Raw genomic sequence first — 57,671 nt, 5'->3', positions numbered from 1 at the left:
AGGAATCGCCTCGATCCCCTTCTATCCTGGATCATGAAGCTCTATCGCAAGTTGACGGTTCATCTTCCCTTTATCCCTCATCCCGATTGACCGAGGAGGATGTTTGATCCTCCTCTCAACAGAGAAGACTCCAGCACCACTGTCAGAGTGGAACTGGAGTCTTCTTCAGCTTTTCTATCTTGGTCGGCAACAATCACCCGGCAATTCCCCTTAAGGAGTGGAGCTCGCGGTTCTCTTTCCCTTCACACTTTGAAGCGATATCCCGCCCCCCAGATGGTTTCGATGTATAATTAACTATACCCATTTAAAATAGGCTTTGTTAGGATAAAGATTTGATTCTCCCATAATACCAATGTATAATATTACCAAATAAAGAGTTCACAATTGCTTTTTACAATTGCGAACTGGTGATAAATATAATTGTATGCGAGGGGATTTTTATGAAAATCTGTCCGCAAATTTATGTAAGAGGTTCAATTGAGGCAGTAGAATTTTATACACAAGCTTTTAGTGGAACATTAGGATTTAATGTACAACATGAAGATGGAACATACGAACATGCTTCAATAATGATGGGCGACAGCGAAGTGCTTGCATTGTGCGAGAACGAGAAATACACATCTAACATGAATGGAAATCCTGTAATGCAATTCTGTCTTTATGATTTAGGAACCGAAAAAGCTGTCTTTCAAGCCTATCAAGTATTAAAAATAGATGCCATAAGAAATGATAACCCGAATGGACCGGAATCGCTTCCTTGGAATAGATATTGTTTTGCATTAGTAGATAAATACAACATATTTTGGTGGATAGCTATCTAATATAAAAACCTATATCTGCTTTATTCGTGTATGAAATCAGTATAGAACGCAAGCCCCCACTCCGCATTCCTTCTCGCTTCACACCTTGAAGCGGTATCCCGCTCCCCAGATGGTTTCGATGTATTGCGGGTTGGAGGTATCCTCCTCGATCTTTTCTCTCAGCTTGCGGATGTGAACCGTAACGGTTGCGGCGTCGCCCAAGGAATCGATGCCCCACAGCCGCTCGAACAGCTGATCCTTGCTGAACACCCGATTCGGATTCGTCATCAAGAAGGTCAGCAGGTCGAATTCCTTCGTGGTCAGGACAATCTCCTTCCCATTCAGGAATACCCTCCTCGCTCCCCGATCGACCAGAAGCCCGCGGATTTGTACCTCGTCGCTCACTTCGCGGCTTCCCGTCAGCCTGTCGTAACGGGCGAGATGAGCCTTCACCCGGGCCACAAGCTCTCCCGGCTTGAAGGGCTTTGTAATGAAATCATCCGCTCCGAGCCCCAGCCCCCGGATGATGTCGATGTCTTCTTTTTTGGCCGACACGATCAGGATGGGGACATTCCGCTTGCCGCGGATTTGCCGGCAGACCTCAAAGCCGTCCACCTTCGGTAGCATGAGGTCGAGAATGATGAGGTCATACTCGCTGTCAAGTCCAAGCGCAAGTCCCCTCTCTCCATCCTCCGCCAGGTCCACCTGAAAGCCGTTGATCTCCAGATAGTCCCGTTCCAGCTCAGCGATGCTTATTTCATCCTCTACGATCAAGATGCGTTTCATACTATCCCTCCTCTTAGGAAGCAATGGTCGGCAAGGTGAAGTAAATCGTCGTCCCCTCACCCTGTTCGCTGGCCGCTCCGATCTCGCCTCCATGGCCTTCCACGATCTGTTTCGCAATGGCGAGACCCAGGCCGCTTCCGCCGGTCCTTGAATTGCGGGACTGCTCCGCCCGATAAAACCGGTCGAACACGAAGGGCAATGCGGACGGCTCTATTCCAGGTCCGTTGTCCGCAATCTCGATGCGCACTCCGATTCCTGCCGCGACGGCTCGCAGTCGAATGGTTTTCTTCGGCTTATCCATGTATTTGATGCAATTGCCGACGATGTTCGTGATGACCCGCTTCACCTTCTCCCGGTCGGCCCGCACCATCAGCAGTTGAACATTCGAAATATCCGTACACAGCTCGATTCCCTTCTTCTCCAAATCGAAGCGCAGATCGTCGGTACAATCGGCAAGAAAGGTGCCGATTTCCACGGCTTCAAAATGAAACGGCAGCCGATTGAGGTCGAGCTTGGAATAGAGAAACAGCTCGTCGATCAAGTGGTCGATGTCATCTGTCTTGATCGCGATGGTCGACATGTACCTCTCCATCTTCTCCGGCGTGTCCGCTACCCCGTCCCGAATTCCGTCCACGTACCCGCGGATCGAGGTGATCGGTGTTTTGAGATCATGCGATATGTTGGAGATGAGCACTTTGCGGTTTTCCTCGTATTGGAGCTGCTTGTCAATCGATTCCTTCAGTTTGCCGCGCATAGCCTCGAATGCGTCGCTCAGTTGCCCGATCTCATCCTTGCGGCCGGGAAGTAGCTTGAATTCCAGGTTGCCATCCTTGATTTTCTCGACCGCTTGCCTCAGCTCCTTCAGCGGACGGAGAATGCCTCGAGAGACCAGATAGGTCAACGTCAAATTGGTGAGGACGAAGATGACGAGCAACGAGATCACCAGAAACGGGAAAAAGCGCCTCGCGAAATCAACCAGCGGCTCCTCCTGATGAACGACGAAGAGATCGCCCGAACGCCCGTCCGATAAGCGAAAACCGATTCCGTCGAGGGTATAAACTCGTCCTTCCAGCCGGACGACAGAGTCCTCGTCATCATGCCGGTCCTCGACCGGCTCGGGCAGGCGAACGAGAATCCCGGTGGTTCGAAGCTCCTCCGACACGTAACCGGGCGATCCGCCGATCCGGACGATCAGCTTGGACTGAGCCAACTTCAGCTCCCCGTCCATTTCCTGCAGGTAGTCCTGCTGAGTCAGAAGATCGGGGTTCCTAGTCGCAGTCCTCCTCAATTCCTTCAGAAGCCGCTCGTCATGCCGCTCCATGCTGCTGATCACCGCTTTTACATTATAAGCATCCATGAGCGTATTCACGTCTCCGCGATAGACGAGTCCCCAAAGCAGAGCCGCGAACAAGAACAAAATCAGCGGGACGAGCAGCATGGCGGCAAACGACAGCAGCAATCGAACGCGAATGGACATGGGGTCATCTCCGTGAATTTTGATTTGGCATCCCGTAAGCATCCGATCGTACAGACCGAATGCGAGCCTGCTCTTTCCAGCTTAACCCGAATCCATAAACTCCATCTTACGTAGATCTTAAAATAATCGAAACCGCCTTTTCCCCGTCATGCACAGAACCGGGCGTTTGTGCATATGGATAATTCCGACATCATTGCGATAGGAGGAACGCGCCGAATGTTTACCCCTCTAGTGCCTTACTGGTATCGCGCCGAATTCCGTCCGGTTTGGGCAACCGATTATTCACATGCTCTGCAGATGATTAAAGAAGCGGTTCAAGGCGAGAAGAGCGACGAATTGTTTTATGAGGAATTGATTCAGAGAGCGCCGTCCAAGGAACAGAAGGAGATCATCGCTGCGATCCGGGATGACGAACGCGGACATAACCGCATGTTTCGGGACATCTATCGGGATCTGACTGGTCAAGAAGTTCCTGCAGCAGCGGAACTCCCTTACGTAAAACTGTCTTCCTACCCCGAAGGACTCGTCAAAGCACTGTTCGGGGAGTTGTCCGCCGTCGAACGGTACCGGACCATCTGGTCCGCTCTGCCTGCCGGTGTCTATAAAGATACTGTCCTCGGCATCCTCATGGACGAACAAAAGCACGCCAGCAAGTACAACTACTTGATCACCCTGAATCAAGCTTCGGAGAACTCATCCAAAACGCGAAGCTACCGGATGTGATCGCTTTAGACGGCGGTCTGACGCCGCTTTTTCGCTAAAGAGAGCCGTAGGTGAAGAAGGTGTACGCTTTTATTAAGGCATGTTCGTGGGAGGCAGGTTTCGGTATCAAGCGTTTAGCCTCATTTCCTATGTCGGGTGGGAAGCCTACCTTCCATTGTAGCCTTCCGGATTAAATCGTTCCATTCATTTTTTCCCGTCCCCCCTATTGATAAGGAGATTTCTTCTATGGTAAGGTAACAGGAACTTTTATCATCCTATTAATCGAGGTGCATGAAGGATGGGTTCCCCTTCGGAGTTGATCCTGCTGGAATTTCCCGAAAGCTTTGAAAGCGAACGACTGTTGATCCGGGCTCCCCTTTACGGTGACGGAAAAGCGGTGAACGAAGCGATCCATGAAAGTGTAGAAGAGCTCAAGCCCTGGATGCCTTGGGCACTCTCACTCCCCTCCGTGGATAACACGGAGACCAATCTGCGTGAGGCCCGTTTGAGGTTCCTGGAGCGCAAGGACTTGCGCCTGCAGCTGATCCGCAAGGACACGGGGCAATTCATCGGCGGAAGCGGGCTGCATCGGATCAATTGGGAAGCAAGGAAATTTGAGATCGGCTACTGGGTTCGCACCTCCTGCGCCAAGCAGGGGTATATCAGCGAAGCCGTAAACGCAATTACGGAATTCGCAATCCGCGAGCTTGAGGCGAATCGGATCGAAATTCGCTGCGATAGCCTCAACGCTGCCAGCGCCGGAGTAGCCCGACGATGTGGTTTCACTTTGGACGGCATTCTGCGCAAAGAGACCTTGGACACAAGCGGCGAGCTCCGTGATACGATGGTCTTTGCCAAAGTCAGAGGAACGGAATTCTGATCTTCGAACCGCAAAGATGAGCGAAAGAAGGCCCGCCGGAGGTTCCGGCGGGCCTTCTTTCGCTCAGCTCAATCAGATCCTATCGATAAGCTGTCCTTCCGCATCGAATCGGCGGATATGAGCGACAAGCTCGTCAAAGTCCGCCCAAGCGATGCCGATCTTCTGATCCGCAGCTCCATAGGACATGATGAGTTCTCCATCCACGACCACCCCTGCTGTCGTAAACAGACAAGGCGTCGGGTAATCGGCAGGCATCTCCCACTCCCGTTCCGCATACATCAAGCGTTCCGGGCAGCGGTGGATGACCTTCGGGAAGTCATTGTCCTGCTCGCGGACAATCATAAACGATTGCGTATAACCAAAATACACATCCTTCTTGCCGTGATACGGGACAAGCCAATCGGTTTCGGTCAGTCGCAGCGGAGGCCAGCTGGCTCCGATCCGGTCCTCCTCCCAATCGAAACGACTTGTGGCGAGCAGGTGGTGCACCGCCTTCGAAGTAGCGAAATCCTCTATCGAATCAGCGGCAGCGACATAGATAGACGGCTTCTTCACGACATCTCCTTCCGGAAACGGAAGAACATTCATCGGACGGTGGAGCATGACATACTGCGAACGGCCGTCGATGACCATCTTGTCCGGGAAGATGAAGACATCGCGATTGTCGCTGACGTACCCTTCGGTCAGCGGACATACATATTGAAAGGCCTGCTCGTAATGTCCGGCCTTCAGTTGATTAAGATCCAGCTTAAAGAGGACGGAAACGGTATCGTTCGAGAGCGCCGTCTTAATGAACGGATCATTCTTGTCGCTGCTGAAGATCCAGTCCGGAACGTATTCGAATCGCGTTTCAACCGGAGGCTCCTGATCGGACAACCAATACGGGCCAGGAGGAAAAGGACGGCAGGCCACCGTCAAGTACAGCTCCCCCTCTACGGGGAAAATACGCGGGTCTTCAATGCAGCCGTTGGCATAATTGCGCACCCGGTTTCCATGGATGTCTTCGATATACAGCTCAGTCTCGTCATACCCGAGCGCCGGGGCAAGCGCCGGGCGGGAATAATCGGCCGTCCATGTGACTCCCTTATCCTCACTCTTGGCATACCCGAGAAAAATCGGGTAAGGATCGTGGCAGTCCTCTCTTCTCTTCTCAGGCCAAGGCCCCGTAGCGCGGAACAGCATGTGCAAGGTGTCCGAATCCGGGTCGGGAATGATCGCGGGATTGAGCACCATCTTATCCGCCCATGCGCAGCCCGGCTTCGGCTCCAGCACCGGATGATCCAAATAGCGAAACAGCATGTTCTAGCCTCCTTCTCAAGATCAGAAATGAAGAACCATTGCGTTCTTCAACTTTTTTCAATTATTTTATCATTTTTATTATACAATATTTAATTTTTTTCGTCTATTGCCATCTCTTCCCGATCTTAATCTGGCCGGATACGAGGAAATTATCTATAATAAATGAGTTCGACACAATATGGCTCGAACGATCATTTCCATCGGGGGCTCCTTATATGCTGCTTCGCGCATTCATGACTCTTCTCATTCTCATCTTGGTCCTTTATCGCGTCCGCAAGGATCGGTTTACTCGGTTTAACCGGGAGAATCTCGGGCTGCTCGCCATCATCACCATCCTTAACGGCTCTGCTCTGGTTCGCGCCTCCTCTTTGGCGGCGATTCTCGGCTTCTGCGCTTCACTGTTCGTTCTGATCGCGTATGCAGCAGTCATCTATCGATCCGGAAGAAAGCCCTAATTGCATGTGAGCTCATGACCGATCTCCATTCGAAAGCCCTGTCTTCGAAACTGGCCGCTTGCCGGCCCTGTTTCAAGATCAGGGCTTTTTGCGATGTTAACAGCCTTTCCGAAGCGAATGGCTCATGCATATATCGAAGTAACGAGAGTAAGGAGGGTTCCCACTTGCCTAGCTATCAAGTGAAAGGAAAGATGATCAAGCACCAAGTCTTGCTGAACAGTCCCGAGGTTCATCCGCATTTACCCGAAACGAATTGGTTCTCGACCAGCAGGGCTTTGCAAATGTTGAAAAAGTACCCATCCATCTTTATCAAGCCCAATGGCGGAACAGGAGGAGCCGGTATCATTCGCGTCCGCAAAATCGGGAGCAGCTATGAAATCGCGCTTGGCAAAAACCGCAAATCCCACAGCTATCCCTCCTTGATCAAGGCTTTCCGGACCTACGAACAATCGGCTACGCCTTACCTTGTGCAACGAGGTCTTGATTTAGCCACGTATAAAGGCAAGCTTTTCGATCTGCGCATTTATATGCAGAAGCCTGCCGGCGAGTGGACCGTTCCCGGCATGGTCGCTCGAACCGCCGCGCCGCATCGCTTCATAACCAATCACACAAGAGGCGGTCAAGCCGCCACGCTTCATGAGGTTCTGCCGCCCGTTTACGGAAACAGTCCAAGCGCCTTACGGGAAATCACCGATACAATCCGTCAGCTCTCCCGGCACATCGCCGAAGCGCTTGAAAAGAAATTTCCGGATATCCGAGAACTCGGTATCGATCTCGGTATCGATAAAAAGGGGTACATCTGGTTCATCGAAGCCAATACCCGGCCTGCTCACCAGTTGTTCACGGAGATACCGGATAAGTCCATGCTGGAGCAAATCCTTCGAAACAAGAAGCTGTTCTTGTCGGAATCCCCGGATGCTCCTCCAGCCTAATTCAACCTCTCATCCGATCAGGAAAGGAGCCGTATTCATGAAAAAAACAACCCGATTGAAGCGATTGATCACTTCGCCCGAAACCGAGTTTTTGATGGAAGCTCATAACGGATTATCAGCAAGAATTGTGGAGGAGGCCGGCTTTCCGGGCATTTGGGCGAGCGGACTGACCATCTCGGCCGCTATGGGCGTTCGCGACAATAATGAAGCTTCCTGGACGCAGGTCTTGGAAGTGCTTGAGTCCATGAGCGACGTGACGTCCATTCCCATCCTGGTTGATGGAGACACGGGATATGGAAATTTCAATAATGCCAGGCGTTTGGTCAAGAAATTGGAGCAGCGGGAAATCGCGGGTGTTTGCATCGAAGATAAGCTGTTTCCCAAGACGAATTCGTTTATCAACGGAGAAGCTCAACCGCTTGCCGACATCGATGAGTTTTGCGGCAAGTTGAAGGCGATGAAGGACACGCAGCAGGATGAGGACTTTGTCGTGGTTGCGAGAGTTGAAGCTCTAATCGCCGGATGGGGCCTGGAAGAAGCCTTGAAGCGGGCCGAAGCGTACCGGGAGGCAGGTGCCGACGCCATCCTGATGCATAGCAAGAAGACGGATATCTCCGAAATCGAAGCGTTCATGAAGGCTTGGAACGGCAAGCATCCCGTCATCATCGTTCCCACCAAGTATTCCTCTACCCCGTCGCAAGTCTTTCGAGAGTTGGGTATCCGCGCGGTCATCTGGGCTAACCACAACTTGCGCGCATCGATTGAGGCCATGCAGGCGACCACCGAGAGGATTTTCCGAGAAGAAAGCCTGCTTAACGTGGAAAAACGGATCGCACCGATTGATGAAATTTTTCGGCTGCAGCGGGCAGGCGAGCTTCTTGCTGCCGAAGAGAAGTATCTCCCCTCCCGGCGCAAGCAGGCAGGCGATCAGAGATGATCCCTACGGGACAATTCGGAGCGGAATTGCATCGGTTAGGCTTTGACTTTTATACCGGTGTGCCCTGTTCGTACTTAAAGGATTTGATCAACTATGCCATTAATGACTGTGAATACATCGGAGCGGCCAATGAAGGAGATGCGGTCGCCATTGCTGCTGGAGCCTCTCTCGCCGGGAAAAAGCCCGTCGTCCTCATGCAAAATTCGGGACTCGGAAATGCCGTTTCGCCGTTGACGTCTCTCGTGCACCCGTTTCAGTTTCCGCTATTAGGTTTTGTAAGCCTACGGGGCGAACCGGGCATTCCCGACGAGCCTCAACACGAACTCATGGGGCAAATTACCACAAGCATGCTTGATCTGATGCAGATCGAATGGCACTATCTTTCCCTGGATTGGGGAGAAGCCGGAAGACAGCTTCAACATGCGGTCCGAGTGATGGATCTTAATCGGCCGTTCTTTTTCGTCGTTCGCAAAGGTACCTTTGATCGGCAAGAGCTTCGCAAGCAAGACAGCATCCCGCTCTCCAATCGAACCGTTCGAGGCAAACAGAGGAGCGATCAGCTTCCTTCTCGTTACGAAGCCCTGTCTCTCTTGCATGCACAGAGAAACAGCAGTTCCATCTATCTCGCTACAACCGGCAAAACGGGTCGGGAGCTGTATGACCTAACGGATCATGCCGGAAATTTCTACATGGTCGGCTCCATGGGGTGCGTCGGCTCCATCGGTCTCGGATTGGCTTTGAGCCAACTCCAGAAAGAGATCGTTGTCATAGATGGAGACGGGGCTCTGCTCATGCGGATGGGAGCGCTCGCCACCATCGGCCGCTATGGGCCATCTAACCTCCTGCATATCCTGCTCGATAACAATGCCCATGATTCGACCGGTGGCCAGAAAACCGTATCGAATCATCTCGATTTCGTCCAAATCGCCAGCGCCTGCGGGTATGCTCGCTCCCTATACATCCATGATTTGAACGAGCTGGAGGATGCCGTGCGAGAATGGAGAAACGCCCCATCGCTGACCTTCATCCAGTTGAAAATTACCACGGGCTCCAAGGTACCACTCGGTCGGCCTTCGATTCGGCCTTTCGAAGTGAAGGAGCGATTGATGCTTTATATCACGTGATGGGAAGAAGGAGGGGAATCGGTGAACACCGTGAAGAGAAAGATTCTACTAAATCCGGGGCCGGTAACCACAACGAATAGCGTCAAACAAGCACAGATCGTTCCGGATATTTGTCCCCGGGAAAACGAATTCGGCAAGCTCATGCAAGAGATATCCACGAATTTGACCCAGCTTGTCGCCGATGACGATTCGTACACCGCCGTTTTGTTCGCCGGTTCGGGGACGGCTGCGGTGGAATCGATCCTATCTTCCGTCATAGGCGATGAAACGGTCTTGATCATCAACAGCGGAGCTTACGGCAAGCGGATGTGCGAAATCGCAGCCGCTTACGGCTTGAATTATGTGAATTTCATAAGTTCTCCGGAAGAAGCCGTCGATTTGACCGCGCTTGAGGCAGCGATTCGGGATTCCAAGCCCTCCGTCTCTCATGTCGCAGTCGTTCACAATGAAACCACGACCGGCCTGCTCACTGACCTCATGGCGATCGGAAAGCTGTGCGAGCAGTATGGAGCAGACCTGATCGTGGACGCCATGAGCTCCTTTGGAGCTATTCCCATTCAGATGAAGAGGATGAACATCCGTTATCTCGCAGCCAGCTCCAACAAGAATCTTCAGGGCCTGCCGGGAGTCTCCTTTGTCATAGCGGAGAAGAACAAGTTGATTTCATTGAAAACGGCAAACCCCCGGAACTATTATTTACATTTGTATGCGCAATTCGAGCATTTCACGGAAACGCAGCAAATGCGTTTTACTCCTCCGGTGCAAACCCTCTATGCTCTCCATCAAGCGATTCACGAATTACTCCGGGAGGGGATCTCCAATCGGTATGCCAGGTATGCGAAGTCTTGGAAAACCTTGACCGATGGCATGGCCAAGCGCGGAATGAATCATCTGGTAGCCGAAAAAAACCACTCCAAGATCGTGACATCCTTTTATGTTCCGGAACGAATGGGCTTTGATTTTCAAGAGATGCATGACTTCCTTTACCGCAAAGGAGTTACCGTATATCCCGGAAAAATCGATACTCTCCGCACGTTTCGCATAGCCAATATCGGAGACATCACCAGCAAAGATATTCATGTCTTTTTGGCTCAGCTGGATAAATATTTGACGAGTATTGGCAATAAAGCACACCTGTCCGCAGAATCCCCTGTTATCCCTAACAGCAAAAACAAGCTTCTGAAATACGAGGTCATGAACAACTCTATGGAAGTAAAGCCCTCGATGCCGGAAACCCGAATGCTGACAGATGCGACATTTAAACAACTGTTAGCCAAATACGGCAAGATCATTTCGAAGCCGATCGACGGTTATCGCGGCCAAAGCGTCTATCTGATTTCGTCTATGGGAAATGATGGTTATGAAATTCACATTGAGAATAAGAAATACAACTTGCAGGGGCGACAGAAAGCATTCGAGTTTTTGACGGAGCAAATCGGTTCCCACCCCTATGTCGTTCAAAGGTACGTTCAACGCGCGAGCATCGACGAAAGACCTTTTGATATGCGGGTTATCGTTCAGCGCAAAAAAAGAAACCCGCAATGGGTCGTCACAGGGATCGCGGTGAAAGTAGCGGGCAGCGGGTATATCGTCTCCAATATCGAAAGAAGCGGAGGGACGATCCTGCCGTTTGAAATGGCCATCCAACGCTCTTCCTTGAATGCCCACACTCCAAAAGACCTGTTAAAGAAGCTCGAACGGGTTGCCCTGCGGGCTGCCGACAAATTAAAAAAGCTGTTCCCTAAGCACCGGATATACGGTTTCGATATCGCTTTGGATACCAAAGCTCATGTATGGATTATCGAAGCCAATTTGTATCCCTACATGACCCATTTTGAAATGATGGAAGACAAAACGATGCTCCACCGAATCCTAAGGTATAAAGAAGGATAAAGAAAATCGATCAGAAATTGTTCAGTGGAGTCTGGTACAATGGAGAATGGGGCAATTCATCGATACCAACCGCCCAATCTCTTATCAAGACGAGGATATCCTATGCAATTACTTGAGGTCCGAACCTATTCGCTAGCGGTTCTCTCGCTTCTCATCGCGATGCTCACCGCCGGTGCGCTTCTCACTATATGCAGAACCACTCCAAAGACCGCACGCATCCCTAAGATCCTGCGGATCCTGTCCGCCGTCGTCATCACGGTATGCTGCCTTGGTATCATGCATCTGATCAATCGACCGTCCGGGGTTCCGTTCTCTCAGCTCACCGTCTGGCTGCCTTCGTTGCCGGCTTACGCACTGACGATCTTCCTGTTTGTGCTCACCGGCTTTCTGCTCCGCTCGATGCTGGAGGAACGGGATCTGCTGAAGAAGCTGGCGTACGTGGACAAAGTGACCGGACTGCTGAACAAGAACGGCATGGACAACTTTTGGAACAAGAACAAGGGTCGGGAACGCCTAGCCGTGTTATTCCTCGACCTGAACCGGTTCAAAAGCGTCAACGATACGCTCGGGCATCATGTGGGCGATATGCTGCTGCAGCAGGTGGGAGAGCGCCTCAGCCAATTTGTCCGCAAGAGAAGGCTGATCTATCGCATCGGAGGCGACGAGTTTGTCATCGTCGATCGGGGCTGCACCCTGAAAGAAGCGGAGCTGTTGGCCGTAAGCATTCTCGAAGCGATAACGGCCTCGTACACCGTAGACGGCCATTCCCTCTCGATCAGTGGAAGCATCGGAATCAGCATGAATCGGTCAAGTGAGAAGATCGATCGAGAACGGCTGCTGCGGGAAGCCGATTCCGCCATGTACACCGCCAAACAGCTCGGGAAGGGCCGTTACAGCGTCTACCGTCGAACGGCATGATACGGGGATGGATAACGAAATCCGCTATTTGGATGGATGAAACCTCTCAAATTATACAAACAACCCTGCGCAGAATAACTTGCGCAGGGCTATTTGTTTGGCCTGGATCGATAGGAGTGGGGACTGGTGGCACGGAAGCATCTATACTATACTAAAAATACATCACTTGATAATATTCCCATATTCGTTAGTTGTAGAGAATGAAGGTCGGAGGTTTCCATGTCAGGATATTGGATAATCGGTTTGTTACTGCTCGTCTTCTTGTTTCTTCTCTATCGATTCCCCCGAGAGCCTGAGCGGTACGATCTCCTTAAGCTCTTTCTCTACCTAGCGTCAGGCCTGCTCGTTTTCCGAATCGGAGAGCTTTCTCTGCCTCTTGGCATTTTGATCGCTTGGCTGCTCTATCTGCGCAGAAGAGAATCAAAACCGAATCGAATGCACAAACGGATCGCGCTTGGGTTAGCCTGCGGCTTGTTTGCCGCTAATTCGTTCCTGCTTCCCTTCCTCTGGACACCGGTTGGTTCCTTTCAAGACACTTGGGACCGCAATCACATCCTAGCGAAGCTGCAAGGAGTGCGCGCGGTTAATGTGTTTGAAGAAGATTCTGCCATCCAGGCGAAGCTATCCGGCATTCTCGATCCCGATTCTTCCAGTGGCGTCGAAAGCGAGATCGTTCGCGGCATGTATTGGGTCTGTATAAACAAAGGTATTCCGGTCAAGGATGCCGAATCCTTGTGGTTTAGCTCTGAAATTCGAGAGAAGTACGGCCTGCACCCTTCCTGGCAACGTCAGAAGAAGGGAAATTGGGTTCAAATTCAAGCGGACTCGGGAGAGCAGTACCTGCTTGTTTTCAAAAACCGCTCCGACGGTTCTTCCTACCTATCGTATGCCATTGAGCATCAAACCGTAGGCGGCAATCCGCTGAACCCGCTGTTTTCCTTTCCTTAATCGAACCGTTTCGTTTCTCTCCCCTACTTCGATACCAAGACTCCTATCGGTTCAACAAGCTCCCCACGTACCGAAGCAGCTCGTTCGCGCAGGTCGGGCAGTATCCGTGGCTGTCGATCAAACGTGCTGTCACCTCGTTGATCCGCTTGAGCTGACGCTCATCCGGCGTCTTCGTGGAGGTGGTGATCTTCACCACGTCCTTCAGGTCCGCAAACAGCTTCTTCTCCACCGCTTCGCGCAGCCGTTCGTGCGAGCTGTAGTCGAACTTTTTGCCTTTGCGCGAGTAGGACGACATGCGGATGAGAATTTCCTCGCGGAACGCTTTCTTGGCGTTCTCCGAAACGCCGATCTGCTCCTCGATCGAGCGCATGAGCCGTTCGTCGGGATCGACGGACTCGCCAGTGAGCGGGTCCTTGATCTTGCCCCAGTTGCAGAACGCCTCGATGTTATCGAGGTAATTCTCGAACAGCGTCTTGGCGGATTCCTCGAAGGAATAGACGAACGCCTTCTGCACTTCCTTCTTGGCCAGATCGTCATATTCCTTGCGGGCTGCCGAGATGAAGTTCAAATAGCGCTCGCGCTCATCCTTCGTGATGGAGGCGTGCTGGTCGAGACCGTCCTTGATGGCGCGCAGCACGTCGAGCGCGTTAATGCAAGTCACATCCGGCTTAATCAAGGCGCTGGAGATCCGGTTGATGACGTACCGCGGGTCGATCCCGGCCATCCCCTCATCGAGGAACTCGTTCTGCATCTCCTTGAGATCCGCTTCCTTGTAGCCCTCGATTGTCTCCCCGTCGTACATGCGCATCTTTTTGACCAGATCCATGCCTTGCTTCTTCGATTCCTTCAGCCTCGTTAGGATCGAGAAGATCGCCGCCGTGCGCAGCGCATGCGGAGCGATGTGGATATGGTTCATTTCGCTCTGGTGAATCAGCTTCGCGTAAATCTTCTCCTCTTCCGCCACCTTCAGGTTATAGGGAACCGGGATGACGATCATCCGCGATTGAAGGGCTTCGTTTTTCTTGTTGGCGATGAAGGCGCGGTATTCCGTCTCGTTCGTATGCGCGACGATCAGCTCGTCGGCGGAGATAAGCGCAAAGCGGCCCGCCTTGAAATTACCCTCCTGGGTCAACGATAGCAGGTTCCAGAGGAACTTCTCATCGCATTTGAGCATCTCCTGGAACTCCATCATGCCGCGGTTGGCTTTGTTGAGTTCTCCATCGAAGCGATAAGCGCGAGGATCGGACTCGGAGCCGTAATCGGTAATCGTGGAGAAGTCGATGCTTCCCGTCAGGTCCGCAATGTCCTGCGATTTCGGATCGGACGGGCTGAAGGTGCCGATTCCGATGCGGGACGTCTCCGAGATCAAGACACGCTCCACCGGAACGGCTTCGATTTTGTCCGCGAATTCGGTCTTCAGCCGAAGCTGGCAGTATGGGCAGAGCGTTCCCTCGATGCGTACGCCCAGCTCTTTTTCGATATCGGGGCGCAGCTCCAGTGGAATGAGGTGCAGCGGGTCCTCGTGCATCGGGCAGCCCTGGATGGCATAGACCGCGCCCTCCTCCGTCCGCGAAAACCGCTCCAGCCCCCGCTTTAGCATGGTCACCAAAGTGGATTTCCCGCCGCTCACCGGCCCCATCAAGAGCAGGATCCGCTTCCTGACATCAAGTCGACGCGCTGCCGAATGAAAGTATTCCTCGACAAGCCGTTCCAGAGAGCGGTCAAGCCCGAATATTTCATTCTCAAAGAATTTATGTTTGGTTTGGCCGTTCACGGTCTCTGTTCCTTCCGCTGCGATCATCCGGTAGACGCGAGCGTGTGCGGTCATCGCCAGTTCCGGTTCTTTTCGGACCTTCTCGACGTATTCCGCAAACGTTCCAGCCCATGTCAGCTTCTCGTTCTCTTCCCGGTGCCTGGCGATTCGTTCAAAGATGTCCATGGCAGCCTCCTTTCCTCTCGCGATTAAAATGAACGTATTAATGTGTATGCGTGAGAGGGGGGGAAGTTGCCCGAAAATTCGGAGATCGACGATCGGACAGATGGGGGTATCGGCCTATTGCCGGAGGGTCCGGCGACTGCAAACGGCACATACCTAGGGTATGTGCCGCCTCTTGAATCAAGGGAGTTTCATAAGCCGGTGATCACTCGTTCAAGCGGGGATCAACGCTTTCTCTTGTAGCCCGCGGCCTCCATCAAGCCGATCATGTAGCCGTTGCCGAACAGCCGTCCCATGACTTCATAACCGGGAAAATCATTCTTCTCCCCAGCCATCGTCGGAACGTGATCCGCCCGGATCGGTCCGTCGAAGCCGACTTCGCGGTAGGTCATCATGGCTTCCAGCATATCCGTCTTGCCGTCATCATGAAAGGTTTCGTGGAAGCTCTGCGGCGTTCCCGCTACATCCCGGAAATGAACAAAGAAGATTCTACCCTGGCGGCCAAACTGGCGGATGATGGCCGGGATATCTTCTCCGGCCGTCGCCAACGTGCCTTGGCAAAAGGTAATTCCGCTGTAAGGACTCGGCACCAGGTCAATGGCGCGCTGCAGCCCTTCGGCGCTGCGAAGAATCCGTGAAATGCCGCGAAGCGGGGTGACAGGCGGATCGTCGGGATGAAGCGCCAGCTTGACCTTGGCCTCTTCCGCTACCGGTACGATTCGCTCCAGGAAGTATTTCAGGTTGTCCCACATCTGCTCCTCACTGACGAAGCCGTGCTCGGTAAGCGGGAGCTGCTGCATGGCTTCATGGTCGTAGCCCGAAACAAGTGCTCCTCCGCGAGTCTCAAGCTCCATCGAGGTGCGGAACCAGCCGATCTCCGCCATAAAGTTGTAGCACAGTACGGGAATGCCCAGACGTCCCATGGACCGGATCAAGGTTTTGAAATACTCGATCTCTTCATCTCGGCCGGGCAAGCCCAGCTTGATCTTGTTGGAAGGAGGCATGCTTTCGACGACCGTGACCCGCAGCCCTTCCTCCTCGTACATCTTCTTCACTTGCGAGAGATTCTCGTATTCCCAGGCGTTGCCTTCTGCTAGAGCGGTCAGGGGAACGACCGCGTCAGTAATCCCCATCTGCTTGGCAAGGCTCCAGAGCTCGCATACATAATCATGATAGAAATAAGCTTCCGCAACTTGCATCACTCATCATCCTTACTTAGACAATTTGGCTTGAACCTCTTCGCCCTTCTTCATGATGGTATCGAAGGCTTGATCAAGCGTCTTCTTTTTGAACATGACCTCGGTCATCGTATCGGAATAGGTCTTCACGAAATCCGACCATCCCGGAGGAGCCGGCGCGAAGGGCATCGCCTTGTCCGCAGCCATATTATACATCTCAATGCCGAGCAATTCGCCTGTAGAAAGGTCTGATTTAATCGAATCGAAGATGACGCCGCTGATCGGAATGCCGCGGGTGGTCTTCAGGACTTTGCCGGCTTCCGTATCGCTGACGATCCATTTCAGGAACTTCTCCGCAGCCGCCTTGTGCTCCGAGTCCTTGCTGACAACCCAGTACATCGTCGATTGCGCCCAGCCGCCGCCGTTTGGTCCGACCGGGTTGTTCACCACTTCGAGCTTGCCGGGCATCATTTTCTCCAAAGCGCTGACAGCGCCTACCGCTACGCCGCGGGTCATCGTCAAGCCGGACAGCAGCGGATCCGCCTTCGGATCGTTTTCTACGGTCGCTGCAGATACCGAAGCGCTCGGGATGATGTCCCGTGCACGGAAATCCTCATATTTCTTCTGGAAGGTGAACCAGAGATCCTTGTCGATGTTCAGCTTCGTTCCGTCTTGGAACACGGGGCCTTTGCCGTATGCCATTTGGTAATCCTGATACCAATTCCAGACGGACGTATAGTCGCCGATAGCGTATTTGCCCTTCGGCAGCTTGGCTCGGCCCTCTTCGGCGAAGGCGAAGAATTCATCCCAGGTCCAATCCTTCTTCGGCAAGGTCATGCCGGCCGCTTCCAGCTCCGGCTTGTTATAGACAAAGCCGGTTCCGTTGTAGCTGAGCGGAACGCCATACAGCTTGCCATCGATCTTGGACTTCTCGATGACCTTCTCGTCAATGGCGCCGCCCAGGTCGATCGCGCTCAGATCCTCTAGTAATCCCCGGCTGACATATTCCTGAATGTAAGCCGCATCCATCTGGAAGACATCGGGCATCGATTTGGAGGCTGCCAAGGTCGGCAGCTTCTTCCAATAGCCGTCCCAGTCCGTGTACTGCGGCGAGAACGTAACACCTGCGTTGTTCTTGGTGTAGAGATCGAGCGCCTGAACGGTCGCGTCATGCCGCTCCTGTGACCCCCACCACATGATGCTCAGCTTGGCGGAATCCGCCGAGCCGGATGTTCCCGTGCTCTTCGGGTCAGCGCTCTCAGAAGATTTGGATCCTCCGCAAGCGGTTACGAGAAGCGACATGCCGACAACCATGGATACGAATGCGATAGCCCCTTTTTTTCTTCTCAACTGGTATCATCTCCTTGGGATAGTTACCCTTTCAAGCCTGTTGTTGCGATCCCCTCAACAAAGTAGCGCTGTGCGAAGAGGAAGATTAGAGCGGAAGGCATGACCGAAAGCAATGACATCGCAAGCAATTGCCCCCACTGGACATCGAATTGATCGATAAACATCCGAAGCGCAAGACCCACCGTATATTTGTCGATGGTATTCAGATAAAGCATTTGAGCCATGAAATCATCCCAGCTCCAAATGAAGGTAAAGATCGCGACATTCATCAAGGCGGGAACGATCAGGGGAAGGATGATGCGGAAGTACAAGCCGAAGGTGGTCGTGCCGTCAATCTTGGCGGCTTCATCCAATTCCTTCGGAATTCCCCGGATAAACTGGGAGACCAGGAAGACGAAGAACGCGCCTCCCCCGAGAAAATGCGGAAGAATGAGCGGAACATAACTGTTCACAAACCCAAAATTGTTGTACATGATGTATTGCGGAATCAACGTAACTTGACCGGGAAGCATCATGGTCATGAGCAAAACGGCGAACCAGAATTTGCTCAAGGCAAACTTGATACGGGAAAATCCGAATGCGACCAGCGAGCTGCTGATGACAGCTCCGGCCACATTCCAGAATTCCATGACCAGGGTGTTCGCGAAGAATCGGGCGAAGGTATATTCCTTGGAGAAGTTCCAGCCCTTGACGTAATTGTCCCAATTCGGCGTCTTCGGCCAGATGGCGGCTGAGCTCATCTCCGAGGCATCCTTGAGCGAGGCTCCGATCCACCAGAATACCGGGTAAAGCATGAGAATCGAAGCCGCGATCATCAGAATGTGAACGACGGCGCCTTTGCGGCGGGGGGTGGACAACTCCATTATCTCGCCTCCGATTCGTAGAACACCCAGTACTTGGATACCGCGAAGTTCACCAGTGTAAAGAGTCCGATGATGACCAGCAAGATCCAGGCCAATGCGGATGCATAACCCATTTGGAACTGACTGAAGGCTTTCTCGTAGAGGAAGAGCGCGTAGGTGTAAGTCTCGTTGGCAGGTCCGCCCTTCGTAATGATGAAAGCGGAAGTAAACATTTGAAAGGAACCGATGATGCCGAGAATCAGATTGAAGAACATGACCGGAGACAGCATAGGCAGCGTGATGTGGAAGAACTTCCGAAAGACGCCTGCCCCATCCACCGAGGACGATTCGTAGAGCTCCTTGGGAATTTGCTTCAGGCCGGCCAAAAAGATAACCATGGTCGAGCCGAATTGCCACACATTGAGCAGAACGAGCGTCCCGAGCGCCGTATCCGGATTGGAGATCCACCCCGTCCCCTCGATGCCGATGATGGACAAGATGCGGTTGATGTAACCGTCCATTCCGAACATATTTCTCCACAGAACGGACACCGCGATGCTGCCACCGATCAAGGAAGGAAAGTAGAAGGCAGTCCGGTACAGATTGATTCCCCGAATGCTGCGGTTGAGCAGCATGGCCACCAGCAGCGAAAAAGCCAGTTTAAGAGGAACCGAGGTAAAGACGAAGGTTAACGTGACGGTAAGCGATTTGTAAAAGAGCGGATCATGAATGATCTCCTTGTAATTGTCCTGCCCGATCCAAGTGGGAGATTCAAGCAAGGAATAATCGGTGAAGGACAAGTACAGGGATTGGAGAATCGGCCACAGCGAGAGCACCAGAAAGCCGATCAGCCAGGGAGAAATGAATAGATAGCCTGTGAGATTCCGATTGAATTCTCTTCTGGCTTTTGCAGAAAGAATACTCATTTCAAGACTAACACCTCAATTCCGAAGGGTTTGGTGAAGACTGTCCCAACTATAGCACCGGCATTTTCGGCTTCCAAGCAGAGGAATTTATGGTGAGGGGGGAGCTTTTTATTGTTTTTGGAACCGGTTTCATAGCTCATTCTTGCGATTCCCCCCCTCTCCTCTTCCCTTCCTCCATCGGGTGGGGTTTTCTACTGATTTCCCGGTAGAAAAGCGTAATTTTCGCGGATAGACCCCCGCCAGTCCCCTCGGTATGATGAATGGGAACAAGTAGACAGGAGAGGTGACCATTTATGTTTGACCGCAAGGAAGATATCCTGAAGTGGACGGAACAGTGGAACGGAGAACGCTTCGAGAACGGCAGACCGAAGGTGTCCGATGATCTCTTAAATCGGGTTAGACGAATTACGCTGGAAGAAGCCTGGGGGCCGCTCTGGAATAACGGCTATCGCTTTCAATTCGAAGGCGGATTCAAGATCGTGCATCCGGATCAGGTGATGGTTGGACGGGCCGTAACGGCGGTTATGGTTCCCACCCGTCCCGATCTGCACGAAACGCTGGTGGCGGTTGGCGCGGAGGAAGGTCGCAAAGGCTTCTACAATCAATGGGTGATCGATATTCTTCAAGACCGCGATGTGGCTGTCGTCGATATGTTCGACAAGGTTCATCTCGGCACTTATGTCGGAGGGAACCTGTCAACGGCGATCGCCGCACGGACCGGAAGCGGAGGAGCAGTGATCTGGGGCGGGATTCGCGATAATGCTCAAGTGGACAAAATCGATGGGATCAACGTGTATTACCGTGGCTCGGACCCTACCGCCATCGCGGACGTCGTGATGACGGGCATGAACGTTCCCTGCCGCATCGGGAATGCGGTCTGCCTTCCCGGCGATATCGTCTTCGGAACCCCGAACGGCGTCATCTTCATTCCCCCTCACTTGGCTGAACAAGCGGTTATTGAGGCGGAAAAGTCTCAAGTGCGCGATATCTTCGGCTTCATTCGGCTGCGTTCGGGCACGTACACGACCGCCCAGATCGATTCTCCCTGGACTGTCGAAATCTGGAGCGACTTCTTGGCCTGGTTCGATCAGGACGAGCAGGCTACCGATTACCGCCACCTTGGCTGGGAACAAGAGTTGGACGAAGCGCGCAATCGCGGGGATGAAGGACTGCCTCAAGTTCGCGCGTAAAAGCGGGCTTGAACGGATTCCCGAATGAGGAAGAATCGATTCTCCCCGTTATATCGGAACAAGACAGAAGGGCTGTTCCGAAGCAGGTTATCACTTGCTTCGGAACAGCCCTTGATTCTTGCAAGGAAAAACGATTGTCGCTTACAGAAAAATAAGCCCTCCAGATCATCTCCAATTTTTTACTCAAAACAGCCCGTTGAGTCACGGGCATATGGTGGAACACCGCCATGTGACACCAAGCACCGCGCCCTTGGAGCTTCAGAGTGGTGCGGAAAGCTCATCAAATGATCATTCTTATAGACTCGGACAAAAACCGGAACTTGTGCTCTATTTCTTATGGCGACCACGGCCGCTGTTTCCGGTAGAAAGCAAAATCGGATCACTCTTCCATGCTCTCCCGTTCGATTTCTGATTACATTTTTTTCACGGATTCCAGATGCCAGTAAGGCTGCTCATCCGAGTTGGCGGCTGGGCAAGACCATAGTCCGGCCCATCCGCTCCCGGTATTCGCTCGGTGTCATGCCTATCTTTTGCTTAAACAGTTTGCTGAAATACCGCGGGTCCTGGTAGCCGACATCTTGGGAGATCTCAAAATTTTTGGAGCTCGTCTCGATGATTAACCGTTTCGCTTCCTCCATGCGCAGGTCGGTCAGCGTGTCGATAAAGGTTTTGCCTGTGCGGCTTTTGAATAACATGCTTAAATAATTCGGCGTCACGAACACCTGAGCCGCAACATGCTGCAGCGAGGTGTTTGCGACATCCTTTTTCATATGGTCGATCGACCGCTCGATGATGTTGTAATCCTCTTGCGGTTTGATCATCGGGTAGAGCCCGGCCATCTCCTTGATGACCTCATAGACTCTCTCCTCAAGCTCTGTCAGAAACTCGATTCGAGTAATCTCAAACAGCGGCAGGGAGAACCGCTCGGAGGTTCCTTTGGAGAGGCCCTGCTCCAGCGATACGATCAGCCGAATCGTCATCAGGTAAGCGACCTCGACTTCGATCATTCCTTTCTCATAGAGATCGACATAAAAGGCATGAACGGCATCCCGCAGCCTTTCAGAAGTGCCTCCCTCCTCGATTTCGTCAAAAATCTCCTTCTGTCGATGGAAGGGGTATTCCACTTCCGTTTGATAGGACAAACGGTCGGAGTAAGAATAGACGCCTGGCCCCTTATAGAAAATAACATGGATCATGCTGGCAGCTTGCAGATACGATTCATGAAGGAACGCGAGTTCCCTGCAGCTTTGGCCGATCGCAATACTGAGCGGCAAGGGAGCGTACCGAGAAGACGCCTCATAGATCGCTGCCCAATTCGGGCTGTTATTCGCAGGAAACAGGCAGATGTACAGCCCTTCTTCCGGCTGCAAGAATACATAGCGACTGCCAAGCTGCTGCTCCAAATAAGTATGATATTGCTCCCGGATCTTCTCAAGCTCTTGGGTTTCGTCGGAGCTTGTCCTCGTGTCCAGAATTGCAATGGCCGAATCGGTCCGGCATTCTTCGGGAATGGATTGACGCTCCCTGTCGGTTATGTTCAAACGTTTTCTAGCGGGCTTTCGAATGAGATCACTAAGGAATCGTTGGCTAATCACTCTCTGGATGGCTGTACTAAATTCGCTAAGCAATTCGATATCCATAAGCTCCCCATACCTTTCCTCAGTAGAATCACGCTCTGCTTACAGATCAAACAGCTTATAGCTCTGCATGTGCTGAACGAACCGTCGTTCAGCTGTTTCGACATCGCCGGATTTCAATAGCTCCAAGAGGCTGAGATGCTCCTCCACCATGAATTCGATGGTGTCCACCTTAAGCGAAATCGCCATAAACCGCTTCATCTTCAGCTTCATCCGGTCCCAGATGTCGAGTGCCATCTGATTGCCGGAATGCTCATACAGATAACCGTGAAAATCCAAATCCGCTTGGAGGATCAACAAAATATCCTCCTGTTCAACGGCCTCTTCCATCAACCTGACCGATCGCTCCATATGATCATAATCGGAGCTCGTCAGCTTAGGCAGCGCTTGGCGGATCGCATAGACCTCCAACAACTCTCTCAGCTCAAAAATTTCCCGAATCTCCTTGGCCGAAATATCCGAAACCACGGAGCCTTTATTGGGAGAGCTGATCACCAGCTCGCTGTATCTCAACCGCTCCAGCGCTTCTCGAACCGGAGCTTGGCTCACTTTAAAGCGATCCGCCAGCTCGAGGACGAGCAGCCGGTCTCCGGGGGTATAGACCCCGGCCAGAATATCTTGCTTGATTTGATCATAGATTTGCTGACTGATGGAGGTGGATATCACCGTACCATTCGCTGAGTTCATCTTCTCACTCCTCACATTATCGATTATCGATAATCGATAATCGATAATGTGAGTGTAGCAGATGTTCACGCTTTCATCAATACCTTTCATCCGTTCGTTTCGATGCAAGCTTGATAAAAGTTGTTTTTTTGCGAACAGCCGTACGCCTCTCCTCTCTATGGTATAATGGACTCTACGAAACTGTACCGCTCGGACGGGACAAACAGGGAGTCGTGACGCGTGCCGATTCAAAGCGAAACGGAGCTGTATGCTCCGGTTAAACACTTTTTTGAAGTGCTGGGGTATACCGTCAAGGGAGAAGTGCTGAACTGCGATCTGGTGGCGATGCGGGGAGACGAAGAACCAGTGCTGGTCGAGCTAAAAAAGACCTTCAATCTCCCGCTCGTGATCCAAGGGATGGAACGCCTTCAACGCTCCGAGCGCGTCTACCTGGCGGTGGAGCAGAACCGGAACGGCAAAGCGCCTTATGGGCTCCGTTGGAGCGAGCTCGTTAAGCTGTGCCGCAAGCTGGGCTTGGGGCTTTTGGTGGTCCGCTTCTACAAGACGAAGGCGCCTGTGGTCGAAGCACTCTGCGATCCCGAGCCGTATGCCCCGTCGCGGTCCAGCAAGCGGGCGGTGAAGACGATAAGGCTCGTCCACGAGTTCAAGGAACGGAGCGGGGATTACAACGTGGGCGGGAGCAGCAAAGTGAAGCTGGTTACCGCCTATCGGGAGAAGGCTCTGCTCTGCGCCCTCTGCTTGAATGAGCTGGGAGGGAGTGGAACTAGCCGAGCCGTAAGGGAGCGGACGGGATATGCCAAGGCGGCATCTCTCATGCACACGAACCATTATCGCTGGTTCCAGCATGTGGATACGGGTCAGTACGCCTTGACCCCGCTCGGGGTGGAGGCTTTGGAGCTGTATCGCCATGTCCTGCAAGGGCTGCCGACGGTGCCGCCTCTTGCCCCCGTCCCAGAACCCGTACAGGTGCCGGCGAATCTGGACAACGGCGAGACTAACTCAGACGATGCGGACCTGCGGTTGCCAAAGACGGGTAAGAAGGGGAAAAAACCGTCGATCAAGAAGACTCCGTCGAGCCGACGAAAAAACTAGAAAGGAGCCGGGCTTTTGACCAAGGCTCCTTTGCTTATTAGCGGGTTGCGGCAGGCATAGCCGAATCGCGGAAATGCAGAAATGAGAGCATGGCGATCGGGGCGAAATAGAGACACCAACCCATGAGTGCAAGCGTACCGCCAATCCCCGCCGCGCCTCCGTCGGGCTGAAAGATTCCGAGCGTCGGAGCTGCTACGCAGATCGGAAAGAAGGCTCCGTGAAGCAGGAGCAAAATTCGCAGCACCCGATCCCGCTTGTTCTCGGCCATGAAGGCGAGGCCGATCAGGAAGGTCGAGAGCGCCATCAGTCCGTAACCGAGGATATCGAAGCCAAACAGCCAACTGCCCGGCTCGAAGGTCAACTGGGTAAGCAATGAGGAGTCTGCGCCTCCTTGGGCAACGGTGGTCAGCTGCGTATAGTAGACCAGATTGGTGAACACCGAATACACGACGGCAATAGCGATTCCCGCAACGGCTACCGCTTTGCGGTCATCCGGGGCATCATGGGCGTAGACGCTGGCTAGTCCGACATAAAACCAGCTGAGGAACAGGCAGACGGTATAGCTCAACGTCGGCAAAGCGAACAGCAGACCCGCAAAAAATAAAACCGTGCAAGCGAGCGCTCCCAGCGAACAGACCATCCCAAGCGTCCGGTTTAATGTTTGGTTCATCGGCCTTCCTCCTTCGCAAATAGTTGCTCGATCAGCCAGTCGATGTAACGATCCCGCTCTTCCTTGATTCGTACGTCCCAACCAAACAGCTCGCCGCTGATATCCCGCCGCAGGAATGCAGCTTGCAGCATAGCCGTCAAGGTGAACAGCCGCGCCCGGAATAGTGTTGACGGGAGTTCGTCAGCCGCCTCTTGCTTGCTGGTCACATGAGTGCTGCCTCTGCTAAATGCCATGGCGAAGCCCCGCATCGTCTTGGCTGTATTGTCGTCGAGAGCGGGAGCATTCAGATCGCCGAGAATGGAAATTCGCGAAATCGAGGCATTCACCATGAGAAAATCAGCCACCTCCTTGGCGACAGACTTCAAGGCTTCTAATCCCCCGAGCGTTCCGCTCCCGCTCGGCTCGAATCGGGCGATCACCCCACCGATCATCCGCTGCACGCATTGCTCCAGCAGTCGCTCCTTGGTTTGGAAATGATAGTGGATCAGCCCGACGCCGATCCCCGTTTTGTCGGCGATCATTCTCGTCGTAATTTCCTCTGCCCGACCATTTCCCTCATCGATCAATTCCGTGGTCGCCCGAATGATTCTCTCCTTCATCTCTTCCGACTTTTTCACGCCGCATCCCTCTTTCAAGTGGTGGAGTGTAACGTTTGAACAATGATCTGATCATTGATTTGAACATTGATCAGTTTTAGTGTATCTCACTTCATTTTCACTGTAAAGCCCAGGTTTCCTCTGCCTTTCCGTTTCTTGTGCGCCCATGTGCGTAAAATGTCTCGTAAATTGTTCTGTTGACTTTTTCTGCAAGCCGGACCTATAATAAGCTTCAATATCCATCGGCCATGACCAAAGACATGATCTTGTCAGCTAGCTGTCAGAGAGAGGTGTGTGTGGTGAAAGCACCTTCAGCGAATCGGCAAGGTTACCCCTTTGCAGCCGCTGTGCGGAACTCCGGCGTCAGAATCTGCGGACACGGCATTATGCGCAGCCGATTTATCCCCGTTACCGGATCGCAATGAGGACTCCTCTCCGCATCACCCGTTTGGGCTTTTCTTATGGAGGTTGGAGTCGAATCAGGGTGGAACCACGAGCTGAACGCACTCGTCCCTTGGGATGCTGTGTGTTTTTTTGCGTTCGACCAAACCCTGATGAGGAGGAAATTGAAATGACGGTAGAAGTAAGCCGCCACACGGCGGCGCATGTACTCGCTCAAGCGGTCAAGCGCTTGTATGGCGAGCAGAACGTGAAGCTGGGAATCGGGCCGGTGATTCAGGACGGGTTTTACTATGACATGGAGCTGCCCAAGACGCTCACGCCATCCGATCTCGCCGAGATCGACGCGGAGATGCGGAGCATCGTGAAGGAAAACTTGCCTATCAAACGGAGAGTGTTCTCCCGCGAGGAGGCAATCGCCTTCTTCGCCAACCGCAAAGAGTCGTTTAAGCTCGAACTGATCGCGGATCTCCCGGAGGAAGAAGAGCTTACGGTCTACGAGCAAGGGGAGTTCGCCGATCTGTGCCGAGGCCCTCATCTGGCGAGCACGGCAGAACTGCCGGAAGCCTTCAAGCTGACGAGCGTTGCCGGGGCATACTGGCGGGGAGACTGCAGCCGACCGATGCTGCAGCGGATTTACGGTGCGCTGTTCGCTTCCCAGGAGGAGCTGGATGCTTATCTGTTGCAGCAGGAGGAAGCGCGCGAGCGGGATCACCGCAAGCTCGGCCGGGAGCTCGGTCTGTTCATGTTCTCCGAGGAAGCGCCGGGGATGCCCTTCTATCTCCCGAAGGGGACGATCCTTCGCGGACAGCTGGAGCAGTTCTCCCGCGAGCTCCAGACGGAGAGAGACTATGATGAGGTGAGAACGCCTTTCCTCATGAACCAACGCATGTGGGAGCAGTCCGGACATTGGGATCACTACCGTGATAACATGTATTTTACGGATGTGGACGATGTGAAATTTGCGCTTAAGCCGATGAACTGCCCCGGCCACATGCTCATCTATAAGAACGGGCTTCACTCCTATCGCGAGCTGCCGATTCGTCTTTGCGAATTCGGCCAGGTTCATCGCCATGAGCTGTCCGGCGCCTTGAACGGCATGATGCGGGTGCGTACGTTCTGCCAGGACGATGCCCACCTCTTCGTTCGACCGGATCAGATCGAAGACGAGATCGGCAAGGTCATCGATCTGATCGACCGGATATACCGGGTGTTCGGCTTCACCTATACGATGGAGCTGTCCACGCGCCCGGACGATTCAATGGGCTCCCCCGAGCTGTGGGAGAAGGCTGAAGCTGCGCTTGCGAACGTACTCCATCACAGAGGCAGCGAGTACCGCGTCAATGCGGGGGACGGGGCTTTCTACGGACCGAAGATCGATTTCCACATCCGCGATGCCATCGGGCGGAGCTGGCAATGTGCAACGATCCAGCTCGACTTCCAAATGCCGGAGAAATTCGACCTCCACTACATCGGCGAGGATGGCGGCAAGCATCGCCCTGTAGTCATCCATCGTGCTGTCTACGGCTCCATCGACCGGTTCATGGGCATCTTGGTCGAGCATTACGGCGGCCAGTTCCCGCTGTGGCTCGCTCCGGTTCAAACCAAGCTCATCCCGGTCACGCCGAAGAACCTCGATTATGCGCTTGAAGTGAAGCAGCAGCTCGCGCAAGCCGGAATCCGCGCCGAAGTGGACGCACGGGATGAGAAGCTTGGGCGTCGCATCCGGGAAGCGGGAACGGAGAAGGTCCCTTACATTCTCGTCCTGGGTGATAAGGAGCAGGAGAGCAGAACGGCCTCTGTTCGCAAGCGCGGTGAGGGCGATCAAGGGATTCGGAGTGTCTCCGATCTCGCAGCTGCTTTGATCGAGGAGATCAAAGCGAAGGAATAACGAATAACCCACTCCCTCCAGCTTTCTCCTTTCGTCAACACATAAGGCGGTTCCGGTGAAGCTTCTCAAGCATAGAGGAGCTTCCCGGAAACCGCTATTATTCATTATGAGGCGCCAATGAAAAACGCCATCCTCTCAATAGAAGATGGCGCGAATCCTGCAACTAAGGGATTATCCCTTCAATTGATTCATTTCACTGAAGCATTGACTACAAACGAAGCGGTCCTTGAATTCGCTAACTCCCTCCATACCTGAGCAGAATACACATCTCGGGCGATAGCGCTCCAGAAGAATCTGATCCCCTTGAACCAAAATTTCGATCGGGTCCCCCTCATTCATCTGGTATCTTTTACGCAGAGATTTTGGCAGTACAATGCGACCCAATTGGTCGACCTTCCGTACGATTCCCGCCGGTTTCATGATGAATCCCCTCACTCTTTCATTAGTTGTACTTGCGAATTGTCGTTGTCAAGAGCTCTGGGAATGCTGATCGTATGGTTATCCCTTCCTCTATAGGTCGACAACGTTATGGACATCCGGTAAACCAGGAACCTTCGTTACCTTAAGAAGGCTGCCGCAATGGCCGATCAACCATAATTCCTGTGCCGGTTAACCCCTGAACCGTTAATGAAGCCCGAGAAACCCCGTTTGACGCAGCCCTTCATACAAGACGATCGCAACCGAATTGGACAGGTTGAGCGACCTGATATCGGCTCCCATCGGAAGGCGAATGCAGGATTCACGATGCTGGGTGAGGATGTCGGGAGAAAGCCCCTTCGTTTCCTTGCCGAAAACAAAAAAATCCCCATCCCGAAATTCGAACTCGGTATACGTTCTCTCGGCCTTCGTGGTCGCACAAAAAAAACGCCCCTCCGGATGCTGCTCCTTCACTTCATCAAACGAATCATGATAAAACAGATTGAGCTTGTCCCAATAATCGAGTCCAGCCCGCTTCAGAACCTTGTCATCGGTTGAAAAACCTAACGGTCTCACCAAATGCAAAATAGAGCCGGTCGCAGCGCAGGTTCGGGATATGTTCCCCGTATTCGCCGGGATTTCAGGTTCAACCAATACAATGTGAAAAGCCATCTCAGGTGCACCTCTCATCTCTTCTATCCTATTATACATGAATCTTCCTCAGGTACAAATTTAACATTCCGTTTATTTATCGATAATCCCGCCTTGATTTACCAATCGGATAATGGAAGGAGAAGAAGCCGAGAGGAGCATCCCCATGAACAAAAAAAAGATTCTCGTGGTTGACGATGAACCGTCTATCTCCATGCTGCTCGATTTCAATTTGAAGCAAGCTGGCTTTGAGGTACGCTCGGTGGAAGACGGCGAGGCGGTATTCGAGGTTCTCCCTCTCTTCCGTCCCGATTTGATCATACTCGATTGGATGCTGCCCAAAGCGAACGGAATTCAAGTATGCCGCAGGCTTCGCGCCGCAGGCAACCTGGTACCCGTGCTCATGCTGACGGCGCTTACGGATGTGCAGGACCGGATCGCCGGCCTTGACAACGGCGCCGACGATTACATGACCAAGCCGTTCAGTCCTCCGGAGCTGGTATCGCGGATCAAAGCCATCCTGCGGCGGACCGAGAAGAATCCCGATCGCATTCCCGAGGAAGACCTGCTGGAAGCCGGTCCGATCCGCATGAAAGCAGCCAGCCGGGAAGTGAGCGTGAACGGAGAACCGGTGGATCTGACACCGAAGGAATACGACCTGCTGCTCTTCCTGTGCCGCCACTCCGGCAAAGTGCTGACGCGCATCCAACTCCTGCATGGAGTATGGGACTATCACTTCCTCGGGGATACCCGGATCGTGGATGTTCACATCAGCCATCTGCGCGACAAGATCGAGAAGAATCCGCGGCAGCCCGAATTCATCACCACCGTCCGCAATGTAGGTTACAAGCTGCAGGGTGGTCGTCGGATCGTGCCCGCCACCTGGTCGCCAAAAGAGCCCATGGCGGCCACCTCATCTGACGGCGAATAATCGCATTTGCTTTGTCGAGCTGTCCTCGCAGCTGTCCTTCATCCCACGGAGCCGGTCCATCCGGCTCTTTTTTTGTTGGAATGACGAGCATCGGAAAGCCGTATGAGTCAAAAACACTTAACAATCGTAAGAAAGATTCGGAAGTTTGGCATCTGCCTTAAGGGAGGTCAATGGGTGATAATGGAGTTGCCAATAACGGCTACGTTTATTAAGACGAATTGAGAAGGAGGACATCTGTATGTTCTCCTTCTTAACGATTCCTGCATGAACAGGGGTGAGATCTTGCGTAAGAGAATCTTCCAAATCGTTCTTCTCCTTTCCATGTTGTCTTTGTTTTTGAATGCCTGTTCAAATCATTCTCATTCTAATGGATCTATAAGCCAAGCAACTTTTATAAACCAACAATTACGAGTTGATGGAATTCGTCAGCCTGTTTATGAAATTCCTTTGACATTCAATGAAGACTATATCGGTGTACTCGCTTTATTGAATAGGAAATTCATCTATTATAATCTTGTCGGAGACGTCTATACCCTTTCCTCTTTCGATATGACCACCGGCAAGAGCCAATGGATTGGTAAAATTGAGCCTTTTTTCGTCAGTAATGACAGCAGTGCTTTATTGGGAGATCACCTATTCTTTTATGTTGGGACAGGGACTCCAGACAGGCAAGACACGAACCTTTATGACCTCAACCTGAAAACATTGAAATTGAAAAAGGTCTTAACCGAAAAACTCGATCAGACGTTGGTTTATATGAAGGACTTGGGTGATCGGGCCATCTCGTATAAGGGAACTTTACTAAACCATGTAAGCACCACCTTTGTTGATTCTTACAAACCAGGTGCAAAAAAAGCAAAAAAATTGGTAAGTTTTCAGTTTGATCATACAGCCAAGCAAGGAGAGTTCATCTATAATATTGCTGCTGCGGACAAGACATTTTATGTTGTTCTGGAAAAAGGAATTGAACAAAAGAGAAACTACGTCCTGTCACAATATGACATAAATGGAGTTTTACTAAACCAATATCACATGGATCAATTCAGCGAATTATTTGGTGATCTAGGCATCAGCACCGTCAAGATCATGGGCAATTACGTCTATGCCACCAACTTCTCCAGCCGGTCAATCATCGGTAAAATCGTCGGCGACGAGATCATACCGGTTGTCAAATGCGCAAGTGGCCTGGAACTGGCCACGGACAGTGTGAATGATCCGACGGACTATTACCTGTTCGAACAGCGCAACACCGAGCGCTTCTTCCTGTTGGATGTCCACAAGGGAGAATGGTTGGAGGTGCCAATCCCGCTCGATCCCGTCTACAAACGATTCGGTTATACAGTCACGGACGGACAACAGCATGCCCTCATCATGATGAATGATGATTCGATTCACTTTAAGCTGTTTTACCTGAATGTGCTCGACTTCCTCCCGCAGGCCAAGCCTGTCCCACTCTCACTCGACCGCCCTATCGAAATCCCTTCCATTTAAGCCACCGTATGCGCTTTGTTGGGCCTTGCTGTTTGTTTGCCAAAGCATCATGACGTTCAAAAAAGCCTCCGCAGCCCTTGGATAGGGTACGGAGGCTTTCGCTCGTTCAGATGGAAATCACAATCAACCGTTGCGCTGTTGGAAGTCCTTGAGGAAATCCGCCAGCGCCTTACAGGCTTCATATGGTACCGCATTGTAAGTGGAAGCCCGGAGATGGCCCACGCTGCGATGGCCTTTGAGTCCGATGAAGCCTTGGCTTGGGAACTCTTTGATGAACTGCTTCTCGAGCTCTTCATCCTTCAACTTCCAGGTGACGTTCATGGTCGAGCGGCTGCCCTTCTCGGCGAGCCCTTCATAGAAACCGCCGCTGTTGTCGAACACATTGTACAGCAGGTCGGTCTTTTCTTGGTTCAGCTTGGCCACGGCTTGGAGACCGCCGAGGTTCTTCAGCCATTTCAGAACAAGATTGACGATATAGATGGAATACGCGGGAGGCGTGTTGTATAACGAGTCATTTTTCACATGCGTGCTGTATCGGAACATGGTCGGAAGCTTTTTGTTGGATTTGTCGGCCAAATCTTCCCGGATGATGACGACCGTCACGCCGGAAGGACCCAGGTTCTTCTGAGCACCTGCATAGATCAAGCCGAATTTGGAAACATCAAAGGGATGGCTGAGAATATCGCTCGACATGTCCGCAAAAAGCGGCACATCGCCGGTATCGGGGAAGTCATGATACTGGGTTCCGGCAATCGTTTCGTTTGACGTAAGATGGAGATACGCAGCCCGTTCCGGAATTTGAATCTCGGACAAGGCCGGAATGTTGAGTAGGCCCGGTTTCGATTCAGCGGCAACCGCCGTTTCGCCGATCAATTCAGCTTCCTTCAGCGCCTTCTCCGCCCAACTGCCGGTGTTTACATAAGCTCCGACCTTCCCTTCGGTGAGGTAGTTCATCGGGACCATGGCGAACTGGGTGCTGGCTCCTCCTTGCAGGAACAGGACCTTGTAGCCTTCCGGAATGCCGAGCAGCTCCTTCAAGAGCTCTTGCGTTTCCGTATTAACCGCTTCATACTCCTTGCTACGGTGGGAAATCTCCATCAGAGACATCCCGATTCCCCGGTAGTCCACCAATTCTTCTTGGGCCTGCTGGAGAACCTCCAGCGGGAGCGCCGCCGGACCGGCGTTGAAATTGTACGCTCGCTTGCTCATTTTTCCACACCTTTCACATTCGGCCATTGCGGTTGACTTTAACGCTTTAGTGGCCTGATTCCTCTTATTATAACGGAATCTCACATGCCATGGAAACAAAATAATCTATCATGGAGGTAAGTGTTATGAATATCCGACGGAAGCCATCCCACCACTATTTTATTGCCCTTTCCTTGCCTCAGGAGGTGAAAAGGGAGCTTTCCATGCAGTCCCGGATGCTTCATGACCGGCTCTCCTTCCGCAAATGGACTCATCCGGAGGATCTCCATATCACGCTCGTGTTTCTTGGTACCGTAGAGGAAGAGAAGCTGGAACCGATCCGCGAGGAATTGATGGAAATCGCTGAAAGGCACTCCCCCTTTGCTCTTGCCGCTAGCGGATTAGGCACCTTCGGTCCTTCCCAGAATCCGCGCGTATTGTATTCAGTTGTGTATGGAGAACGGGATGCCCTGGCCCGCTTGGCAGAAGATACGATCGGCCGGATGGACAAGCTCGGTTTTCCTGCGGAATCGCGTCCCTATTCCCCGCATATTACGCTGGCCAGACGATATGAGGGTCTATCCGATCCAAGCGGCTCCATTCGCGAAGTAACGGAAGAAGAATTGGCCTGCTCCTTCGGTTGGACAGCAGACTCCATCACCCTATATCGAAGCCATCCCGGGGAGTCCCCCCTATATGAGCCTTGCTTTCTTGCTCCGTTCGCAGAGCGAGAAAAGCGGGAAAACCACTTTGTTTAGTGAACGCTGACTACCTTTGTCACCCGTGCAGGAAATGCCCTTTTCCGAACGAATAGGTATTCTACCACTTGGAAAGCGGGTGTTATGACATGGACTATCTGAAGACCAAAGAAGCTGCGGCAGCACTTGGAGTAAGCCCGACGACGATCAAACGCTGGGCCTCCTCCAAACCCGAGCAGTTCCGCAAGGACGCCTCCGGTCACTATGTTTTTCAGCCGGATGAGCTCCCCCTCCTCGCCTCCATGAAGGGGCCGGCCGATGCTGAGATAGCCAAAGCAGCGAAGGCATCCCTCGGTCAATCGGTCGAACCAATGGATTTAGCTGCCAGTCCCTCCAGCGAATCGGCGATCCATACAGATTTGGCTCCCGTCCGATTAGGGGGCGCTTTATCCCCCGGGCGAGAGAAGCCCGTCATTCCTCCAGGCTGGGAATCCCTCTCCGACCGGTTGCGAGAATTGGAACGGAACCTTGACCGAAAAGCAAGCGATATCGTGACGTACCAAATCCTCGAGCATCGTCGAGAGCTGGATGAATTGCGGCTCTCCGTTCACGAATTGGCCTGCTCGCTTGATTCGTTGACTCGTTCGATTCAGGAAACGCAACCTTCCCGAACGGCGGCGCTAGGGGGCGAACGCACAGGGGTACGTCGAAAATCTTGGATTGGTTCCTTGCTGTAATCCGCAGCGGTTGCTTCCTCCACCTCCATCCTGAACATAGGAAGGATTTCCTTGCTGTCACTCCCACATTTCTATAAGATAGATTTTAATAGAGATGAAGGAGTCCACCCGTTATGGTTACGATTTATGATATTGCCGAAAAAGCAAAAGTTTCCGCCATGACAGTGTCCAGAGTCATCAACGAATCAGGCCGGATCAGCGAGAAGACCCGGCAGCGGGTAAAGAAAGTCATGGAAGAGATGCATTATATCCCAAATCACATGGCGCGCAGTCTCGTGCTGCAGCAGACCAACCTCTTGTATCTGCTTATAACGGATATCACCAATCCATTCTATACGACGGTTGCCCGCGGAGCCGAAGATGCGGCCCGGAAATCTGGTTTTCGGCTGCTGTTCGGCAATAGCGACGAAAATCTGTCGAAGGAAGCGGATTACATCGACACTATCCTTGCCAGCCGTGCCGATGGGGTACTGGTTGCCCCAGCGGGCGATGCCTCTCTCCCCCATCTGAGCTTGCTTAGGCAGCACAAAGTTCCCTTCGTTCTCCTCGACCGAGAAGTTCCCGGCATCGACTGCGACGTCGTTCTCGGGGACAGCAATGAAGGTGGAAGAGCGTTGGTGGATTATCTGGTCTCTCTCGGGCATCAGAACATCGCCTTCGTCAATGGATCTTCCACGGTATCCAGTGCCCGCCATCGCTTACAGGGGTATCTGGAGGGGCTTAAGCAGAACGGACTGCCCTTCCGCGAAAGCTATTGCATGGAAGCCAGCTTCGGCATGATCAACGATCTCACGGACATGGAGGCGTGGCTCTCCTCCATCGACCCGTTCCCAAGCGCCATCATCGCAGGGAATAACGTACTCGCCCTCGAGACCATCCGACTGCTGCGAGGACGCGGGTTGAGCATTCCCTCAGACGTCTCCGTATGCTGCTTTGACGATTTCGGCCCATTCTCCGAAATCGATCCCTTTATGACGGTCATAGCTCAGCAAGCCTATGAATTCGGATATCAGGGCGCTCAACTGCTCCTGGAACGGATCAAGAACCGCGATTTCTCTGAGCCCTGGAGCAAAATCGTACTCCCCACGGAGCTTAAGCCAGGTCGCTCGGTAGCCGAACGGGTTCATGAATCTTGATTGCAGAGCCTGGAAGCTGAGATTGGAATTTGAGATTGAAATTCGAAACCCGGAACTCGCCGAATCACAGCGGTTCCGGGTTTTTTGCGTAAAAAAACCGGCACCCTCGAGGAGAGGATGCCGGTCTGGAACGCGGAAGGATTAGCAATCGAAGTAGAGCGAGTATTCATGCGGATGAACGCGGATGGATACGGCTTTGGCTTCACCGCGTTTAAATTCGATGTAGTTGGCAATGAAGTCCGAGGAGAAAACGCCGCCTTGGGTAAGGAATTCGCTGTCGGCTTCGAGAGCGTCCAGAGCTTCGTCCAGGGAAGCCGGAACGCTGCGGATTTCCTTGAGATCTTCCGGTGCCAATTCATAGATGTTCTTATCGAGCGGACCGTAGCCCAGCTTGCGCGGGTCGATCTTGTTTTGGATGCCGTCGAGACCAGCAAGCAGCATGGCGGAGAATGCCAGGTACGGGTTGGCCGTGGAGTCCGGAGTACGGAACTCGATGCGGCAGCCTTTCGGCGTAACAGCTGCAACCGGGATCCGAACGGATGCGGAACGGTTGCCCTTCGAGAAGACCAGGTTAACCGGAGCTTCGTAGCCCGGAACGAGGCGCTTGAAGGAGTTGGTGCTCGGGTTGGTCAAGGCGATCAAGGCCGGAGCGTGGTGAAGGATACCACCGATGTAGTAGATGGCAATTTCGCTCAGGTTGGCATAAGCGCCTTTTTCATAGAAGAGCGGGCTGTCGCCATTGAAGATACTTTGGTGAACGTGCATCCCGGAGCCATTGTCGCCAAACAGCGGTTTCGGCATGAAGGTTGCGACCTTGCCCCATTGACGAGCGGTGTTATGCACGATGTATTTGTATTTCAGCAGGTTGTCAGCGGTTTTGGTGAGGGTGTCGAAACGGAAGTTGATTTCCGCTTGACCGGCTGTTGCCACTTCGTGGTGATGACGTTCAATGCGAAGTCCCGATTCGATCAGGAGTCGACACATTTCACTGCGGATATCCTGTTGGCTGTCCGTCGGAGCAACCGGAACATAACCGCCCTTTTGGCGAACCTTAAATGCGAGGTTGCCTCCTTCTTCCTTGCGTCCCGTATTCCAAACGGCTTCTTCGGAATCGACTTCGTAGAAGGATTTGTTCATTCCGCTTTCGTAACGAACGTCGTCGAAGATGAAGAACTCGGATTCCGGAGCAAAGAAAGCAGCCGTACCTACGCCGGATTTCTTCAGAAATTCTTCCGCCTTCTGAGCGATGCTCCGCGGGTCGCGGTCATAACGTTCGCCGTCCGGAGTGAAGATGTTACACATTACGATCAAGGTCGGATGAGCGGTGAACGGATCAACATAAGAGGATTCCGGATCCGGCATCATAACCATATCGGATTCTTCAATGCCGCGGAAACCAGGGATCGAAGAACCGTCAAATGCTACGCCGTTTACAAACGTTTCTTCTTCCACTTCGGAAGCAGGCAACGTTACGTGGTGAGCTTTGCCGGACAAATCAACAAAACGGAAGTCCACCCATTCGATGTTTTTCTCTTTAATCAGTTCCAACACGCTTACTGCCGTCATGATTATTTACCCCTCCCAAATTCCGAACATTCATCAATCCTGCATGATTAACGTTCAGGTTTTTCGATCTAAATCTTGCGATTATTATAAAACGATCACCCAGGTTCGTCAATACTTATGTAAGCTATTTTTTTCGCTCATGTAAGGTTTACTAACACCTTTTGTTTTTTTGTTCATGCATTTGACAAATTGTTCGCCAAGCAGATCTGATCTACACTTTACGATGCGATAACTCGAAAAAGCGAAGCCAAATAGCTTCGCTTGAACGTTTATCTCGCCTATTTCAAGACGACAAGGGAATCTCTTACACGACCCAAGATCCGGCTAGAACAGGCTCCTTGGCGGTCTCAAAGCGTTTACCGACAATCGGAGCAAGCTTCTCCAGATCCTCCAGCAGCCGCGAGAATTGATCGGGGAATAGCGATTGGACTCCGTCTCCCGTCATGGAATTATCCGGATCCGTATGCATTTCGATGATCAACCCGTCCGCTCCCGCCGCTACCGATGCCTTGGCCATCGGCTCCACAAGCTCACGTCGTCCCGTCCCATGACTCGGATCGGAGATGACCGGGAGATGGCTGAGCTGTTTAAGCGCTGGAATCGCAGCCAAATCAAGCGTATTGCGGGTGTAGGTTTCGAAGGTGCGAATCCCTCTCTCGCACAGCATTACGTTCGGATTGCCGCCTGCAAGGATGTATTCCGCCGCATTCAAGAATTCATCGTAGGTGGCGCTGAAGCCACGCTTCAGGAGCACCGGCGTTTGAATCGTGCCGAGCTTGCGGAGGAGATCGAAATTCTGCATGTTCCGCGTGCCGATCTGAAGAATGTCTGCATATTGCGCGCACACATCGACATATTCGGGAGTCATCACCTCGGTGATGGTGAGAAGGCCATGCTTGCGCCCCGCTTCGGCCATCATCTCAAGCCCTTCCACTCCAATCCCCTGGAAGCTATAAGGACCCGTGCGGGGCTTGAAGGCTCCTCCCCTCAGAACCTGTCCTCCCGCTTGCTTGACCAGTCTGGCGATCTCGTCGATCTGCTGAGGATTTTCTACGGCGCAAGGTCCGCCCATCACCACGAGATCCGGTCCGCCGATCTTGACGCCCTTGATATCGATCACCGTGTCGGCTGGGTGGAAGTCACGGCTCGCCAGCTTGTAGGACTTGGAGATCTTGATGACCTGGGCGACACCTTTCATCTGGCGAAGATGCTCCGCAAGCACCGGTTCGATCTTGCCGATAATGCCGATTACCGTATGATCCTCCCCGCGCGAAATGTGGGTTCTTAAGTCTTGCTTTTCAATGTACCGGACGATTTCGGCAATGCGTTCATCCGGAGTTTGATTGGATGTGATGACGATCATGGCGATTCCCCCATCAATTAGTTTGACGCTTCAACGCTTATACGCTTTTAATCGCTAAAGCAACTATAACGCGAAAAGAACCGGGTGTCAATCCTTTCCCCGGTTCTTTTCCCGGTTCTTCGCTCATGCTTTGAAATCCGTTCGACATCCTCCGCTTACAATTCGGGATCCTACTCTCTCGGCTTGGCTGCGGGAATCAGCTTCTTCATGTTGACGGTCCGTTTGATTTCCCAGGTGGACGGATCATTGACGTCGTATTGCTCCAAGTATTGAATGACTTCTCGCGTGATCGGCGTGGGGGTTGACGCTCCGGAGGTCACGGCGACCTTGCGGACCGGGCCCAGCCATTCCCGTCGAAGCTCTGTGATATCGGCAATCCGGTAAGCGCGGACACCCGCGATCTCCTCGGACACTTGAGCGAGGCGGCCGGAATTGTTGCTCTTCGGGTCCCCCACCACGATGACCAGATCGGCTTCCTTCGCCTGCTCGGCGACAGCTTCCTGACGAAGCTGGGTGGCAAGACAAATCTCGTTATGAATCTCTGCCGTCGGAAAACGCTCGATCAAGCGGTTCATGATCTCGCGGATGTCCCATTGGCTCATGGTCGTCTGGTTGGTGATGACGATCTTCTCGGTCACCAGCTTCAAATCGGCGATCTCGTCCGGCTTCTCGATGAGGTGAACCCGACCGGGCGCAATGCCGACCGCGCCCTCCGGCTCGGGATGGCCTTTCTTGCCGATGTAGATGATGTCATAGCCTTCAGCCGTCTTCTCGCGGATGAGATCATGCGTCTTCGTTACGTCCGGACAAGTCGCATCGACGACGGTGAGCCCTTTGTCCCGTGCGCGCTTGCGGACCTCCGGCGATACTCCGTGAGCGGTGAAGATGATGGTGCCTTCCTGGATCTGCTCAAGAATATCCAGCCGGTTGCTGCCGTCTAGCGTAACGATGCCCTCTTGTTCAAAAAAGTCCGTGACATGCGAATTATGCACGATCATGCCAAGTATATGGATGGGTCGCGGCAATTCGAGGTTACGGGCAGCCGACATGGCAAGCGCCATGGCGTCTACCACACCGTAGCAGTATCCCCGCGGCGATATTTTGATGACGTCCATTCTGTCCCTCCTGATCTCCAGGGCGTTCTCAAGCTGTTCTGCCCTATACGTGCCGATCCGCTTCATTTCTGTTACGAGCCGACATCTCCCTATCAGTATAGCGGATTCCCGCCCGGCAGAAAAGAAAACCGACCCTCGGAAAGAGAGTCGGTCTGATACGGATCAATTAACTGGGACATCACGGGCTTCCATCCGTCATCCGGTACGGTTACTCCTCATCGGGAGTGGAGATCCTTTCGGTCCCGCTTTCCGTAAGCGTCAACGGTTCGACAGTTTCCACCTCTAGGGCTTTTCCGCATGCAGGGAGCCAGATCAGGAAAGAAGTGCCTTCCCCAAACCGCGTCGTCACCTCGATAGAGCCTCCATGCTGGTCGATGATCCATTTGGCGATTGAAAGCCCCAGTCCCGTTCCCGAAGTTTTGCCGCGGGAGACATCCGCTCGATAAAAACGTTCGAAGATATGCGGGACCTCATCTTTGTCCATACCGATTCCGGTATCCTGAATGCGAACCCCGACCTGCCCCTCGGAATAACTGCCGTCCAGTACGACATGGCCTTCCGGAGTGTATTTGAATGCATTTTCAATGAAGATGAACAGCATTTGCCGGAGCGAATCCGCATTGCCGTGAACCACTTTTCCGTCCAGGGGCGAGAGATCTCCGATTCTCCAATCGGCTCTCTTGGGCAAAAGGGCGGCCTTACGGCATACGTCCTCGACAAGCGATCGGAATTCGACGTCTTCCTTCTGCATGGAGCTGCCGGAATCGGCCCGTGCAAGCGCAAGCAGATCATTGACAAGCCGGCTCATTCGGCTCGCTTCTCCCGCAATATCCGCCATCGCTTCGAGCGAAAGCTCCCGCTTCTCTTCATCCGTCATTCCGCCAGCGGTCTTCTCCTGCCGCCACACCTTCTCCAGCAGCTCAACATTGCCGCGAATGGTCGTGAGCGGGGTGCGCAGCTCATGCGAGGCGTCCGAGACAAACCGCCGCTGCATTCGATCCGATTCCTCGAGCTCCCGATAGGTCACCTCGACCCGATCCAGCATGGTATTGATGGTTTCCGTCAGCCTTCCGACTTCATCCGGAGGCCCCGTGTATTCGATCCGCCGCCCCAGATCATCGCTGCTCTGAATCCGCCCCGCTGTCAGAATGATCTGTTCGATGGGCTTCAGCGCCTTGCGTGAAAGATACCAGCCGCTCGATGCGGCGGCCGCGATGACAAGGATGGACAGGAGAATCAGAAACTGGGATACCTCTTTCAACAAAGCGACCGTGTTGTCGATCTGCACGCCGACCTGAAGAACGCCGATGATTTTATCGGGATTCTCCCGGCCGCTGAAGGCGATATTGAGAACGCGCCAGTTAACCGTAACGCCAGTTGGCGTCACCGTTTTTTCATTCAGCAAATAGGTCGAATTCTTAATCGCCATCTCGATGGCTTCCTTGGTGTGCGGAAGCTCGTATCCCCGAGGTAAAGTAGTGGTGAGAACCTCTCCGCTGTCGGGATCGACGATCTGAGCCAGATATCCCGTGCTGAAGCGATAGTTGAGCGGCGGCAACGAAAACCCGACCGCACCGGTAAACGGATTGACAGACCGCGTGATCCTACCCTCTGTGATCAGCTGACTGGCCAATCCGACCATTTCTCGGTCCTGATTGTCGTAGAGCTTCACTGAAATATACGTATACAGCCCGATGCCAAATACCAATAAGATCGCACCCAGAAGAAAAGAGTACCAGAGCGTGAGCCTCGTGCGTATGGACATGCTAGGATTCCCCTCTCAGAACATAACCGGCGCCGCGGACCGTCTGGATGAGCCTCTTGTGCCCATATTCCTCCGTCTTCTGCCGCAGAAGGGCGATATATACTTCCAGAACATTCGATTCGCCGCTGTAGTCGTAGCCCCAGATCTTCTCCATAATGAGATCGCGCGACAGAACCCGCTTCGGATTCAGCAGGAACAGCTGAAGAAGATCGAATTCTTTGGTGGTAAGCTCGATCCGAGATTCGCCGCGGAACACCTCGCGGGTATCCGGATCAAGGACGATGTCGGCGTATTCCAGCTGGTTTCCGGGCTTCTCGCTCTTTTCGGTGCGTCGTCTCAGCATGACGCGGACGCGGGCCAGCAGCTCTTCGAGGGCAAACGGCTTGACCAGGTAATCGTCAGCTCCCATATCAAGCCCCTTCACCCGGTCGGACACTTCATCCTTAGCCGTCAGCATCAGGATCGGAACCAAGCTGCCGCTCTCGCGGATGCGGCGGCATACCTCCCAGCCGTCCACTCGGGGCATCATGATGTCCAGAATGATGAGCTGCGGTTCCGCCTCCAGCATCTTCCTCAAGCCTTCCAATCCATCGTTCGCTGTCGTGACGGAATACCCTTCAAAAGCAAGCCCCCTGCGCAGCATGGAAGTAATTTTTTCATCGTCGTCAATCACCAAAATCTGTTCGCGCAACCCAAATCCCTCGTTTCCTCAAGCGTATCGTGTCAAAAATCCGTTGCTAGCGTCATTTCATCTTCATTATTTCCCATGTAAGTCCGGATGTCCACCCTTAAGCAAAAGAGCAGACTGCGCGGATGTCCGTCAGTCTGCTCCTTTCAACCGGCTCGTTGTTTAGTTATTGCTGTTGGTCGTGTTTGTTGTCACCTTCGTGCTATCACCGATGGTCACGGTGATTTCGGACTTCTTGCCGTCGCGGATGACTCCGAAGACAGCATTGTCTCCGACCTTAAGGGACTGCACGGTGTTGACTAGTACCTCGCTCGACTTGATCTCCTTGCCGTTGACCGAGACGATCACATCGTACGTTTTGATCCCCGCCTTAAAGGCCGGGCTGCCCATGACAACCTCTTGTACAAAAGCGCCGTTCGTATTGCTGAGTCCCAGATCCTTCACGTACGATTGCGGAATATCAGACAGCTTCACTCCGACGTACGGAACCGGTTCCTTCGGAATTTCCACGCCGTTCTTCAGCTTGTCGACAACTTCGTTGATGGTGCTGATCGGAACGACATACCCGATACCCTGCGCCTCGGCATTGATCGCCGTGTTGATGCCGATGACTTCGCCGTTCAGGTTCAGCAGCGGACCGCCCGAGTTTCCGGGGTTAATGGAAGCGTCCGTTTGCATCAAATGTTTGTATTTGCGCACGGTATTGCCGTCTTGAATTTCAATGGAGCGTTCCTTGGCGCTGAGCACGCCGACGGTTACCGTGTGGTCCATGCCGTAGGGGTTCCCGATGGCGACGACCCAATCGCCGACGTTCACACTGTCCACATTGGCTGCGAGCGGAAGGGTCGGGAAGTCCTTCGTTCCTTTGATCTTCAGAACCGCCAGGTCGAGATCGGTGCTGTTGCCAAGAAGCTCGGCCGTATAAGGCTCTTCCGTGCCCTCTACGTAAACCTGAACTTCATCCGCTCCCGAGATGACGTGCTGATTGGTCAGAATGTAGCCGGATTTTTCAAAGATAAAGCCGGACCCGTAACCGGAAACCTGAGGCTCCTGATTCGATTGGTTCTGGCTGTTGTTGCTGTTGTTGCTTTCATTGCCGTCGCCGAAGAACTGGCGGAACAGCGGGTCATCGAAGAGCGACGAGGAGCTTGATCCACGAGTCGTTGGCTTCACGAGCGTAACGATCTTGACGACCGCCGGGCTGGAGTTCTGAACGATCGTCGGGATGTTATCGGGACGAACCAGGTCCACTACATTCTTGCCGGAACCAGTCGCGGTGCTGACGGTCGCTGCCGCGGTGCTGGCATTTCCGGAAGCCGCCGTCGACTCGCCCGAGGTAAACAGGTTGTACTTGTCGGCTCCGAACATCAAGCCTCCAGTCACCAGCACCGTCGCGAGAATCGTCGACATCGTAGCCATGAACCGCGAGCGTTTCTTCTTCGGCGGCTGGCTTGACGACCATTGGTATTGCGGGCGAGGGGTGACATCGAGCGGCCGGACCAGCCGAGGCGGAGTCACCTCAACATCCTCCTGAGAGGCGGAGTGAATCGGCTCGTTCTCCTGGGATTTATACGGCCCGTAGGAGTAATAATAGGAAGGCTTCTCGGATTCAGCCGAATCGCCACCCTCTGTCGGTGGGACCGAATCTGCACGATTCGCTTCGGGCGATTGCGATGCGGCGGTTTCTCCCTCGTATATCGATCTTCGTTCGGATTCGGTATATTCGGTCGGCTCGGATATGCGTTTGGATTCGGTCGGCTCGGACGGATCAGACATGCGCTCCGTTTCAGAATCGCGTTTGGTATTGTCTTTGAAAAAATCGTCGAAATCCCGTTTGTTGTTGTCTTCCATGTTCATGTACCTCCTCGTAAAGATCACTATGATAGCGAGACGGATGTCCTTCGCGACTATTCATTCGTGGGATCATGAGTCCCTTCTCTTTTTATTATCACCAAAAAGCTTAACCAAACCTTAAAAACAACTAAAGGCTACCTAAAAAAGAAAGGATTCGCCGAAATTTATTTCGGGGAAGCCCTCTTTTAAGGATAACGGGCCCAGCCTCAAAACACAAGGCGGAGCCCGATGGCAACACAGGAAACCCATACAAACCCTAGAAATTAGACGCGAAAATCCGCGCCGAGCACTCCGGCCTGACTTCCGTCGCAGTCCAGTATAGGACATGAGACGGTGAAGCAAAATTTCTTGGTGATCGCAGATATATAAACAGCGGAAAAATAAAGTTCTCCCGCCATCGCTTTTTGCCACCATTCCCGACCCTTGGCGTTCATGAGACCGGCTTCCGGGAAGGAGCAGATGAAGCTCCCGTCCGCCCGGTTCGACCAGATGGCTTCCATTTCATACATCCCTTTGTTCAGCGCTTTTCTCAAGATGGCGCCGTGCGATTCCTGCTCCAAGCTGCGGATGTTCGGATCGGCCGCCAGGTCGAGGAGAAGCTCTCGAATGGCGGCTCGGCTCTCTTCATTCAGCTTCGGCATATCTGCCTCTAAGCTGACGGAGAGCGATTTTCGCAATTCGAACGACGTTTGGCTCAAGCTTCCTGAGATTTGTCCGAGCCGATTGATCTGCTCCCGCTGCCGCTGCATGAGGCCGAGGGTGTCGTCCACCGACTTCAGCGTAGCGTGTACCGTATCGATCACCGGCTCCAGGCTCTGTATAGATTCCTTCATCATAACGGACTGGTGCCGGCTGTCCGCTTCTGCGATCTCGATCCATCGGTTGACTTCCCGGTTCCGTTCGGAGATGAGATCCATGCCTCTCTTGGTTTCGGCCATTCCCTTCACGCTCTCGGTCACTTCCTCTCCTTCCTCTTGGAAGGCGAGCCCAACTTGATCGACCAGCTGCTCGATCTTGCTGATGATGGCAGTCGACCGCTCCACGGCCTCCTTGCTCTGGTCGGCCAACTGCCGGACTTCCCCCTGGCCACGACAGCAAAGCCCCGTCCGCTCTCGCCGGCCCGGGCGGCCTCAATGGAAGCATTTAAAGCCAAGAGCGAGGTCCGAGACACCACTTCCCTCAGGAATTGGTTGACTTCATCGAGCTCAACGGTTCCTCGGCTCAGCTCGGCCATTCGTTCATCGGCAGTCCGCTGCGAGTCCCGGAGCCGTTCCATGACCTGCTCGGTATGCAACAGGACCGCGCAAACATCCTGAACGGATTGCTGAATACTGGCGCTCTCCTGATGAATGGAAGACGAAGAGCTGCGGATCTGCTCAGCGGTTGAGGCCACTTCCCGAATCGAATCGGCTGTCTGCCGGATACCCTCCAGAACTTGCCCGCTTCGTTCCTGCAAGGTTTCCTCCGACCGGGTGGAAGATTCCGCGATGAAGGTCAACTGCCGAGCTGATGTCTCCAATTCCTCCATAATCCCGTGAAGCCGATCCGCAGCCACTTGAGCCTCGTTCACGAGATCGCGGTAATACTCTGCTTCCTTACCCGACCGTTCGGAATCTGTCCGGTTTCCTTTGCTAAACCAAGCTCGAACCCAACCCACAGAAAGCCACCTGATTTCCTTATGTAAGTTTTTATCACATTATAGCGCGATTCGGCACCTCCGGAAAGGAAAAATTGTCCTTTCCGCCAATAAAAGGTCGATCGATGTGTCATATCCATGAAACCTGTCACCAACCCTTTTACAATGGCAATAAAGAAATCGACCGCGAATCCATGCGAAAGAAACCAACGTACGGTAAAATAGCTACGAACATGCAAGAAGAGGAGATGAATCGATTGGGCACTCTGCATCACATCGAGATTTACGTATCGGATCTGAATCGTTCGACCGAATTCTGGGGCTGGTTTTTGACCGAGCTCGGGTATTCGCTCTACCAGGAATGGGAGGAAGGGCGAAGCTGGAAATTGGATGACACGTACCTGGTGTTTGTTCAGGCTCAAGAGCAGCATTTGGGCATCCCGTACCATCGCAGCCGAGTAGGGCTGAATCATTTGGCTTTCCATGCGCGTTCCCGTGACCATGTGGATGAGATGACCGAGAAGGTTCGCTCCAGAGGGATGAATGTGCTTTACGAAGACAGGCACCCCTATGCAGGCGGCGACTCTTATTACGCTTTGTTTTTTGAAGATCCCGACCGGATCAAGGTCGAGCTGGTTGCGCCATAGCATTCGCACGGCTTCCCGTGTGAGGAATGACGAGTATGTGTTGGATGTCAATCTCATGTTCCAGACTCGCGCGATAACAAAAGCCTCCGCCATGAACAACAAACCCAGTACCTCGTCGGTACTGGGTTTGATTTTGCACCTATTACGTTGTCAGCTTAGAAACCGTGCTCTCCACAGAACTTCCCATACCCATTGACGACGATCCATATCCACACGATTAGGGCTGACAGCGTACAATTGGATTTCGTGTTAAGGTTGCGCTCGTCCCGCTGCCTCCACGATCCCATTCAGCCGATCGAGCATCGCTTCGGTTACTTGCCCGTTTCCCCTGCGGAGAACGGAGACCTTGACCTTTTTCTTCCCCCATCGCTCATAGACCTGGCGCTTGGTTTCGAAGTATAGATCCAGCTTCTTCCCCTTGATCGCGCTGCCCGTATCGGCAACCACTCCATATCCGTAACCCGGAATATAGAGAATGGTTCCGAGCGGGAAGACGCGCGTGTCGGCCGCAACGGTGGAAAACAGCGCCTTCCGCACCTTCACTCCGGAGAAGGTAATCCCGTATTCCGGATGGCCAGGGGATTTGCCGGTGGACTCTCTTCCGGCGTAATAGCCGGTTGCTGTCACCTCCACCGCCTTGAAGTGACGCGGTTCAAGGAAGGAATAGGCTTCCTCGGACTTGTCATCCTTCGTCGTCCGGGCAATCGGCAGATCATCCGGAACGGCAGCGGCAAGCGAAGCACTGGCGGAAGAACCGGACCTAGCGGGATATCGCCGTAGGGAGGCATCCTCCGAGGTGGCAAGCTTATTCTCCCCTTGGCTCGCGGCGGGAGGTACTTCTTGTTGCGTCATGACGACGGGGCTTTCCGGTACGGGTCCTCTCTCAACAACGGCCAATCCGCCGCTTGCGAGAAGAATGCCAACGGGAAGCCATATGGCCCGGAGCTTCGAGCCGGCAAGCATAGTCATCCATCACCCTTTCGGTTAACGGACCGGCTCAGCATGAGCAAGGCAGGGCAGGTACCCTGTGCTTTAGCCGATCCTTCCCCATAGGGTGTCCCGTTCCAAAATGGTTATGCAGTGACTCCCCCTGCTTGCCAGTTGAGCACCAAACACGCCCGGTGAGAAAACAACGAGTTCGAAGCCGGACGCGGCATGATCGGATAGGAGCGGGGCAGCAAGCGACGTTTAGTCTTCGCGGCTCTTGCGGCGGATGTCCTCGAGAATCAGCGCGACGGTCTCCTCGACGCTCTTCGCTCCGATATCGCCTTCTCCGCGCTTGCGGATAGAGAAGGTGCCTTCTTCCGCTTCCTTCTCGCCGACGACGAGCATGTACGGAATTTTCTCCAGCTGAGCTTCGCGGATCTTGTAGCCGAGCTTCTCATTGCGTCCGTCGTATTCCGCGCGGATGCCTGCGTCAAGCAGCTTCTCCGTCACTTCCTTGGCATACGGTTCGAGCGCTGTCGTGACAGGCAGAATCTTCGCTTGCGTCGGAGCCAGCCAGGTGGGAAGTGCTCCGGCAAAGTTCTCCAGCAGGAAGGCGGTCATGCGCTCCGCCGTGCTGATGATGCCGCGGTGAATGACGACCGGACGGTGCTTCTGCCCATCGTCGCCGACGTATTCGAGCTCGAAGCGTTCAGGAAGCAGGAAGTCCAACTGTGCAGTGGACAGCGTTTCTTCTTTCTTGAGCGCGGTCCGAATCTGCACGTCAAGCTTCGGACCGTAGAAGGCGGCTTCGCCTTCCGCCTCATAATAGGGCAGGCCGAGCTCTTCGACAACTTCCTTCAGCATGCGTTGGGACATTTCCCACATTTCATCGTTGGGGAAGTACTTCTCCGTATCCTTCGGGTCCCGATAGGAGAGGCGGAAGCGGTAGTCCTTGATACCAAAGTCTTCATACACCCGCTTGATCAGGTTGACGACGCGGGCGAACTCTTCCTTGATCTGATCCGGACGGCAGAAGATATGCGCATCGTTCAGCGTCATCGCGCGGACGCGATGCAGCCCCGTGAGGGCCCCGGACATTTCATAGCGGTGCATCGTTCCAAGCTCGGCGATTCGAAGCGGCAGGTCGCGGTAGCTGCGCATGTCGCTCTTGTACACCATCATGTGGTGAGGGCAATTCATCGGGCGAAGGACAAGCTCTTCGTTGTCCAGCACCATCTTCGGAAACATGTCTTCCTGATAATGCTCCCAGTGACCGGAGGTTTTGTACAGCTCGACATTGGCGAGCACCGGCGTATAGACATGGCTGTAGCCGAGACGTTCTTCCAGATCGACGATGTAGCGTTCCATCGTACGGCGCAGCTTCGCACCGGCTGGCAGCCAGATTGGCAGGCCTTGTCCGACCTCACGCGAGAACGTGAAGATCTTCAGCTCGCGGCCGAGTTTGCGGTGATCCCGCTTCTTCGCTTCTTCCAGAAGATGAAGATGCTCGTCCAGTTCGGCTTTTTTGGCGAAGGCCGTTCCGTAGATCCGCTGCAGCATTTTGTTCTTCGCATCTCCACGCCAATAAGCGCCCGCTACATTCAATAGCTTGAAGGCTTTGATCCTTCCGGTCGAAGGAAGATGCGGTCCCCGGCACAGGTCGAAGAATTCGCCCTGGTCGTAGATGCTGATGGTGGAATCCTCCGGCAAATCGTTGATCAGCTCAACCTTGAGCGGATCGCCAAGCTGCTCGTAGATGCGGAGAGCCTGTTCACGGGTGACTTCTCGGCGGGTAATCGGCAAGTTCTCCTTGATGATCTTGTCCATTTCCTTCTCGATCTTGGTGAGGTCCTCGGAGGAAATCGGCGTATCCAGATCGATGTCGTAATAGAAGCCGTCCTCGATGACCGGACCTACGCCCAGATGAATATTCTCGGCCCCATAAATGCGCTTGATCGCCTGGGCCATCAGGTGTGCCGAGCTGTGGCGCATGATTTCGAGTCCGTCCGCGCTGTCCAGCGTCACGATCTCCACTGCGGCGTCTTCATTCAGGGGAGTCGTCAGGTCGACCGGCTTGCCGTTGATTTTGCCGCCTACCGCATTTTTCTTCAGGCCCGCGCTGATCGATTCGGCGATGGTTTCCACCGTCACACCCGCTGCATACTCGCGCACCGCGCCGTCGGGCAAGGTCACATGAATTAACATTTAAGCTCTCCTCTTTCCTTGAAAAAAATAAAAACACGCTTCGTCCCAAGGGACGAGCGCGTGCTAGGCTCGTGGTTCCACCCTATTTTGACAGCCGACAAACGGATTTCCCGCCATCTGTTGTCCTCATAGCATCTCCTATCGGGGATGAACCGGCGGAACCTACTAAAGCAGGTCGGGCATACCGAAATGCCGTTCCCCCTGTTCTTTTCCGCAGCTGCAAAGGGGTAAATCGACCGCCATCCGGAAGGAGCTTTCACCAGTGCTCCTCTCTCTGAACCGTATGCGGAGGATCCATGTCTTTGGTCGACGCTTGTTGTTGATTCTTATCCCTTCCATTATAAGAAATAGCTGCCCCATTCGTCAACTTCCGCCTAGGTGCAAGCGAGAAAACCAGGTAACGATGATGTCCCTCTACTTGGCGATGCTGTCGCAAAGGATGACCCGGTCCTCGAAGATTTGGCGGATCGTCCGGATGACCTGAGTATCCGGGGATTGCGTGTGAATGTAGATCCTCTCCGGGGCCATCGTGATGAGGCTGCTGACGATCAAATCCTCAAAATTCAGTTCCTTCTCCAGCGTCTCATAGGTGATCCCGCCTTCGGCCTTGACCGGCTCCAACGCTTCGAGCTTATCGTCCAAGAGCTCAAATTCGGAACCGCCCCGGTGCAGCACATGCACCGATGGAATTTTGGCCTGCTGAATGTAGACGAAGTACTTCAACAGCGAAATGAATTCCTGGTATTGCTTATCCATCAGGTACTCGTCAACGGCATAATCCACCGTTTCCTTGAGCTCCTTCCGGTAGCTGCCGAGCCGGAAAGCCATGATCCCCTCGATATTCACCATGCCGTTCTGATGAAGACAAGCTTCAATGGTGTCGGATATCTCGCGGAATTGGCGGATGGCGAGCGCTTTTTTGCGGGCCGGCTCATCTCCTTCCGAAGGCAACCGGTAATACCCGAGCAGCTTATCGAGATCGTCAGCGGCCGTATACCGGTATTCCCGAATGAACATTTCCCTGAGCAGCGTCTCCTCTTCGTCCTCCAAAATGTAACGGGTGACGGCGCGAGCGAGCTCACGGCGGATTTTTTTGCGGTCCGCCGGCGTCCATTTCGCCTCGCCGATCCGGGAACAGCGAAACAGCTGATGGCGAGGATATGCTTCCTTTTCCAATGACACGAGAAAGGCAAGGGTTCCGATCTGCTGGTTCAGCTTATCTCGGAGCTTGCTGGCCTTCTCGTCGGAGCGGTTCATAAGCGCGATCAAATAGTGATCCATCTGAAGCCCCCCTAACCGTCCTATCGGTCTTAAGACACAATAAAGTATATGGTCCCGGGGGGAGGGATATACAATCAAGTATTTGGCAGGTGCAACTGGCTGATGAACGGTAAATAACGGGCTGTTTAGTTCTGCATGACGAAATCCTTTTCCACGGCGGAATCGTCTTCGAAGGTGCGCAGAATCTCATAGCGGGTATTTCGCTGCGCGGGAATTTTGCCCGCTTCGCGAATGAGGGATAAGGTGGAGCCGATGTTCACCTTATGCGTCGTTCCCGCCGCAGACACAACATTTTCTTCGATCATCGTGCTTCCAAAGTCGTTGCAGCCGTAGGACAGCGTCAGCTTGCCGATCTCTGGCCCCATCGTGACCCAGGAGGCCTGGAAGTTCGGAATGTTGTCGAGGAAGATCCGGCTGATGGCGAGGGTCTTCAAATACTCCTCGGGAGCCGCCTTCTCGGTCTTGCTCATATTCGTGTTGTCTGGCTGAAAGGTCCACGGAATAAAGGCGAGGAAGCCGGGAGTCGCATGACCTGCTTGCCGCGTCCGATCCTGTGCCGCGCGGATGCGTTCCATGTGAAGAACTCGCTCCTCCAGCGTTTCGCCGAAGCCGATGACCATCGTACCGGTGGTGCTCATACCAATGGAATGAGCGGTCTCCATCACCTGCATCCAATCCGTCCAGGAGCCTTTCTTGCGGCTGATCTTGCGCCTCGTGCGGTCGTCGAGAATCTCCGCTCCGCCACCGGGAAGCGAATCGAGTCCAGCTGCGTGCAGCTGGCGAATGACTTCCTGCAGCTCAAGGCCTCCGGTAACCTCCTGCATCTTGAGGATCTCCGCCGGTGAGAAGGAATGCATCGTGATGGACGGAAACCGTTCCTTGATTCCACGGAGCAGATCCAGATAATACGTAAACGGGAGATCAGGATTGGTGCCGCCTTGCATGAGGATTTCCGTTCCGGCCACATCGAGGGTCTCTTGAATTTTGCGGAAGATCGTTTCATCCGACAGCACATAGCCCTCAGGGGACCCCGGCGCTCGATAAAAGGCGCAAAACTTGCAGTACGTATCGCAAACGTTCGTGTAGTTGATGTTGCGGCCGATGACGAAGGTCGTGACCGGTTCGGGATGCCATTTATGCATGATGCGATTCGCTGTGTCTCCCAGCTTTTCGATTTCATCGGACTCGAATAGGACGACACCGTCCTCGACGGTCAGCCGTTCTCCCCTAAGAGCTTTCGCCAAAATAAGATCCACATTCTTCATCGTGCGCCCTTCCCTTCTCCCGGAAAACTTGTCGGAATTGTGTCCAACCATTTCTTCTATGGTAGCATAACGCGAGGGAAGCGTCGAACCGGATGGATGAAAATCGAAGTGCGGGCTGCTGAGGTCCGATCAGCTCGCTCAGGTGCACCCTGACTACGTATTGCTTTCATTGAGTCCATCGGATCAGCAAGCTGTGGCAAGGGTTCGCATAGATGAGCCCTTATCCCTTATCCCAGCCTTCATGACAGAACCGTTAAGCGAAGCCATGCGAAAAAACCGTTTGCCTCGCGACTTCCTCGAGGCAAACGGTTCATTTAGTTTTCTCCTTGCAGGAACGGAATCTCCGAATGGCGATCCGCCTCTCCGATCAAGCGCAGCTCGCTTCGCGCAGTTGAATGATCTTCTCCTTCACGCCAACGAAGTGAGCTCCATACTCGAAATGGACCGGCTGAGGGCGGGAGAATAAGTAGCCTTGGCCCATGTGCACGCGATTGCGGCAGAGGATATCGGCCTCCTCCTCGCGTTCGATGCCTTCTGCAATCACCTTGCACTTGATGGATTCGGCCATCTGCAGCAGCGCCTGCAGCATGGATTGCTTGATCTGGGTCTGGTCGATATCCCGAATCACGGACTTATCGATCTTGATGATATCGGGCGTGAGCTCCGATATCGTCTGCAGGCTGGCATAGCCAGCGCCGGCATCATCGATCGCAAAGCGGAAGCCATACTCGCGGTAACGCGCCAAGATCTGCGACATGAAGGTGAAATCTTCGATGGAGTGGCGTTCCGTGATTTCGAGCACGATCTGCTCAGGCTTGACATGCCGATACTCCTGCATCCACTCCAGCATCTTGTCGAGGAGCTGAGGCTGAGACAGGGTGACCGGGGTAATGTTGATAAAGACCTGCTCGCAGATTCCCTTGCGAGAGATTTCCTGGAACGCTTTGCGGATGACCAGCCATTCCATCGGAATCAGCAAGCCGGCCTGCTGCGCGAAATCGAACAATTCCGTCGGCATGTGGTAGGGGCTATGAACAGGCCCGCGAGTCAGCACCTCCCAGCCGAGAACATCGCCGCTCTCCAGGCACATGATCGGCTGGGTGAGCACCGAGATCGCTTCCTCGTTCAAGATCCCGATCATCTCCTGCCGGTAACGAGCGTAATTTAGCGGCAGCTTGCCGGCCGCAAGCGCTTGGGAGCATTGCACCGCCGTGCGAACCGCTTCGTCCGTAGAGAGCGGATACTTCTCAATGGTGCAGCAGGAAGAAATCAGCTTCACCGGGACGGCTCTCGGCGAACCGGACTCGCGGATCAGCAGGCCCTCCATGCGGACGCGTATGGCTGCAGTTACCTCGCTCAGCTGCTCGATCCCGAACGGCTGAGAGGAGCGCAAGAAGACGCCATAGCCGTCCCCGAAGAATCGTTTGACGCCCAAGATATCATGAAGCGGAAACGAAGCGGTCAACGCGGATACAAAGGCTCGCCGCAATCGTTTCATTTGGGATGGATCAAATGAAGCCCGAGGAGCGCCTTGATCGTTGATGGCAAAGTAAAGCATGGCGCAAAAATCGCCTTTCTCCCTCGCGGTATGGAGGGATGAAAGGATCGGATCGCGGAGAACAAAGTCGGGGGGTAGAAATTTCAGACTTCTTGCAGGCAGAGGCAGGCGGAGCAGCATACCCAAGATGTCTTTCCAGGTGCGGTCACGAAATGCTTCCATAAGGTCCCCCTAGGCTATCCGTCTTGCCATTCTTTTGGCCTATTTTACCATAGGTAGAGATAACCTTACAGACCTAATCTTTGTGATTTGTATAAATATGCACCCTTATACAATCCGACTATCGGCTCAAAGCTTGCTCCAAATCTGCGATCAGGTCATCGATATCCTCAAGCCCAACCGAGAACCGCAGCAAGCCGTCGCCGATTCCACGAGCGTAGCGGACTTCCTTCGGCATGGAAGCGTGGGACATGATGGCGGGATAAGACAAAATGCTTTCGACCGCGCCTAAGCTGACGGCGACAAGCGGAATCCGGACCTTGTCCAATACCCGGCGGGCAGCCTCGCCGCTTCCCGTGTCGAAGGAGACGACCGCGCCGTATCCGCGGGATTGCCGCTCGTGGATGTCGCGTCCGGGATGATCCGCTAGACCCGGATAATACACGCGCTCGACCTCCGGTCGGGTGGTCAACCATTCTGCGAGCTTCTGGGCGCTCTTCTCGGAATGCTCCATCCGCGCCTGCAGCGTCTTCATTCCGCGCATCAAGAGCCAGGAGTCTTGAATGCCTAGCACCGAGCCGAGGCTGTTCTGCAGCATCTTCAAGCGACGCCCCAAGCTTTCGTTCGCAACGACAGCCAGTCCAGCAAGAACATCGCTGTGACCGCCGAGAAATTTCGTGGCGCTGTGGAGCACCACATCTACGCCCTGCTCAAGCGGCCGCTGGTGGTAAGGGGTCATGAACGTGTTGTCCAGGAAGGTAAGGAGCTCATGCTTCTTCGCCCACTCCGTGACCGCCGCCACATCCGTGATCTTCAGCGTCGGGTTGGAGGGGGTCTCCATATAGACCGCTTTGGTATTTGCTTTACGCGCCGCCATCACCGCATCTAAGTCCGTCATGTCCACGAATGTCGTCTCGATGTTTAAACGGCTGGCGATCACGGTCAGAAACCGATAGGTACCTCCATAGACATCCTCCGTACAGATCAGGTGGTCGCCGGCGGAGAGAAGCAAGAAGGCCGTGGAGATGGCCGCCATCCCCGAGGAAAAAGCGAAGCCGCGGACGCCGCCCTCCAGCTTCGCAATGTAATCCTCCAGAGCTTGGCGCGTCGGATTGCCGGAACGGGTGTAATCGTATTCGGGCGGCTCGGAGAGCGAGAAGTGGTGAAAAGTGGATGCCTGATAGATCGGTACGCTGGAAGCCCCCGTCGTCTTGTCCACCTCCGCTCCAAAATGGATCAAGCGGGTTGCAAATTTATCTTTACCGGTTGATGAATGGCTGTCGTTCTCCTTGGAGAAGGAATCTTGGCTCACGATTAGTGGTCCCCTTTCGCATTCGTTTCAGCTTCCGCGGCGGCAAGCGCCTGGCCGAGGTCGTCAATCAGATCGTCAGCATGCTCGATGCCGACGGAAAACCGCAGCAGGCGGTCGTCGACGCCAACCCGCCGGCGGATCTCCTCCGGGATGTCCGCATGGGTTTGCACAGCGGGATAGGTCATGAGCGATTCCACTCCGCCAAGACTCTCCGCGAAGGCGATCAGCCGGATGTTCCGGAGAATGGGCTCGACATAGGCAGCCTCCTTCACCTTGAAGGAGAAAATGCCCGTGTTGCCGGATGCTTGCGCCTTCTGAATCTCATAGCCGGGATGATCCGGCAGGCCAGGGTGGAACACCTCTGCGATCAACGGATGCTTTTCAAGATAGCGGGCGACCGCAAGCGCGTTCGCTTCATGCCGTTCCATCCGGAGCGCGAGCGTCTTCATTCCGCGCATCAAGAGGTAAGAATCCTGCGGACCGAGCACCGCTCCATAGGAATTGTGGAGGAAGCCCATCCGCTCCGACAGCTCCTTGCCTTTCGTCACGATGAGCCCGGCCAGCACGTCATTGTGTCCGCCGAGGTACTTCGTCGCGCTGTGCACGACGATGTCGCAGCCGAGCTCAAGCGGCCTTTGAAAGAACGGCGTGAGCAGGGTATTGTCCACGATGGTGAGCAACCTGTGCTTCTTCGCCCAAGCGCTGATCTTAGCGAGATCGGTGACCATCATCAGCGGATTGGTCGGCGTTTCGATCAGCACGGCTTTCGTCGACGGACATCGGCCTTCCTCCAAAGCGTCGAGGTCATTCGTGTCCACATAGGTTGCGGAGACGCCGAATCGGCTCATGATCTGCTCGAGGAGACGGAACGTCCCTCCGTAGAGATCCAGCGACACGAGCAGGTGATCTCCTTGCTGGAAGAGGGCGAACACCGTGGTGAGCGCAGCCATGCCGGAGCTGGTGGCGAATCCAGCGTCTCCGCTTTCGAGCTCCGCCGCTGCTTGCTCCAATACAGAACGGGTCGGACTCTTGGTCCGGGCGTAATCGAATCCGGTGCTTTGGCCAAGCTTGGGATGGCGGAACGCAGTCGCTTGGTAAATGGGGAAGTTGACGGCTCCCGTGCCGGGTTCGCTGACGGAACCGATCTGGGCGAGACGGCTTTCAATTTTCATGGACGGACCTCCTTTTATATGCTCCAATCGAAGGGAGTTTCTTGGTATACGTAATAGTTCAGCCAATTCGAGAAGAGCAGGTTAGCATGCCCTCGCCACAGCGTCATCGGCTCGCGGCTCGGATCGTTATTCGGGTAATAATTGCTCGGAATCCTCATCTCCATCCCCTTGGCGATGTCCCGGTCATATTCCCATTTCAGCGTCAGCGGGTCATATTCGGAATGCCCCGTAACGAAGATTTGGCGGCCGTTATTGGCAGTGACCAGGTAAACGCCGGATTCGTCGGATTCGGACAAGACTTCAAGTCCTTGAACCTGATCGATATCTTCGCGGCGAACCTCGGTATGGCGCGATTGCGGAACGTAGAATTGATCGTCAAAGCCTCGAAGCAGCTTCACGTTGCGACGGGTGATCGTATGCGGGAATACCCCGAACATTTTTTCTGAGAGTGGATGCTTGGGGACGCCATAGTGATGATACAAGCCCGCCTGCGCCGCCCAACAGATGTAGAGCGTCGATGTGACGTGATCCTTCGCCCAGTTCATGATCTCCTGCAGCTCTTCCCAGTAGTTGACTTCTTCGAAATCCAGCGTCTCCACCGGCGCTCCCGTAATGATCATGCCGTCCAATTGCTGATGACGGATATCCTCGAACGTTTTGTAAAAGGCATCGAGGTGTTCCGTTGAGGTATTCTTCGATTGGTGAGTCTTCGGATGGAGCAGCATCGCGTCCACCTGCAGAGGCGTATTGCCGAGAAGCCGAAGCAATTGGGTTTCGGTCGTCTCCTTGTTCGGCATCAGATTGAGGATCGCGATCTTAAGGGGACGGATATCCTGGTGGAAGGCCCGCGTTTCATCCATCACGAAAATATTTTCTCCGTTCAGGATCTCCTTGGCGGGCAGATGATCGGGGACTTTAATCGGCACGTGCTTCACTCCTCTTCGGATATAAAAATAAAAGGCCCATCTCCATAGAGAAAGGCCGCTCGCAAATACACCTGCGTGTCCTCTCTCATCTCTCAGATCCGCGGTTCGCGCGTTCTGCAAGAATTAGCACCGTGCGTCCTTCTTTGCAAAAGGTTGCCGGTTGCCGGGTGTCATCGGGCTCGTCCCTACACCTACTCTTGATAAGAGCAACAACGTATTCGATTGTTCTGAAAATTACTCTTACTGTACTGGAAAAAAAGGCGTCCGTCAAGGGGAACCGGAGGCATTGGCTCACATGAAAATAATGGAAGAATGCGCTTATCCCGCCGAAGAAGCGGCTTGACCCTTTGACAGGATGTCTTCCACTTCCGTCAACGATTCCACGGTGTAATCCGGTTGGATCTCCTGCTTCCAGATCTCCTTGTTTCGATTGAGCCAACAAGTGCGAATCCCCTCACGCTGGGCGCCGATGACATCGGACACCGAGTCGCCGATATGAAGGACTTTTTCGGGCCGAACTCCGTAATGCTTGAGCATTTCCTTAAACATCCGATTATCACTGTCGTTCTTATACGACCCGTGCTGTTCCGAATGGAACATACGGATGCCGTACTCGGTACAAAAGCCCGGCAGCATGGCTTCATCCGCATCGCTTACTACACACATTCTATAGCGCGAGGACATCTTCTCCAGAAAGCTCGCGGTCTCCTCATAAAAAAGCGCCTCCCGATGCCCATGAAACAAAAGCTCGACGGCGTCCTGTGCAGCGAAGGGCAGCTTGGTCTCCTGAAGGAACTCCGCAAAGCTCCGTTCATAAACCTCCTTCAATAAACAGAACCTTCCGCTGGCTTTGGCCTCCGCCCAGTGAACAAGAAAGTGGCTCTGGAAGGACTGCGCATAGCGATCCGCCAGCGGAGCCGTATAGAGATCGTGGAGGAGCGGCTTCCATACCAGCTCTCTTCTGCTGTTGATATTAACCAGCGTCTGAAACATGTCCAGGCTTATGACTTCGATCTTGTCCGCCATCTCTTATCGCCTCCGGCACTTGCACTCATTCCGCGATCATCCGCTTCCCTCTCATCTTATCATGGAATCCCAGAACCTTCCCGCAAAACTTCACATATCCTGCTTAAGGTGTCTTGAAGTCCGAGGTTGTCCAAGGTATACTAGACAGGTTAGAGCGTACACCCCATCCTCATTGGGGTTTTTCGTACGTTCGTAACCATTTCGGATCAAGAAAAGGGGTGCAGGCAAATGGACGGAGACCGACCTAGGAGTAGAACGAAGCTGATTGTCAATCCTAACCTACAAACAGCCGGTGTCCGCACATGCCGCTAACCTTTATTCAAGCTTGTGCACCGGCTGTTTCTTCTCGTATGTCCCATGCAAGGGAGAAGGAGAGTGACGGCCATGAAAGTGCGCCTGGTGCAAAACGGAG

Annotated in this window: 53 protein-coding genes, 1 pseudogene and 1 riboswitch (2 of these 55 only partly in view); of the genes and pseudogenes, 22 read left to right on the top strand and 32 right to left on the bottom strand. The window is 53.5% G+C overall.

What is annotated here, in order from left to right; translation table 11 throughout:
* Positions 1–90, top strand: the final stretch of a protein-coding gene (locus BN2684_RS16760) for a phosphatase PAP2 family protein (protein WP_058303284.1). The gene continues 486 nt to the left of window position 1, outside the view; only the last 90 of its 576 coding nucleotides appear in the window; the start codon falls outside the window, past its left edge; the stop codon is at positions 88–90.
* 350 nt (positions 91–440) lie between these two features.
* On the top strand, positions 441–821 hold the full coding sequence (locus tag BN2684_RS16755; RefSeq protein WP_058303283.1) for a VOC family protein: 381 nt from the start codon (positions 441–443) through the stop codon (positions 819–821).
* Between the two features lie 78 nt (positions 822–899).
* Here BN2684_RS16755 and BN2684_RS16750 read toward each other — a convergent pair whose 3' ends face one another.
* Both BN2684_RS16750 and BN2684_RS16745 read right to left on the bottom strand, forming a co-directional pair.
* Entirely contained in the window at positions 900–1,586 is a 687-nt protein-coding gene (locus BN2684_RS16750) for a response regulator transcription factor (protein WP_058303282.1), read from the bottom strand.
* A 13-nt stretch (positions 1,587–1,599) separates the two neighbouring features.
* Positions 1,600–3,063 (bottom strand): sensor histidine kinase, encoded by a 1,464-nt coding sequence (locus BN2684_RS16745; RefSeq protein WP_058303281.1) that lies wholly within the window; start codon positions 3,061–3,063, stop codon positions 1,600–1,602.
* A 216-nt stretch (positions 3,064–3,279) separates the two neighbouring features.
* On the opposite strand from BN2684_RS16745, the gene BN2684_RS16740 reads away from it, so the two are divergent.
* Complete coding sequence (locus BN2684_RS16740; protein WP_058303280.1) at positions 3,280–3,786, top strand: ferritin family protein; 507 nt, start codon at positions 3,280–3,282, stop codon at positions 3,784–3,786.
* A gap of 277 nt (positions 3,787–4,063) precedes the next feature.
* Positions 4,064–4,645, top strand: coding sequence for a GNAT family N-acetyltransferase (locus tag BN2684_RS16735; RefSeq protein ID WP_058303279.1), 582 nt, complete (start codon positions 4,064–4,066; stop codon positions 4,643–4,645).
* 72 nt (positions 4,646–4,717) lie between these two features.
* Here the strand turns inward: BN2684_RS16735 and BN2684_RS16730 are convergent, their stop codons facing one another.
* Positions 4,718–5,944, bottom strand: coding sequence for a glycoside hydrolase family 130 protein (locus BN2684_RS16730; RefSeq protein ID WP_058303278.1), 1,227 nt, complete (start codon positions 5,942–5,944; stop codon positions 4,718–4,720).
* A 215-nt stretch (positions 5,945–6,159) separates the two neighbouring features.
* Between BN2684_RS16730 and BN2684_RS16725 the strand changes: the two genes are divergently transcribed.
* The 8 genes and pseudogenes from BN2684_RS16725 (at position 6,160) to BN2684_RS16695 (ending at position 13,151) form a co-directional block, all read left to right on the top strand.
* The gene (locus BN2684_RS16725) at positions 6,160–6,399 is read left to right on the top strand and encodes a hypothetical protein (RefSeq protein WP_058303277.1); all 240 of its coding nucleotides are present in this window, start codon (positions 6,160–6,162) and stop codon (positions 6,397–6,399) included.
* 164 nt (positions 6,400–6,563) lie between these two features.
* Positions 6,564–7,331, top strand: coding sequence for a YheC/YheD family protein (locus BN2684_RS16720; protein WP_058303276.1), 768 nt, complete (start codon positions 6,564–6,566; stop codon positions 7,329–7,331).
* Positions 7,332–7,368: 37 nt separating this feature from the next.
* The gene (gene aepX, locus BN2684_RS16715; RefSeq protein WP_058303275.1) at positions 7,369–8,268 is read left to right on the top strand and encodes a phosphoenolpyruvate mutase; all 900 of its coding nucleotides are present in this window, start codon (positions 7,369–7,371) and stop codon (positions 8,266–8,268) included.
* Complete coding sequence (aepY, locus tag BN2684_RS16710) at positions 8,265–9,392, top strand: phosphonopyruvate decarboxylase (RefSeq protein WP_058303274.1); 1,128 nt, start codon at positions 8,265–8,267, stop codon at positions 9,390–9,392. Before aepX ends, aepY begins: the two co-directional genes overlap by 4 nt.
* Positions 9,393–9,413: 21 nt before the next feature.
* Positions 9,414–10,511, top strand: a pseudogene (locus tag BN2684_RS25405) (2-aminoethylphosphonate aminotransferase); the annotation flags it as partial.
* Entirely contained in the window at positions 10,500–11,285 is a 786-nt protein-coding gene (locus tag BN2684_RS25400; protein WP_262360942.1) for a YheC/YheD family protein, read from the top strand. The pseudogene BN2684_RS25405 and the gene BN2684_RS25400, both read left to right, overlap by 12 nt.
* A 102-nt stretch (positions 11,286–11,387) precedes the next feature.
* Positions 11,388–12,203: a GGDEF domain-containing protein gene (locus BN2684_RS16700; protein ID WP_058303273.1), complete on the top strand. Its 816-nt coding sequence runs from the start codon at positions 11,388–11,390 to the stop codon at positions 12,201–12,203.
* Positions 12,204–12,422: 219 nt separating this feature from the next.
* Positions 12,423–13,151, top strand: a complete 729-nt coding sequence (locus BN2684_RS16695; protein WP_058303272.1) for a hypothetical protein — start codon at positions 12,423–12,425, stop codon at positions 13,149–13,151.
* Between the two features lie 43 nt (positions 13,152–13,194).
* Here the strand turns inward: BN2684_RS16695 and BN2684_RS16690 are convergent, their stop codons facing one another.
* The 5 genes from BN2684_RS16690 to BN2684_RS16670 form a co-directional block, all read right to left on the bottom strand.
* Positions 13,195–15,090: a PrkA family serine protein kinase gene (locus BN2684_RS16690; protein WP_058303271.1), complete on the bottom strand. Its 1,896-nt coding sequence runs from the start codon at positions 15,088–15,090 to the stop codon at positions 13,195–13,197.
* A gap of 221 nt (positions 15,091–15,311) precedes the next feature.
* Positions 15,312–16,286 (bottom strand): mannonate dehydratase, encoded by a 975-nt coding sequence (locus BN2684_RS16685; RefSeq protein WP_058303270.1) that lies wholly within the window; start codon positions 16,284–16,286, stop codon positions 15,312–15,314.
* Positions 16,287–16,298: 12 nt separating this feature from the next.
* Positions 16,299–17,615, bottom strand: coding sequence for an ABC transporter substrate-binding protein (locus tag BN2684_RS16680; RefSeq protein WP_234340263.1), 1,317 nt, complete (start codon positions 17,613–17,615; stop codon positions 16,299–16,301).
* Between the two features lie 23 nt (positions 17,616–17,638).
* Positions 17,639–18,478 (bottom strand): carbohydrate ABC transporter permease, encoded by an 840-nt coding sequence (locus BN2684_RS16675; RefSeq protein ID WP_058303269.1) that lies wholly within the window; start codon positions 18,476–18,478, stop codon positions 17,639–17,641.
* Positions 18,478–19,383: a carbohydrate ABC transporter permease gene (locus BN2684_RS16670; protein ID WP_058303268.1), complete on the bottom strand. Its 906-nt coding sequence runs from the start codon at positions 19,381–19,383 to the stop codon at positions 18,478–18,480. The genes BN2684_RS16675 and BN2684_RS16670 overlap by 1 nt, the downstream gene beginning before the upstream one ends.
* A gap of 293 nt (positions 19,384–19,676) precedes the next feature.
* On the opposite strand from BN2684_RS16670, the gene BN2684_RS16665 reads away from it, so the two are divergent.
* Entirely contained in the window at positions 19,677–20,573 is an 897-nt protein-coding gene (locus tag BN2684_RS16665) for an RraA family protein (protein WP_058303267.1), read from the top strand.
* A gap of 452 nt (positions 20,574–21,025) precedes the next feature.
* Here the strand turns inward: BN2684_RS16665 and BN2684_RS16660 are convergent, their stop codons facing one another.
* Both BN2684_RS16660 and BN2684_RS16655 read right to left on the bottom strand, forming a co-directional pair.
* Positions 21,026–22,213, bottom strand: a complete 1,188-nt coding sequence (locus tag BN2684_RS16660) for a helix-turn-helix domain-containing protein (protein ID WP_082652025.1) — start codon at positions 22,211–22,213, stop codon at positions 21,026–21,028.
* A gap of 39 nt (positions 22,214–22,252) precedes the next feature.
* Positions 22,253–22,897 (bottom strand): GntR family transcriptional regulator, encoded by a 645-nt coding sequence (locus BN2684_RS16655; protein WP_234340262.1) that lies wholly within the window; start codon positions 22,895–22,897, stop codon positions 22,253–22,255.
* Between the two features lie 219 nt (positions 22,898–23,116).
* Here BN2684_RS16655 and BN2684_RS16650 point away from each other — a divergent pair, with 219 nt between their 5' ends.
* Positions 23,117–23,989 (top strand): DUF2161 family putative PD-(D/E)XK-type phosphodiesterase, encoded by an 873-nt coding sequence (locus BN2684_RS16650; protein ID WP_082652024.1) that lies wholly within the window; start codon positions 23,117–23,119, stop codon positions 23,987–23,989.
* A 37-nt stretch (positions 23,990–24,026) separates the two neighbouring features.
* On the opposite strand, the gene BN2684_RS16645 is transcribed toward BN2684_RS16650, so the two are convergent.
* Positions 24,027–24,659 carry a histidine kinase N-terminal 7TM domain-containing protein gene (locus BN2684_RS16645; RefSeq protein WP_058303265.1) on the bottom strand — a complete coding sequence of 211 codons (633 nt, stop codon included), beginning with the start codon at positions 24,657–24,659 and terminating at the stop codon, positions 24,027–24,029.
* A complete protein-coding gene (locus BN2684_RS16640) occupies positions 24,656–25,276 on the bottom strand; it encodes a TetR/AcrR family transcriptional regulator (protein ID WP_058303264.1) in 621 nt (206 codons plus the stop codon). Before BN2684_RS16640 ends, BN2684_RS16645 begins: the two co-directional genes overlap by 4 nt.
* 550 nt (positions 25,277–25,826) lie before the next feature.
* Between BN2684_RS16640 and thrS (BN2684_RS16635) the strand changes: the two genes are divergently transcribed.
* A complete protein-coding gene (thrS, locus tag BN2684_RS16635; protein WP_234340261.1) occupies positions 25,827–27,545 on the top strand; it encodes a threonine--tRNA ligase in 1,719 nt (572 codons plus the stop codon).
* A 171-nt stretch (positions 27,546–27,716) separates the two neighbouring features.
* Here thrS (BN2684_RS16635) and BN2684_RS16630 read toward each other — a convergent pair whose 3' ends face one another.
* Positions 27,717–27,965 carry an AbrB/MazE/SpoVT family DNA-binding domain-containing protein gene (locus tag BN2684_RS16630; protein WP_058303263.1) on the bottom strand — a complete coding sequence of 83 codons (249 nt, stop codon included), beginning with the start codon at positions 27,963–27,965 and terminating at the stop codon, positions 27,717–27,719.
* Positions 27,966–28,169: 204 nt separating this feature from the next.
* The gene (gene trmL / locus BN2684_RS16625) at positions 28,170–28,634 is read right to left on the bottom strand and encodes a tRNA (uridine(34)/cytosine(34)/5-carboxymethylaminomethyluridine(34)-2'-O)-methyltransferase TrmL (protein WP_058303262.1); all 465 of its coding nucleotides are present in this window, start codon (positions 28,632–28,634) and stop codon (positions 28,170–28,172) included.
* Between the two features lie 145 nt (positions 28,635–28,779).
* On the opposite strand from trmL, the gene BN2684_RS16620 reads away from it, so the two are divergent.
* Positions 28,780–29,544 (top strand): response regulator transcription factor, encoded by a 765-nt coding sequence (locus BN2684_RS16620; protein ID WP_058303261.1) that lies wholly within the window; start codon positions 28,780–28,782, stop codon positions 29,542–29,544.
* 282 nt (positions 29,545–29,826) lie between these two features.
* Entirely contained in the window at positions 29,827–31,035 is a 1,209-nt protein-coding gene (locus tag BN2684_RS16615; RefSeq protein WP_148450003.1) for a hypothetical protein, read from the top strand.
* 123 nt (positions 31,036–31,158) lie between these two features.
* Here the strand turns inward: BN2684_RS16615 and serC are convergent, their stop codons facing one another.
* Positions 31,159–32,244 (bottom strand): 3-phosphoserine/phosphohydroxythreonine transaminase, encoded by a 1,086-nt coding sequence (serC, locus tag BN2684_RS16610; protein WP_058303259.1) that lies wholly within the window; start codon positions 32,242–32,244, stop codon positions 31,159–31,161.
* 125 nt (positions 32,245–32,369) lie between these two features.
* On the opposite strand from serC, the gene thpR reads away from it, so the two are divergent.
* The 3 genes from thpR to BN2684_RS16595 all read left to right on the top strand — a co-directional run bounded on the left by thpR (position 32,370) and on the right by BN2684_RS16595 (position 34,794).
* Complete coding sequence (thpR, locus tag BN2684_RS16605) at positions 32,370–32,981, top strand: RNA 2',3'-cyclic phosphodiesterase (protein WP_058303258.1); 612 nt, start codon at positions 32,370–32,372, stop codon at positions 32,979–32,981.
* Between the two features lie 89 nt (positions 32,982–33,070).
* The gene (locus BN2684_RS16600; RefSeq protein WP_058303257.1) at positions 33,071–33,658 is read left to right on the top strand and encodes a hypothetical protein; all 588 of its coding nucleotides are present in this window, start codon (positions 33,071–33,073) and stop codon (positions 33,656–33,658) included.
* 113 nt (positions 33,659–33,771) lie between these two features.
* Complete coding sequence (locus BN2684_RS16595; RefSeq protein ID WP_058303256.1) at positions 33,772–34,794, top strand: LacI family DNA-binding transcriptional regulator; 1,023 nt, start codon at positions 33,772–33,774, stop codon at positions 34,792–34,794.
* A 141-nt stretch (positions 34,795–34,935) separates the two neighbouring features.
* Here the strand turns inward: BN2684_RS16595 and glnA are convergent, their stop codons facing one another.
* The 8 genes from glnA to BN2684_RS25030 form a co-directional block, all read right to left on the bottom strand.
* Positions 34,936–36,360 carry a type I glutamate--ammonia ligase gene (glnA, locus tag BN2684_RS16590; RefSeq protein WP_058303255.1) on the bottom strand — a complete coding sequence of 475 codons (1,425 nt, stop codon included), beginning with the start codon at positions 36,358–36,360 and terminating at the stop codon, positions 34,936–34,938.
* Between the two features lie 304 nt (positions 36,361–36,664).
* On the bottom strand, positions 36,665–37,723 hold the full coding sequence (gene aroF, locus BN2684_RS16585) for a 3-deoxy-7-phosphoheptulonate synthase (protein WP_058303254.1): 1,059 nt from the start codon (positions 37,721–37,723) through the stop codon (positions 36,665–36,667).
* 170 nt (positions 37,724–37,893) lie between these two features.
* Entirely contained in the window at positions 37,894–38,838 is a 945-nt protein-coding gene (locus BN2684_RS16580) for a 4-hydroxy-3-methylbut-2-enyl diphosphate reductase (RefSeq protein ID WP_058303253.1), read from the bottom strand.
* Between the two features lie 208 nt (positions 38,839–39,046).
* Positions 39,047–40,603, bottom strand: coding sequence for a sensor histidine kinase (locus BN2684_RS16575; RefSeq protein WP_082652022.1), 1,557 nt, complete (start codon positions 40,601–40,603; stop codon positions 39,047–39,049).
* A gap of 1 nt (position 40,604) precedes the next feature.
* On the bottom strand, positions 40,605–41,294 hold the full coding sequence (locus BN2684_RS16570; RefSeq protein ID WP_058303252.1) for a response regulator transcription factor: 690 nt from the start codon (positions 41,292–41,294) through the stop codon (positions 40,605–40,607).
* A 159-nt stretch (positions 41,295–41,453) separates the two neighbouring features.
* Positions 41,454–43,142: a S1C family serine protease gene (locus BN2684_RS16565; RefSeq protein WP_058303251.1), complete on the bottom strand. Its 1,689-nt coding sequence runs from the start codon at positions 43,140–43,142 to the stop codon at positions 41,454–41,456.
* A gap of 266 nt (positions 43,143–43,408) precedes the next feature.
* Positions 43,409–44,188, bottom strand: coding sequence for a PDC sensor domain-containing protein (locus tag BN2684_RS25035; protein WP_148450001.1), 780 nt, complete (start codon positions 44,186–44,188; stop codon positions 43,409–43,411).
* Positions 44,101–44,802 carry a methyl-accepting chemotaxis protein gene (locus tag BN2684_RS25030; protein ID WP_058303249.1) on the bottom strand — a complete coding sequence of 234 codons (702 nt, stop codon included), beginning with the start codon at positions 44,800–44,802 and terminating at the stop codon, positions 44,101–44,103. The genes BN2684_RS25035 and BN2684_RS25030 overlap by 88 nt, the downstream gene beginning before the upstream one ends.
* Before the next feature lie 236 nt (positions 44,803–45,038).
* Between BN2684_RS25030 and BN2684_RS16550 the strand changes: the two genes are divergently transcribed.
* Entirely contained in the window at positions 45,039–45,428 is a 390-nt protein-coding gene (locus tag BN2684_RS16550; RefSeq protein WP_392389016.1) for a VOC family protein, read from the top strand.
* Positions 45,429–45,677: 249 nt separating this feature from the next.
* Here the strand turns inward: BN2684_RS16550 and BN2684_RS16545 are convergent, their stop codons facing one another.
* The 9 genes from BN2684_RS16545 to BN2684_RS16500 all read right to left on the bottom strand — a co-directional run bounded on the left by BN2684_RS16545 (position 45,678) and on the right by BN2684_RS16500 (position 57,259).
* Positions 45,678–46,391 (bottom strand): 3D domain-containing protein, encoded by a 714-nt coding sequence (locus BN2684_RS16545; protein WP_392389032.1) that lies wholly within the window; start codon positions 46,389–46,391, stop codon positions 45,678–45,680.
* A gap of 225 nt (positions 46,392–46,616) precedes the next feature.
* Positions 46,617–48,560, bottom strand: coding sequence for a threonine--tRNA ligase (thrS, locus tag BN2684_RS16540; RefSeq protein ID WP_058303248.1), 1,944 nt, complete (start codon positions 48,558–48,560; stop codon positions 46,617–46,619).
* 414 nt (positions 48,561–48,974) lie between these two features.
* Positions 48,975–49,841, bottom strand: coding sequence for a putative sporulation protein YtxC (gene ytxC / locus BN2684_RS16530; protein WP_058303246.1), 867 nt, complete (start codon positions 49,839–49,841; stop codon positions 48,975–48,977).
* Between the two features lie 125 nt (positions 49,842–49,966).
* Positions 49,967–51,106, bottom strand: coding sequence for a cyclic dehypoxanthinyl futalosine synthase (gene mqnC / locus BN2684_RS16525; protein ID WP_058303245.1), 1,140 nt, complete (start codon positions 51,104–51,106; stop codon positions 49,967–49,969).
* 367 nt (positions 51,107–51,473) lie between these two features.
* The gene (locus BN2684_RS16520; protein WP_058303244.1) at positions 51,474–52,826 is read right to left on the bottom strand and encodes an EAL domain-containing protein; all 1,353 of its coding nucleotides are present in this window, start codon (positions 52,824–52,826) and stop codon (positions 51,474–51,476) included.
* Between the two features lie 118 nt (positions 52,827–52,944).
* Positions 52,945–54,135 (bottom strand): aminotransferase class I/II-fold pyridoxal phosphate-dependent enzyme, encoded by a 1,191-nt coding sequence (locus BN2684_RS16515; RefSeq protein ID WP_058303243.1) that lies wholly within the window; start codon positions 54,133–54,135, stop codon positions 52,945–52,947.
* Between the two features lie 2 nt (positions 54,136–54,137).
* On the bottom strand, positions 54,138–55,307 hold the full coding sequence (locus BN2684_RS16510; RefSeq protein WP_187385781.1) for a PLP-dependent transferase: 1,170 nt from the start codon (positions 55,305–55,307) through the stop codon (positions 54,138–54,140).
* Between the two features lie 14 nt (positions 55,308–55,321).
* A complete protein-coding gene (metA, locus tag BN2684_RS16505) occupies positions 55,322–56,233 on the bottom strand; it encodes a homoserine O-acetyltransferase MetA (RefSeq protein ID WP_058303242.1) in 912 nt (303 codons plus the stop codon).
* An 82-nt stretch (positions 56,234–56,315) separates the two neighbouring features.
* A riboswitch (SAM riboswitch) is annotated at positions 56,316–56,440 on the bottom strand.
* A 111-nt stretch (positions 56,441–56,551) separates the two neighbouring features.
* Positions 56,552–57,259 (bottom strand): HAD family hydrolase, encoded by a 708-nt coding sequence (locus BN2684_RS16500; protein ID WP_058303241.1) that lies wholly within the window; start codon positions 57,257–57,259, stop codon positions 56,552–56,554.
* Positions 57,260–57,643: 384 nt separating this feature from the next.
* Here BN2684_RS16500 and corA point away from each other — a divergent pair, with 384 nt between their 5' ends.
* A protein-coding gene (gene corA / locus BN2684_RS16495) for a magnesium/cobalt transporter CorA (RefSeq protein ID WP_058303240.1) crosses the window boundary here: on the top strand, positions 57,644–57,671 show its 5' end (the start). The gene runs 908 nt beyond the window's last position; the window shows 28 of its 936 coding nt (coding positions 1–28); it begins with the start codon at positions 57,644–57,646; its stop codon lies off the right edge, out of view.

This window comes from Gorillibacterium timonense, assembly GCF_001457415.1.
Classification (GTDB): domain Bacteria; phylum Bacillota; class Bacilli; order Paenibacillales; family NBRC-103111; genus Gorillibacterium; species Gorillibacterium timonense.
This window is presented reverse-complemented; position numbering and strand designations above follow the sequence as displayed.

Coding starts and splice junctions, on each gene's coding strand:
- BN2684_RS16755 (WP_058303283.1), top strand. CDS start 441: ATGAAAATCTGTCCGCAAATTTATGTAAGAGGTTCAATTGAGGCAGTA.
- BN2684_RS16620 (WP_058303261.1), top strand. CDS start 28,780: ATGAACAAAAAAAAGATTCTCGTGGTTGACGATGAACCGTCTATCTCC.
- BN2684_RS16575 (WP_082652022.1), bottom strand. CDS start 40,603: ATGTCCATACGCACGAGGCTCACGCTCTGGTACTCTTTTCTTCTGGGT.
- BN2684_RS16520 (WP_058303244.1), bottom strand. CDS start 52,826: ATGGAAGCATTTCGTGACCGCACCTGGAAAGACATCTTGGGTATGCTG.
- BN2684_RS16645 (WP_058303265.1), bottom strand. CDS start 24,659: ATGAACCAAACATTAAACCGGACGCTTGGGATGGTCTGTTCGCTGGGA.
- trmL (WP_058303262.1), bottom strand. CDS start 28,634: ATGGCTTTTCACATTGTATTGGTTGAACCTGAAATCCCGGCGAATACG.
- BN2684_RS16655 (WP_234340262.1), bottom strand. CDS start 22,897: ATGAACTCAGCGAATGGTACGGTGATATCCACCTCCATCAGTCAGCAA.
- BN2684_RS16660 (WP_082652025.1), bottom strand. CDS start 22,213: ATGGATATCGAATTGCTTAGCGAATTTAGTACAGCCATCCAGAGAGTG.
- BN2684_RS16725 (WP_058303277.1), top strand. CDS start 6,160: ATGCTGCTTCGCGCATTCATGACTCTTCTCATTCTCATCTTGGTCCTT.
- thpR (WP_058303258.1), top strand. CDS start 32,370: ATGAATATCCGACGGAAGCCATCCCACCACTATTTTATTGCCCTTTCC.
- BN2684_RS16595 (WP_058303256.1), top strand. CDS start 33,772: ATGGTTACGATTTATGATATTGCCGAAAAAGCAAAAGTTTCCGCCATG.
- BN2684_RS16695 (WP_058303272.1), top strand. CDS start 12,423: ATGTCAGGATATTGGATAATCGGTTTGTTACTGCTCGTCTTCTTGTTT.
- thrS (WP_234340261.1), top strand. CDS start 25,827: ATGACGGTAGAAGTAAGCCGCCACACGGCGGCGCATGTACTCGCTCAA.
- serC (WP_058303259.1), bottom strand. CDS start 32,244: ATGAGCAAGCGAGCGTACAATTTCAACGCCGGTCCGGCGGCGCTCCCG.
- BN2684_RS16690 (WP_058303271.1), bottom strand. CDS start 15,090: ATGGACATCTTTGAACGAATCGCCAGGCACCGGGAAGAGAACGAGAAG.
- BN2684_RS16750 (WP_058303282.1), bottom strand. CDS start 1,586: ATGAAACGCATCTTGATCGTAGAGGATGAAATAAGCATCGCTGAGCTG.
- BN2684_RS16545 (WP_392389032.1), bottom strand. CDS start 46,391: ATGCTTGCCGGCTCGAAGCTCCGGGCCATATGGCTTCCCGTTGGCATT.
- BN2684_RS16700 (WP_058303273.1), top strand. CDS start 11,388: ATGCAATTACTTGAGGTCCGAACCTATTCGCTAGCGGTTCTCTCGCTT.
- BN2684_RS16670 (WP_058303268.1), bottom strand. CDS start 19,383: ATGAGTATTCTTTCTGCAAAAGCCAGAAGAGAATTCAATCGGAATCTC.
- BN2684_RS16665 (WP_058303267.1), top strand. CDS start 19,677: ATGTTTGACCGCAAGGAAGATATCCTGAAGTGGACGGAACAGTGGAAC.
- BN2684_RS16745 (WP_058303281.1), bottom strand. CDS start 3,063: ATGTCCATTCGCGTTCGATTGCTGCTGTCGTTTGCCGCCATGCTGCTC.
- thrS (WP_058303248.1), bottom strand. CDS start 48,560: ATGTTAATTCATGTGACCTTGCCCGACGGCGCGGTGCGCGAGTATGCA.
- BN2684_RS16740 (WP_058303280.1), top strand. CDS start 3,280: ATGTTTACCCCTCTAGTGCCTTACTGGTATCGCGCCGAATTCCGTCCG.
- BN2684_RS16675 (WP_058303269.1), bottom strand. CDS start 18,478: ATGGAGTTGTCCACCCCCCGCCGCAAAGGCGCCGTCGTTCACATTCTG.
- aroF (WP_058303254.1), bottom strand. CDS start 37,723: ATGATCGTCATCACATCCAATCAAACTCCGGATGAACGCATTGCCGAA.
- BN2684_RS16510 (WP_187385781.1), bottom strand. CDS start 55,307: ATGAAAATTGAAAGCCGTCTCGCCCAGATCGGTTCCGTCAGCGAACCC.
- BN2684_RS16735 (WP_058303279.1), top strand. CDS start 4,064: ATGGGTTCCCCTTCGGAGTTGATCCTGCTGGAATTTCCCGAAAGCTTT.
- BN2684_RS16600 (WP_058303257.1), top strand. CDS start 33,071: ATGGACTATCTGAAGACCAAAGAAGCTGCGGCAGCACTTGGAGTAAGC.
- mqnC (WP_058303245.1), bottom strand. CDS start 51,106: ATGAAGAATGTGGATCTTATTTTGGCGAAAGCTCTTAGGGGAGAACGG.
- aepX (WP_058303275.1), top strand. CDS start 7,369: ATGAAAAAAACAACCCGATTGAAGCGATTGATCACTTCGCCCGAAACC.
- BN2684_RS16565 (WP_058303251.1), bottom strand. CDS start 43,142: ATGGAAGACAACAACAAACGGGATTTCGACGATTTTTTCAAAGACAAT.
- ytxC (WP_058303246.1), bottom strand. CDS start 49,841: ATGGATCACTATTTGATCGCGCTTATGAACCGCTCCGACGAGAAGGCC.
- BN2684_RS16685 (WP_058303270.1), bottom strand. CDS start 16,286: ATGCAAGTTGCGGAAGCTTATTTCTATCATGATTATGTATGCGAGCTC.
- aepY (WP_058303274.1), top strand. CDS start 8,265: ATGATCCCTACGGGACAATTCGGAGCGGAATTGCATCGGTTAGGCTTT.
- BN2684_RS16730 (WP_058303278.1), bottom strand. CDS start 5,944: ATGCTGTTTCGCTATTTGGATCATCCGGTGCTGGAGCCGAAGCCGGGC.
- BN2684_RS16500 (WP_058303241.1), bottom strand. CDS start 57,259: ATGGCGGACAAGATCGAAGTCATAAGCCTGGACATGTTTCAGACGCTG.
- BN2684_RS16580 (WP_058303253.1), bottom strand. CDS start 38,838: ATGGACGTCATCAAAATATCGCCGCGGGGATACTGCTACGGTGTGGTA.
- glnA (WP_058303255.1), bottom strand. CDS start 36,360: ATGACGGCAGTAAGCGTGTTGGAACTGATTAAAGAGAAAAACATCGAA.
- BN2684_RS16630 (WP_058303263.1), bottom strand. CDS start 27,965: ATGAAACCGGCGGGAATCGTACGGAAGGTCGACCAATTGGGTCGCATT.